Origin of the sequence: Acinetobacter sp. S4400-12, assembly GCF_024129495.1 — a bacterium.
In the GTDB taxonomy this organism is placed as follows: Bacteria; Pseudomonadota; Gammaproteobacteria; order Pseudomonadales; family Moraxellaceae; genus Acinetobacter; species Acinetobacter lwoffii_C.
Map to the genome: position 1 here is coordinate 1 of NZ_JAMXYB010000008.1, position 57,671 is coordinate 57,671.

General features: G+C 45.6%; 51 protein-coding genes and 1 riboswitch (1 of these 52 running past the window's edge). Of the genes, 35 read left to right on the top strand and 16 right to left on the bottom strand.

Annotated elements, in window-relative coordinates; translation table 11 throughout:
• Nucleotides 1-22: 22 nt before the first annotated feature.
• The 9 genes from NI461_RS05560 (at nt 23) to galE (ending at nt 10,054) form a co-directional block, all read left to right on the top strand.
• Nucleotides 23-745 carry a glycosyltransferase gene (locus NI461_RS05560; protein WP_253156759.1) on the top strand — a complete coding sequence of 241 codons (723 nt, stop codon included), beginning with the start codon at nt 23-25 and terminating at the stop codon, nt 743-745.
• Nucleotides 746-747: 2 nt separating this feature from the next.
• Nucleotides 748-1,353 (top strand): sugar transferase, encoded by a 606-nt coding sequence (locus NI461_RS05565; RefSeq protein ID WP_253156760.1) that lies wholly within the window; start codon nt 748-750, stop codon nt 1,351-1,353.
• Entirely contained in the window at nt 1,343-2,011 is a 669-nt protein-coding gene (locus NI461_RS05570; RefSeq protein WP_253156762.1) for an acetyltransferase, read from the top strand. Before NI461_RS05565 ends, NI461_RS05570 begins: the two co-directional genes overlap by 11 nt.
• 31 nt (nt 2,012-2,042) lie before the next feature.
• Nucleotides 2,043-3,212 (top strand): DegT/DnrJ/EryC1/StrS aminotransferase family protein, encoded by a 1,170-nt coding sequence (locus tag NI461_RS05575; RefSeq protein WP_253156764.1) that lies wholly within the window; start codon nt 2,043-2,045, stop codon nt 3,210-3,212.
• A gap of 128 nt (nt 3,213-3,340) precedes the next feature.
• Nucleotides 3,341-5,215 (top strand): nucleoside-diphosphate sugar epimerase/dehydratase, encoded by a 1,875-nt coding sequence (locus NI461_RS05580; RefSeq protein WP_174660469.1) that lies wholly within the window; start codon nt 3,341-3,343, stop codon nt 5,213-5,215.
• Nucleotides 5,216-5,239: 24 nt separating this feature from the next.
• Nucleotides 5,240-6,115 carry a UTP--glucose-1-phosphate uridylyltransferase GalU gene (gene galU, locus NI461_RS05585; protein WP_253151448.1) on the top strand — a complete coding sequence of 292 codons (876 nt, stop codon included), beginning with the start codon at nt 5,240-5,242 and terminating at the stop codon, nt 6,113-6,115.
• 12 nt (nt 6,116-6,127) lie between these two features.
• The gene (locus NI461_RS05590; protein ID WP_253151459.1) at nt 6,128-7,381 is read left to right on the top strand and encodes a nucleotide sugar dehydrogenase; all 1,254 of its coding nucleotides are present in this window, start codon (nt 6,128-6,130) and stop codon (nt 7,379-7,381) included.
• Nucleotides 7,381-9,045, top strand: coding sequence for a glucose-6-phosphate isomerase (gene pgi, locus NI461_RS05595; RefSeq protein ID WP_253151461.1), 1,665 nt, complete (start codon nt 7,381-7,383; stop codon nt 9,043-9,045). Before NI461_RS05590 ends, pgi begins: the two co-directional genes overlap by 1 nt.
• Nucleotides 9,038-10,054 (top strand): UDP-glucose 4-epimerase GalE, encoded by a 1,017-nt coding sequence (gene galE, locus NI461_RS05600; RefSeq protein ID WP_253151463.1) that lies wholly within the window; start codon nt 9,038-9,040, stop codon nt 10,052-10,054. The genes pgi and galE overlap by 8 nt, the downstream gene beginning before the upstream one ends.
• Before the next feature lie 48 nt (nt 10,055-10,102).
• Here the strand turns inward: galE and NI461_RS05605 are convergent, their stop codons facing one another.
• The 5 genes from NI461_RS05605 to NI461_RS05625 form a co-directional block, all read right to left on the bottom strand.
• A complete protein-coding gene (locus NI461_RS05605) occupies nt 10,103-11,473 on the bottom strand; it encodes a phosphomannomutase CpsG (RefSeq protein WP_151204941.1) in 1,371 nt (456 codons plus the stop codon).
• Between the two features lie 344 nt (nt 11,474-11,817).
• Nucleotides 11,818-12,681 carry a metal-dependent hydrolase gene (locus NI461_RS05610; RefSeq protein WP_151204940.1) on the bottom strand — a complete coding sequence of 288 codons (864 nt, stop codon included), beginning with the start codon at nt 12,679-12,681 and terminating at the stop codon, nt 11,818-11,820.
• 15 nt (nt 12,682-12,696) lie between these two features.
• Entirely contained in the window at nt 12,697-13,935 is a 1,239-nt protein-coding gene (locus tag NI461_RS05615) for an NADH:flavin oxidoreductase/NADH oxidase family protein (protein ID WP_253156766.1), read from the bottom strand.
• A gap of 28 nt (nt 13,936-13,963) precedes the next feature.
• Nucleotides 13,964-14,710 carry an acetoacetate decarboxylase family protein gene (locus tag NI461_RS05620; RefSeq protein WP_253156768.1) on the bottom strand — a complete coding sequence of 249 codons (747 nt, stop codon included), beginning with the start codon at nt 14,708-14,710 and terminating at the stop codon, nt 13,964-13,966.
• A complete protein-coding gene (locus NI461_RS05625) occupies nt 14,707-15,510 on the bottom strand; it encodes an SDR family oxidoreductase (protein ID WP_253156771.1) in 804 nt (267 codons plus the stop codon). Before NI461_RS05625 ends, NI461_RS05620 begins: the two co-directional genes overlap by 4 nt.
• A 114-nt stretch (nt 15,511-15,624) precedes the next feature.
• Here NI461_RS05625 and NI461_RS05630 point away from each other — a divergent pair, with 114 nt between their 5' ends.
• A complete protein-coding gene (locus NI461_RS05630; RefSeq protein WP_253156773.1) occupies nt 15,625-16,683 on the top strand; it encodes an AraC family transcriptional regulator in 1,059 nt (352 codons plus the stop codon).
• A gap of 396 nt (nt 16,684-17,079) precedes the next feature.
• On the opposite strand, the gene NI461_RS05635 is transcribed toward NI461_RS05630, so the two are convergent.
• The 4 genes from NI461_RS05635 to NI461_RS05650 form a co-directional block, all read right to left on the bottom strand.
• Complete coding sequence (locus NI461_RS05635) at nt 17,080-17,934, bottom strand: copper resistance protein B (RefSeq protein ID WP_253156774.1); 855 nt, start codon at nt 17,932-17,934, stop codon at nt 17,080-17,082.
• Entirely contained in the window at nt 17,921-19,693 is a 1,773-nt protein-coding gene (locus NI461_RS05640) for a copper resistance system multicopper oxidase (protein WP_253156777.1), read from the bottom strand. Before NI461_RS05640 ends, NI461_RS05635 begins: the two co-directional genes overlap by 14 nt.
• Before the next feature lie 41 nt (nt 19,694-19,734).
• A complete protein-coding gene (locus tag NI461_RS05645) occupies nt 19,735-20,142 on the bottom strand; it encodes a hypothetical protein (RefSeq protein WP_253156779.1) in 408 nt (135 codons plus the stop codon).
• 122 nt (nt 20,143-20,264) lie between these two features.
• Complete coding sequence (locus NI461_RS05650) at nt 20,265-20,465, bottom strand: DUF3565 domain-containing protein (protein WP_174660456.1); 201 nt, start codon at nt 20,463-20,465, stop codon at nt 20,265-20,267.
• 129 nt (nt 20,466-20,594) lie between these two features.
• On the opposite strand from NI461_RS05650, the gene gshB reads away from it, so the two are divergent.
• Nucleotides 20,595-21,545 carry a glutathione synthase gene (gene gshB, locus NI461_RS05655; RefSeq protein ID WP_253156781.1) on the top strand — a complete coding sequence of 317 codons (951 nt, stop codon included), beginning with the start codon at nt 20,595-20,597 and terminating at the stop codon, nt 21,543-21,545.
• A gap of 216 nt (nt 21,546-21,761) precedes the next feature.
• Here the strand turns inward: gshB and NI461_RS05660 are convergent, their stop codons facing one another.
• Nucleotides 21,762-21,917 carry a hypothetical protein gene (locus tag NI461_RS05660; protein ID WP_253156783.1) on the bottom strand — a complete coding sequence of 52 codons (156 nt, stop codon included), beginning with the start codon at nt 21,915-21,917 and terminating at the stop codon, nt 21,762-21,764.
• A 638-nt stretch (nt 21,918-22,555) separates the two neighbouring features.
• Here NI461_RS05660 and murG point away from each other — a divergent pair.
• From murG to lpxC, 7 genes are all read left to right on the top strand, one after another.
• Nucleotides 22,556-23,653 (top strand): undecaprenyldiphospho-muramoylpentapeptide beta-N-acetylglucosaminyltransferase, encoded by a 1,098-nt coding sequence (murG, locus tag NI461_RS05665; protein ID WP_151206908.1) that lies wholly within the window; start codon nt 22,556-22,558, stop codon nt 23,651-23,653.
• A 12-nt stretch (nt 23,654-23,665) separates the two neighbouring features.
• On the top strand, nt 23,666-25,114 hold the full coding sequence (gene murC, locus NI461_RS05670; protein ID WP_151206907.1) for a UDP-N-acetylmuramate--L-alanine ligase: 1,449 nt from the start codon (nt 23,666-23,668) through the stop codon (nt 25,112-25,114).
• Between the two features lie 58 nt (nt 25,115-25,172).
• Nucleotides 25,173-26,102, top strand: a complete 930-nt coding sequence (locus NI461_RS05675) for a D-alanine--D-alanine ligase (protein WP_151206906.1) — start codon at nt 25,173-25,175, stop codon at nt 26,100-26,102.
• 3 nt (nt 26,103-26,105) lie between these two features.
• Nucleotides 26,106-26,942: a cell division protein FtsQ/DivIB gene (locus NI461_RS05680; protein ID WP_151206905.1), complete on the top strand. Its 837-nt coding sequence runs from the start codon at nt 26,106-26,108 to the stop codon at nt 26,940-26,942.
• A gap of 87 nt (nt 26,943-27,029) precedes the next feature.
• Nucleotides 27,030-28,292 (top strand): cell division protein FtsA, encoded by a 1,263-nt coding sequence (gene ftsA, locus NI461_RS05685; RefSeq protein ID WP_151205300.1) that lies wholly within the window; start codon nt 27,030-27,032, stop codon nt 28,290-28,292.
• A 159-nt stretch (nt 28,293-28,451) separates the two neighbouring features.
• Nucleotides 28,452-29,639: a cell division protein FtsZ gene (ftsZ, locus tag NI461_RS05690; protein WP_151205301.1), complete on the top strand. Its 1,188-nt coding sequence runs from the start codon at nt 28,452-28,454 to the stop codon at nt 29,637-29,639.
• A gap of 125 nt (nt 29,640-29,764) precedes the next feature.
• Complete coding sequence (gene lpxC, locus NI461_RS05695; protein ID WP_151206904.1) at nt 29,765-30,667, top strand: UDP-3-O-acyl-N-acetylglucosamine deacetylase; 903 nt, start codon at nt 29,765-29,767, stop codon at nt 30,665-30,667.
• 98 nt (nt 30,668-30,765) lie between these two features.
• Here lpxC and NI461_RS05700 read toward each other — a convergent pair whose 3' ends face one another.
• Entirely contained in the window at nt 30,766-31,206 is a 441-nt protein-coding gene (locus NI461_RS05700; protein ID WP_151205303.1) for a DciA family protein, read from the bottom strand.
• A 107-nt stretch (nt 31,207-31,313) separates the two neighbouring features.
• On the opposite strand from NI461_RS05700, the gene NI461_RS05705 reads away from it, so the two are divergent.
• From NI461_RS05705 to recJ, 10 genes are all read left to right on the top strand, one after another.
• A complete protein-coding gene (locus NI461_RS05705; protein WP_151205304.1) occupies nt 31,314-32,003 on the top strand; it encodes a M23 family metallopeptidase in 690 nt (229 codons plus the stop codon).
• Nucleotides 32,004-32,336: 333 nt separating this feature from the next.
• Nucleotides 32,337-35,039, top strand: a complete 2,703-nt coding sequence (gene aceE, locus NI461_RS05710) for a pyruvate dehydrogenase (acetyl-transferring), homodimeric type (RefSeq protein ID WP_253156785.1) — start codon at nt 32,337-32,339, stop codon at nt 35,037-35,039.
• A 2-nt stretch (nt 35,040-35,041) separates the two neighbouring features.
• Nucleotides 35,042-37,069 carry a 2-oxo acid dehydrogenase subunit E2 gene (locus tag NI461_RS05715; protein WP_253156787.1) on the top strand — a complete coding sequence of 676 codons (2,028 nt, stop codon included), beginning with the start codon at nt 35,042-35,044 and terminating at the stop codon, nt 37,067-37,069.
• Between the two features lie 75 nt (nt 37,070-37,144).
• Nucleotides 37,145-37,271: riboswitch (yybP-ykoY riboswitch) on the top strand.
• Between the two features lie 87 nt (nt 37,272-37,358).
• Nucleotides 37,359-37,934 carry a TMEM165/GDT1 family protein gene (locus NI461_RS05720; protein ID WP_151206900.1) on the top strand — a complete coding sequence of 192 codons (576 nt, stop codon included), beginning with the start codon at nt 37,359-37,361 and terminating at the stop codon, nt 37,932-37,934.
• Between the two features lie 184 nt (nt 37,935-38,118).
• Nucleotides 38,119-38,916, top strand: coding sequence for an MBL fold metallo-hydrolase (locus NI461_RS05725; RefSeq protein WP_151204811.1), 798 nt, complete (start codon nt 38,119-38,121; stop codon nt 38,914-38,916).
• Nucleotides 38,917-39,009: 93 nt separating this feature from the next.
• A complete protein-coding gene (locus NI461_RS05730) occupies nt 39,010-39,375 on the top strand; it encodes a YkgJ family cysteine cluster protein (protein ID WP_253156788.1) in 366 nt (121 codons plus the stop codon).
• 229 nt (nt 39,376-39,604) lie between these two features.
• A complete protein-coding gene (gene guaB, locus NI461_RS05735; RefSeq protein WP_151204813.1) occupies nt 39,605-41,071 on the top strand; it encodes an IMP dehydrogenase in 1,467 nt (488 codons plus the stop codon).
• Nucleotides 41,072-41,199: 128 nt separating this feature from the next.
• Nucleotides 41,200-42,531, top strand: coding sequence for a phosphoglucosamine mutase (gene glmM / locus NI461_RS05740; RefSeq protein ID WP_151204814.1), 1,332 nt, complete (start codon nt 41,200-41,202; stop codon nt 42,529-42,531).
• Nucleotides 42,532-42,543: 12 nt separating this feature from the next.
• Complete coding sequence (gene pdxH / locus NI461_RS05745) at nt 42,544-43,200, top strand: pyridoxamine 5'-phosphate oxidase (RefSeq protein WP_253156790.1); 657 nt, start codon at nt 42,544-42,546, stop codon at nt 43,198-43,200.
• Between the two features lie 2 nt (nt 43,201-43,202).
• Nucleotides 43,203-44,906 carry a single-stranded-DNA-specific exonuclease RecJ gene (gene recJ / locus NI461_RS05750; protein ID WP_253156792.1) on the top strand — a complete coding sequence of 568 codons (1,704 nt, stop codon included), beginning with the start codon at nt 43,203-43,205 and terminating at the stop codon, nt 44,904-44,906.
• A 53-nt stretch (nt 44,907-44,959) separates the two neighbouring features.
• On the opposite strand, the gene NI461_RS05755 is transcribed toward recJ, so the two are convergent.
• On the bottom strand, nt 44,960-45,838 hold the full coding sequence (locus NI461_RS05755) for a putative porin (RefSeq protein WP_253156794.1): 879 nt from the start codon (nt 45,836-45,838) through the stop codon (nt 44,960-44,962).
• Between the two features lie 177 nt (nt 45,839-46,015).
• Nucleotides 46,016-46,795, bottom strand: coding sequence for a putative porin (locus tag NI461_RS05760; RefSeq protein WP_253156795.1), 780 nt, complete (start codon nt 46,793-46,795; stop codon nt 46,016-46,018).
• Nucleotides 46,796-47,285: 490 nt separating this feature from the next.
• Here NI461_RS05760 and prfB point away from each other — a divergent pair.
• The 5 genes from prfB (at nt 47,286) to NI461_RS05785 (ending at nt 52,403) form a co-directional block, all read left to right on the top strand.
• Nucleotides 47,286-48,381 (top strand): peptide chain release factor 2 gene (gene prfB / locus NI461_RS05765; RefSeq protein ID WP_151204819.1). Its coding sequence is split into 2 segments (ribosomal slippage): nt 47,286-47,357 and nt 47,359-48,381, totalling 1,095 coding nucleotides; the frame shifts between segments, so codons are not numbered across the junction.
• A 144-nt stretch (nt 48,382-48,525) separates the two neighbouring features.
• Nucleotides 48,526-48,825, top strand: coding sequence for a helix-turn-helix transcriptional regulator (locus NI461_RS05770; RefSeq protein ID WP_151206892.1), 300 nt, complete (start codon nt 48,526-48,528; stop codon nt 48,823-48,825).
• A gap of 20 nt (nt 48,826-48,845) precedes the next feature.
• Nucleotides 48,846-49,931, top strand: a complete 1,086-nt coding sequence (locus tag NI461_RS05775; protein ID WP_253156798.1) for an alkene reductase — start codon at nt 48,846-48,848, stop codon at nt 49,929-49,931.
• Nucleotides 49,932-50,012: 81 nt separating this feature from the next.
• Complete coding sequence (locus NI461_RS05780; protein ID WP_253156800.1) at nt 50,013-51,293, top strand: 3-deoxy-D-manno-octulosonic acid transferase; 1,281 nt, start codon at nt 50,013-50,015, stop codon at nt 51,291-51,293.
• Nucleotides 51,294-51,689: 396 nt separating this feature from the next.
• Entirely contained in the window at nt 51,690-52,403 is a 714-nt protein-coding gene (locus tag NI461_RS05785; protein WP_253156802.1) for a 16S rRNA (uracil(1498)-N(3))-methyltransferase, read from the top strand.
• Here NI461_RS05785 and NI461_RS05790 read toward each other — a convergent pair.
• Nucleotides 52,377-53,357 (bottom strand): mechanosensitive ion channel family protein, encoded by a 981-nt coding sequence (locus NI461_RS05790; protein ID WP_151204824.1) that lies wholly within the window; start codon nt 53,355-53,357, stop codon nt 52,377-52,379. The two genes, NI461_RS05785 and NI461_RS05790, sit on opposite strands and share 27 nt — an antisense overlap.
• A 108-nt stretch (nt 53,358-53,465) precedes the next feature.
• Entirely contained in the window at nt 53,466-54,035 is a 570-nt protein-coding gene (locus NI461_RS05795; protein WP_151204825.1) for a DUF805 domain-containing protein, read from the bottom strand.
• Nucleotides 54,036-54,329: 294 nt separating this feature from the next.
• Here NI461_RS05795 and acs point away from each other — a divergent pair, with 294 nt between their 5' ends.
• Together acs and NI461_RS05805 are read left to right on the top strand one after the other, a co-directional pair.
• Nucleotides 54,330-56,276, top strand: a complete 1,947-nt coding sequence (acs, locus tag NI461_RS05800) for an acetate--CoA ligase (protein WP_253156804.1) — start codon at nt 54,330-54,332, stop codon at nt 56,274-56,276.
• A 611-nt stretch (nt 56,277-56,887) separates the two neighbouring features.
• The gene (locus NI461_RS05805) at nt 56,888-57,538 is read left to right on the top strand and encodes a response regulator transcription factor (protein WP_151205581.1); all 651 of its coding nucleotides are present in this window, start codon (nt 56,888-56,890) and stop codon (nt 57,536-57,538) included.
• 124 nt (nt 57,539-57,662) lie between these two features.
• Here the strand turns inward: NI461_RS05805 and NI461_RS05810 are convergent, their stop codons facing one another.
• Nucleotides 57,663-57,671: the final stretch of a hypothetical protein gene (locus NI461_RS05810; protein WP_151206886.1), read on the bottom strand. It continues 762 nt past the right edge of the window; the window shows 9 of its 771 coding nt (coding positions 763-771); its start codon lies beyond the right edge, outside the window — the gene reads right to left on this strand; the stop codon is at nt 57,663-57,665.

A 57,671-nucleotide genomic window follows, 5' to 3' on the forward strand; every position in this document is an offset into this window, starting at 1 on the left:
GGACTAGAGTTGTGGGTTTTGTGTGGTAACTCAACTGATGGCTCTAGTCCTTCTGTTTTTCAAGTCCATTTCTTATCCGCGATTCGGGTTACTTAAGTCTGATAAGGCTGTTTTATTAGGTTCTGGGTCGTTTAATGGCGTTGATACAGATAAATTTTATCCTATTGAATATGAGCAAAAAAAAATACTAAGAAAAAAATGGAATATTCCAGAAAATGATTTTGTTATATGTACTATTGGAAGAATTTGCAAAGATAAAGGAATTATTGAGCTTAAAAATATCATTGAAAAAAATAAATTTACTAATAGTAAATTTATTTTAGTTGGTCGTATCGAAGATGAGCTTTCTAGACGCACTATTGATGATTTGAAAAAAGACTCTAATTTTTCTTATTTTGAATATACATTAGATATTCATGAAATATTTCAATTATCAGACTTGCATTTATTTTTGTCTCATCGTGAAGGTTTCGGTAATGTAGCTATTGAAGCTGCTGCCTGTGGTACTCCAACATTTGCTTATAATATTGTAGGAGTTAAAGATAGTGTGAAAGAAGGCATTTCGGGTAAGCATTTTAAATTTAAAGAAACTGAAGAAATTCTTTATGCAATTGAAAACTTGAAAAACTCTAATATAAAACCTTATCCAGAATGTGCTTCTTGGGCTAAAGAGAAATTCCAACAGGAAAAAGTATGGGATAATTATTTAAAATTTTATTTAAGTCTTATTAATAAAAGGCAGTAATCATGATTAAACGTATCCTAGATATAATTATTGCTTCAATTGCTTTAATTATATTATCTCCCCTATATTTTTATGTTGCCTATAAAGTAAGAAAAAACCTAGGTTCACCTGTTATATTTCGCCAAGTACGTCCAGGTTTGAATGGTAAACCATTTGAAATGATTAAATTTAGAACTATGACAGATGAGCGTGATGAGAAGGGTACTTTATTGCCGAATGAGCAACGCTTACCGAAATTTGGAAAAATGTTACGTGCTACCAGTCTGGATGAAATGCCAGAACTATGGAACGTGATTAAAGGTGATATGAGTATTGTGGGTCCACGCCCGCTACTGATGGACTACTTGCCTTTATATAATGAAGAACAGGCCAAACGTCATAAAGTACGTCCCGGCATGACCGGTTATGCACAAGTCAATGGACGAAACTCTATTAGCTGGGAAGAAAAATTCAAATTGGATACTTGGTATGTAGAAAACCAGTCAATCTGGTTAGATTTTAAAATCATGTTTCAAACAGTAAAAAAAGTATTGGTTAAAGAAGGGATTAATCAATCTGAAGAGGTGACTATGACGCGCTTCCTAGGTAATAAAAAAGATGGGCAGTAATTTAAAAAGTTTATATGCAATTTATGGTGCAAGCGGTTTTGGTCGAGGAATCATGCCACTTGCACGTGAAAAGTTGATCACTGAGAATATTCAAAATTACGAGCTTGTATTTATTGATGATGGTGAAAATAAACAGGTTGTCAATGGACATCAGGTTTATAGTTTTGAAGAATTTCTTAGATTAGATGCTACTGATAAATATGTGGCTATTGCGATTGCCAATAGTCATGTTCGTGAGAAACTTGTTCAAAAAATTGATCTATATCACTTGAAGCATTGGTCGGTCATCGCGTCTACTATGATTGCCATGGATGAAGTACAAATAGGTGAAGGTGCAATTTTATGTAATTACGTACATTTTACTTCAAATATTAAAGTTGGAAAATTTTTCCACGCTAACTACTTTAGTTATGTAGCCCATGATTGCATCATTGGCGATTACGTCACCTTTGCTCCCGGGGTGAAATGCAATGGTAATATCCATATCGAAGACCATGCCTATATTGGTACAGGTGCCGTGATCAAACAGGGTACACCTGACAAACCTGTGGTGATTGGCAAGGGTGCCGTAGTCGGTATGGGCGCTGTCGTCACCAAAAGCGTACCACCGGGCGTCACGGTGATCGGTAATCCGGCACGAATTCTAGAGAAAAAATAAGCTTTTCAATTTTAAAAATTCAGGACACATCATGTTAAATACTGTATTTGAACCATGGCCAAGTTTTACTCAGGAAGAAGCGGATGCAGTTTCCCAGGTTTTATTGTCGAATAAGGTCAACTACTGGACCGGACAGGAATGCCGTGAGTTTGAAAAAGAATTTGCCCGGTTCGCAGAAACCCGGTATGCAGTGGCATTGGCCAATGGAACCGTGGCACTCGATGTTGCTTTAAAAGCCTTAGGGATTGGCGCAGGGGATGATGTCATTGTCACCTCACGCACCTTTCTGGCCTCGGCCAGTTCCATTGTGACCGCGGGAGCAAATCCAATTTTTGCTGATGTTGAGCTGGATTCACAGAATATTTCTGCTGAAACCATCCAAGCAGTACTGACCCCAAATACCAAAGCGATTATTTGTGTGCATCTGGCAGGCTGGATGTGTGATATGGATCCGATCATGCAGCTGGCTTCCGATAAAGGCCTGTATGTGATTGAAGACTGTGCACAGGCACATGGGGCGAAATATAAAGGCAAGTCGGCCGGTTCCATCGGTCATATCGCAGCTTGGTCGTTTTGTCAGGACAAGATCATGACCACAGGGGGGGAAGGCGGTATGGTCACCACCAATGATGAAGAGCTGTGGAAAAAAATGTGGTCCTATAAAGACCATGGCAAGAACTTTGACAGTATTTATAATAAACAACATCCGCCGGGTTTCCGCTGGCTACATGACTCCTTTGGTACCAACTGGCGCATGATGGAAATGCAGGCGGTGATCGGTCGTATCCAGTTGAAAAAGATGCCGGAATGGACGCGCAAACGTACTGAAAATGCTAAAAGAATCTTGGCTTGTTTTGAAGATAGCCCTTATTTTACAGTACATACACCGGATGCTGACTATACGCATGCTTGGTATAAATGCTATGTGCAGGTCAATACAGAGGCTTTACCCGCAGACTGGTCACGTGACCGGATTATGGCAGAAATTAATGCTCTAGATGTACCATGTTTTAGTGGATCTTGCTCAGAAGTGTATTTGGAGCGTGCATTTGATGGCACAGCATGGCGTCCTCAGGAGCGTCTCAAGAATGCCCAACAACTGGGTGAAACCAGCTTAATGTTTTTAGTTCATCCGACCTTAACAGAAAATAATATTCAGGCATCTGAGCACAGCATTCGTCAGGTGATTAGTCGTATATAACTTTTTAACAGCTTAAATATATAAAATGTGCAATCAACAGTGCATTTTATATATTTGTTTAGCTTTTAGCCTGCTTTTTAGCTAAGAGTTGCTTAAAACTTATAAATAAATTTGAGAAGACATCTCACGTGAAATCAATCATCCTACCTTTAGTCGAATCTCCTCGTACTGCCAAAAAGATCTTCCTGGTAGCACTTGATTTTTGTATTTTCCCTGTGCTGATCTGGCTATGTTATGCCATTCGCCAGTTCGATCTGGGCGCAGAAGTGGTTCCCAATATCCCTTTTGGTGCGCTTTGGGTAAGTGCAATTGCTGTCGTGGCCCTCTTGGTGAGCGGAAGCTACCAGTTTATTGTTCGTACGTTTAATGAATTTTTTATTGTTAAACTCGGGCTGGCGACCATTCTGACCGTAACAGGCTTGTATTTACTGGCTTATAGCACCCATGCTTTTATTCCAACATCCATCCCCCTGATGTTTGGCTTTATGATGTTTGCCTGGGTCTGGTTGAGTCGCGGGGTAATTCGCCTGATTGTCCGTTCCTATTTACAGTCCGGTATACCCAAAAAAAGAATTGCGATTTATGGCGCAGGGGATGCCGGGCAGCAAGTGGCAGCCACCTTGTACCGTTCCGATGAGCATTTACCGGTATTTTTTATAGATGATAATCTTTCTTTAAGTGGGCAGAATATTGGCGGAATACCCGTCTATACGCCCCAGGTTGCGCTCAAATGTCTGGCTAAACTGGGTATTGATGAAATTCTGGTTGCCCTGCCTTCGGTTGGGCGTAGCCGTAAAAGTGAAATTATCAAGTTTCTGGAACCGGCTCATTTAAAAATTACAGAAATTCCCGGGCTAACCAAGCTGGTCAATGGTGAAATTCGCGTTTCTGATATTCAGGAAATCGATATTATTGATTTGTTAGGCCGTGATCCGGTACCTCCTGTGGCCGAGTTACTGGAAAAAAATATTAAGCATAAAGTCGTGATGGTCACCGGTGCTGGTGGATCGATCGGTTCAGAACTCTGCCGCCAGATTATCAAAAATCAGCCTGCCAAAATTGTGATTTATGAACTGACTGAATTCGCCCTCTATAGTATTGAAAAAGAGTTACGCCTCACCGCCAGCTGTGAAATTATTCCAATTTTGGGTTCAGTCTTAGAAGAAGCCAAACTGGAACGCGTCATCGAGCAGTATCAGGTACAAACGGTTTATCATGCCGCTGCCTATAAACATGTGCCACTGGTTGAGTGTAATCCACTGGCGGGCTTAAAAAATAACGCCGTTGGAACTGCCTTTAGTGTGAATGCTGCGGTGAAGAAAGGCGTTGAAACCTTTGTGTTAATTTCAACCGATAAAGCCGTACGTCCCACCAACGTGATGGGGGCGACCAAGCGGATGGCCGAGCTATATTGTCAGGCCATGGCGGAAGCTCAGGATCAGACCCAGATCAGTATTGTCCGTTTTGGTAATGTGCTGGGGTCTTCGGGCTCAGTGGTGCCGTTATTTAAACAGCAGATTTCCAAAGGTGGCCCGATTACGGTCACTCATCCCGATGTCACCCGTTTCTTTATGACCATTCCCGAAGCCTCTCAACTGGTGATTCAGGCCGGTGCGCTGGGGCAGGGCGGAGATGTCTTCCTGCTGGATATGGGCGAGCCGGTACGGATTCAGGATCTGGCCCGTCAGATGATTGCTCTCAGTGGCCTGAAAGTGCGAGAAGCTGGCAGTCAGGCGGGCGATATTGAAATCCAGTACTCGGGTTTACGTCCTGGCGAAAAACTTTACGAAGAATTACTCATTGATGCAGATAATACCGAAGTGACACAACACAGCCGGATTTTACGTTCTTATGAAAAAATGTATCCTCTGGATGAATTATTGCAGGTTTTTGAGCGCTTTAATGCGTTAACTGCAGTGCAATCGGATATTGATTGGGCATTAAGCCAGCTGGAGCACTATGTTGATGGTTATCAACGTGGTAAAGAAGTGAAAGTGAATTAAAATATTGAGGTCAGGTTATTCCATATGATTAAGAAGGCGATTTTACCTGTTGCAGGTTTAGGTACCCGTTTTTTACCGGCCAGTAAATCAATTCCAAAAGAAATGGTCACGGTGGTTGACCGTCCTGCAATTGAATATGTGGTGAAAGAAGCGATTGCTGCCGGGATTGAACAGATTATTTTAGTCACTCATAGTTCCAAAGCATCGATTGAAAATTATTTTGACCGTAATTTTGAACTTGAAACCACCCTGGCGCAAAAACAGAAAACCGATTTGCTGAAGGAAATTACTGAAATTTTGCCGGCGGGCGTGAGTGTGACGAGTGTACGTCAGCCACAGCCCTTAGGTCTGGGCCATGCGGTCCTGTGTGCCAAAGCCGTGATTGGCGAGGATGATTTCGCGGTATTGCTGCCTGATGTACTGGTCAAAGATCAGCAGCAACACAATGACCTGTCCCGTATGATCCAGCATTATGAGCAGTCACAGGCTGCCCAGATTATGGTCGAGGCTGTGCCTGAGCATCTGGTCGATCAGTACGGCATTGTGGATGTCGCGCATTCGCCAGCAGAAGGCGAAAGCATCGTGATGCAGGGGATTGTAGAAAAACCGGCCATCGGAACGGCTCCCTCTAATCTGTCAGTGGTTGGCCGTTATATTCTGCCGGCAAAAATCATGCAGCTGCTGGAGCAGACTCCCAAAGGTGCAGGCAATGAAATCCAGCTGACCGATGCGATTGCCCTGTTACAGCAAACTGATCCGGTTGAAGCTTATCGTATGCAAGGCCAGACTTTTGACTGCGGGAGCAAGCTGGGTTATCTCAAGGCGGTTTTACACTATGGGGTTGATCATCCTCAACTTGGAGCTGAGTTTAAGGCACTGATTCAGGAACTGGCACAATAACAAAGGAAGATTATGAAGGTCGCAATATTAGGAAGAACCCTGTTTTCAGGGGTATTTGCTGCTCTTTTGTCTGAATGCGGTCATCAGGTGGTGTGGTGTAATAGCTTTACGGCCGATGAGCCGCCGCCGAATTTTCAGGATGAGTCCTTAAATTTTCTGCTCCAAAAGCAGGAGCAATCCCGGTTTTTAAATTATTGTGACTTTCAGCACCTGGATTTTAATCAGGATGTGTTTTTTCTGAGTTTTAATCCGACTGAAGAAACACTGGCCCTCCAGGTGGTCGATACCTTAAGCCATGCCTGTTTGGCGCATCCGAAACTGATGATTAATGCATCTACCTTGGGCTTACAAGGCACACAGCGTTTTCAGCACTCTCTTCCCAATGATGATTGGGTTTATCTACCTGATATTATTCAGGAAGGTAATGCTGTGCAGAGTTTTGTACAGGCTAGCCAACTGATTGTAGGCTGTGACCGTCAAGAAGTGCAGCTCAAAATTAAAGAACTGCTCAGACCTCTATTTCCGCGTGCCCAGCAATACCTGTTTATGCCGATTCTCGATGCAGAATTTACCAAGCTCAGTATTTCCGGCATGCTGGCGACCCGCATCAGTTATATGAATGATCTGGCCCGGGTTGCCGAAAAACTAGGCATTGATATTGAGCAGGTCCGTCAGGGCATGACCGCAGATAGCCGGATTGGGGCTGCCTACCTGTTCCCGGGCGTGGGCTTTGGCGGTGAAAACTTTTCTCATGATATCCGCACGCTCACCCATGCTGTAGCAGACTCGGGAGTGAAGAGCCAGTTGCTGGGGCAGGTCTGGGAAATTAATGAGCAGCAGAAGGAGTTTTTATTTCGCAAGCTGTGGAATTATTTCCGGGGAGATTTACAAGGGAAAGTGATTGCGATCTGGGGGGGGGCCTTTAAGGAAAATACCCCGAGTATCCAGCAGTCTCCGGTGCATGCCATGCTGGAAGCCTTATGGGCACAGGGAGTGACGGTGCAACTGCATGATCCTCAAGCCTTGGCCAATATCCAGTCTCGATATGGTACACGAGATGACCTGATTTTATGTGAGGATCAATATCAGGCCGCTGAAGGAGCACATGCCCTGTGTTTGCTGACTGCCTGGAAACAATACAGCAGTCCGGACTATTTGCACTTAAGTAAACTGATGCAACATCCCCTGATTCTGGATGGACGTAATCTCTATGATCCTGCTTATAGCAAGGCGCGTGGTTTTAATTATATCGGGGTGGGACGCTAATGTTAGATCAGCTGAAAAATCCTCAAACAGAAGACCTGTATAAAAAACTTTATGCAGTTAAAAATGAAATTGAATCGCTACATTTAAGACAGCTGTTTGAAGCAGATCCGACACGCTTTAAGCAATATTCCCTGCAGTTTGAACAGGTCATTTTTGACTATAGTAAACACCGGATCAATCCGCAGGTAATGCAGCACCTGATTCAATGGGCAGAAGCCAACCATCTGCGCTCCTGGATTGGAGACTTATTTTCAACCCAGAGCATCAATTATACTGAACAGCGTGCTGCTATGCATTGGGCTTTACGCCTGCCCAAAGACGATTCGCGACATGCCGAGCAGGCCGCAGAAGTGCATGAGCAACTGGACCGCATGTATATGCTGGTCGAGCAGATTCATGCAGGACAGCGCCGGGGTGCCACGGGTGAAGTCATTCAGGATGTGGTGAATATTGGCGTCGGTGGATCAGACCTGGGACCGTTAATGGTGACGCATGCCCTGTCCGACTTTAAATATCCGTCTGCCCGGCCGCTAAATGTACATTTCGTTTCGACCATGGATGGCAGTCAGTTATCGGACCTGCTGCATCAGCTGCGTCCAGAAACCACCCTGTTTATTATCTCTTCCAAGTCTTTTGGAACGATTGATACCTTATCTAATGCCCAGACGGTGCGTTTATGGCTGGAAAAGGCACTGGGACAGCATCCTTATATTTTGAAGCATCATTTTATCGGGGTATCTACCAAGCCTGAAAAAATGACCGCATGGGGGATTGCAGCAGAGAACCAGCTACTGTTATGGGATTGGGTCGGTGGACGTTATTCTCTCTGGTCCTGTATCGGTTTGCCTATTGCCTTAAGCATCGGGGTCGAGGGTTTTAAACAGCTGCTTGCCGGTGCTTATGCAGTGGACCAGCATTTTCAGTATCAGCCCCTGGAACAGAATATTCCGGTGCTGATGGGACTATTGGGGGCCTGGAATACCAATTTTCTGAATATTCAGACCCATGCGATTCTGCCTTATGACGGACGCTTAAAATATTTTGCCTCTTATTTACAGCAGCTGGAAATGGAATCGAATGGGAAATCGATTCAACGCAACGGCGACAAGGTGCAACTGGATACCTGCCCGATTATTTGGGGCGAAGTCGGACCGAATGCCCAGCACGCATTTTATCAGTTACTGCATCAGGGAACCCAAGCGGTCAGCTGTGACTTTATTGCACCCATTCAGCGTTATAACAGCCAGCAGTTTACCTATGCGGATAATGCAGAGTCCTTAATTGAACAGCATCATCTGGCGCTGTCTAACTGTCTGGCCCAGTCGCGCTTATTGGCCTTTGGCAATGATGCTCTGGATCAGACCGAGCTACAAAATCTGCCAAGCTACAAGCAGTATGAAGGCAACCAGCCTAGCAGCACCCTCTTATTACAGGAACTTAATCCTTATAGTCTGGGGATGTTGATTGCATTGTACGAACATAAAGTCTTTGTGCAGTCGGTGCTCTGGAATATTAATCCATTTGACCAGTGGGGCGTTGAAAAAGGCAAGGAGATTGCCAATCAGCTCCTGCCGATCCTGAATGGGGAGCAGACGGGTTTGAAGGGTCTAGATGGTTCGACTCAAGGTTTAATTCAGATTTTATTAGGAAAGCAGCATGGCTAATATTTTAGTGACGGGTGGGGCGGGTTATATCGGCTCACATACCTGCGTAGAGTTATTGACTGCCGGACATGAAGTGATTGTGCTGGATAATTTATCCAATAGTTCTGCTGAATCTTTAAGACGTGTACAGCAGTTGACACAAAAAAACCTGACATTTGTTGAAGGCGATATTCGGGATAGCCAGTTACTCGATCGGCTGTTTCAGGACAATCCGGTCGATGCAGTAATTCATTTTGCTGGTTTAAAGGCGGTAGGCGAGAGCCAGCAAATTCCACTGGCCTATTTCGATAACAATATTGCCGGATCCATCAGCCTGGTGCAGGCCATGCAGCGCGCCGGTGTATTTAAGCTGGTGTTTAGTTCATCAGCCACCGTCTATGATGAAGCGAATAGTTCTCCTTTAAATGAACAGATGCCTACCGGTATGCCCAGCAATAACTATGGTTATACCAAGCTGATAGTCGAACAACTATTACAAAAAGCCGCAATTGCAGATACGCGCTGGTCGATTGCCTTGCTGCGTTATTTTAACCCGGTGGGTGCCCATAAAAGCGGGCAGATCGGTGAAGATCCTCAAGGAATCCCCAATAATCTGATGCCGTATGTGACGCAGGTGGCGGTCGGGCGTCGGGACAAACTGTCTATTTTCGGTCATGATTATGACACTATTGATGGAACAGGGGTGCGCGACTATATTCATGTGGTAGATTTGGCCAATGCGCATTTATGCGCATTAAACAACCGTTTGAATGCACAGGGTTGCCGTGCCTGGAATATTGGTACAGGTAACGGAATTTCTGTTCTTCAGGTCAAAAATACTTTTGAACAGGTCAACGGGGTCAATATTGCATTTGAATTGGTCGGGCGTCGGGAAGGTGATGTCGCGATTTCATTTGCTGACAATACCCGTGCTGTACAGGAATTGGGCTGGACACCGCAATACACTCTGGAGGATATGCTCGCAGATAGCTGGAACTGGCAAAAGCAGAATCCAGAAGGCTACCGGTAAAAGCTGGAGCTTGAATAAAAAATGGGAGTCATAAAGCTCCCATTTTTTTTAACCCTGAATCAGCTGGGTTAGTTCATCAATATAACTTTGCATCGGGCGTGGATTTTGATCACGGCGACTTTCAATATTTAAACGCAATAACGGTTCAGTATTGGATGCCCGGACATTAAAACGCCAGGTACCAAAATTTAGACTGACTCCGTCGGTTTGATCAATTTCAGGTTTTTGCTCAGCATAATGTTCAAAGATTTTTTGGATCGTGGCTTGGGTATCTTCGACTTTAAAGTTGATTTCTCCGCTGCATGGGAATTTGGCGATCATCTCTTCTACCAGGGAAGAAAGCGATTTTCCGGTTTCCGAGACAACGCTGATGGCGAGCAACCAGGGAATCATGCCACTATCACAGTAGGCAAAATCACGGAAATAGTGATGGGCACTCATCTCACCGCCATAGACTGCATTGTGTTCGCGCATCACATCCTTAATAAAAGCATGGCCTGATTTAGACTGGATCGCAGTTCCTTGATACTGGTCGACCACATCGAAGGTATTCCAGACCAGACGGGGGTCATGCACAATTTTTTCACCCGCCTGTTTGAGCAAAAAGGCCTGTGCCAGTAAACCGACAATATAATAGCCTTCAATAAACTGGCCTTTTTCATCAAAGAGGAAGCAACGGTCAAAATCCCCATCCCAGGCAATCCCCATATCTGCCGCATGGGCTATGACTGCATCACGGGTACTGGCACGATTTTCCACCAGAATCGGATTGGGAATACCATTGGGAAAGTTGCCATCGGCTTCATGATGGATCTTGATAAATTCAACAGGAATATTGAGCGCTTTAAACTTGATTTCAAGGGCATCAATCACATGGCCTGCAGCCCCATTGCCGGCATTGACCACCAGCTTCATCGGACGGAGACTGGCCGGATCAATATAAGTCATCAGGTGATCGATAAATTCAGGCAGAATATTGTATGTCTGAACCGTGCCCTTGGTCGCAGTTTCAATAAACTGGTTGCTCTCGGCCAGCGCTTGAATGTCTTTTAGGCCGGTATCTGCACTGATTGGACGAGCATTTTCACGTACCAGTTTCATGCCGTTATAGTCCATCGGATTATGACTGGCGGTGATTTCAATCCCACCCTGTACATCCAGATGGAACGCGCCAAAGTAGACTTCTTCCGTGCCGGTCATCCCCAGATCCAGCACATTGACCCCTGCATCATTTAAGCCACGGATGGTCGCCTGTTTTAAGTCTTCGCTGCTTAAGCGGATATCGCAACCTACCACCATTGTGTCAGGTTGATAAATCTGTCCATAGGCACGGCCAATTTTATAGGCGATTTCGGTATTCAGTTCAGTCCCTAATTTGCCGCGAATATCATAGGCTTTGAAACAGGTCAGTTTAGTCATTTCTATATTCTCCATGGAAAGAAAAAGGCCAGTTTCTTGTACGAGAATAATAAATTTTCATACTGGGCCATCTTGGTCGCATTGATATTTATAGTTCCATAATAAGAGAAGAAAAAATAAAGTTTCATACTCAGACAAGAAATCAATAGTTAAATTCTTCGAAGAGCGTTCATTCTATCTCTATTTTTTCTGGAAGTTCACCATGCTGAGCTAATTTTAAAGAATAAGAAGTGAGATTGCTTTGATTGACCACCGAATCAATACTCATCCAAGTCATACAATAGCTTGAGTTGATCCGTATAAACCTTAAGAAAAAGAGCCTTCTTAAGGCTCTCACTGGCTGACTAGCTTCCCATTTTTTTCAAAAAGTTCAAAGCCTGCTGTGTATTCCCTTCGTTCAAGGGGGAGTGCTTGGGATTAAAATAGCGCATACCTGCTTTCAATAACATCTGGGCTTTCGGTACACGGTCTTGACGTGCAGCCCGTAAATAATCGCGGATTTTAAATGGTTGAGGAAATTCAGTATCTTTCTCCATAATTTGATAAATACCCAGGATGGCGAGTATCGAAAAAAGTGGAAATATAAAAACGGCTGAAGCTGTTCGCAATGTAATGCTATTGTTCATAGATCTAAACATGGCATCAGCAACTTCGCGGTGTTCGACTTCCTCTGCACCATGCCATTGCAATAACCTAAACAATTCAATTTCTATCGCAGATTTTTCAAGGGTTTCCGCATTTAATACCCAATGACCCAACACACCCGTTATATGTTCAGCGGCTGCAACCATCCCTAAACGGGTTTTTAACCAGTGTTTTTTTAATTTTTCATTTTTAAGTTTGATCCCCAAGGGATTAGAACCGATCATGTCATCAAAAATCCAGTCGAGCAGTTTCAGATAATCCTGTAAATGCTGTTCAACGATGTGCAACTGGCGATTGACCAAGGTATGACCGTAGCTATGGCTGGCTTCTTGTTTGATAAAGGCAATGGCTGCTTGTTTGAGTTTTTCATCTTGAATATAAGGCAAAGCCTCACGAAAAGTCTGACAGAACCAACGCTCAGGTGCAGGTGTGATGGGATGAATGACATTCAATATATTGGATGCAATCGGGTCATCCTTGATCCAGTGTAAAGAGCTTTTGGAGAAATCAAAGACTGGACGTCTGGGAATAATGGTATGCGTTTCGCTAATCAGACTTTTCATGGTGAAGTCCTTTTATTATTTTTGCGTAAGGATATTCAGTCCCATTTGAGGACCAAAGCGTAGGAATGTTGGAATCAAACCCTTACTGCCTTTGGGGTTTAAACCCTGGCTGATCCGCTTAAATTGCATCGCATGCCAGGCCAGCTGTAAATAAGCATCGACAGGTTTATAACCAATAGAGGGTACACTGGTTTGAGCTTGTACCGATTTACCTGCCAGCACCTGTTTTGCCAAATCCGGTTGCATTGCAAAAGGGCGTGCCATACCGATCAAATCAACGGTATTTTCGGCAATCAGTTGCTGCATGGTACTGTTTTGACGGATTCCACCCGTAAGCATCAATGCAAGCTGACTTTGCTGCCTTAATGCTTTTGCATAATCAATAAAATAAGCATCTCTTTGTGCCTGACGGTCCGCTGCATAACCCAATTGTGCCGGCGATTCATAATTCCCGCCTGAAATTTCGAGAAGATCAATGCCTTCTGCTTCCAGAGCTAACGCAATTTCTAAAGATTCCTGTTGGCTTAATCCACCTTTTTGAAAATCTGCGGAATTCAGTTTGACACTTAAAATCCTGTCAGCACCAATTTCCTTACGAACGGCTCGTACAGTTTCAATCAGGATACGACGACGATTTTCAGCAGTGCCGCCCCATTGATCGGTCCGTTTATTTGCCAAGGGGGATAAAAATTGCGAAATCAGATAGCCATGCGCCGCATGGACTTGCACACCGTCAAAGCCTGCTTGTATTGCCAATTTTGCAGTTTTAGCAAAGCGTTGAATCTGTTCTAAAATTTCAGCTTCGCTCATGGCTTTTGGAATACGGATAATATTCATTGCAGGCAGGTCTAAACCTACAGCTGATGGGGCAACAGGACGTTTCAGCAAAGGTAACACCGCAACACGCCCGGGATGGTTAATCTGCATGATGATTTTGCCACCATTGGCATGTACTGCTTTTACCCATAAGCGATATGACTGTAAATGTTGATCATTTTCAAGAATGACATTACGTGGCTCAACCAGACCTCGATGGTCAATCATGACATTGCCGGTGACCAACAGACCTGTACCGCCTCTTGCCCATACTGCATAAAGTTGCTGTAAATCGGTAGTCGGTACCCCAAAACGATCAGCCAATTGCTCACTCATGCCTGCTTTTGCAATACGGTTTGGAATACTGATCCCACATGCCAGTTTTAACGGTTGGGCCAGAACATTAACTTCTACATTTTCTTTTGCATGCTGATTCATAAAATTCATCTGTTTATAGTCGTTTTTTTCAAAGAATACGTGGGTTAAATTGTCGTAGTAAAAACAGCGGTGTTCTTAAGCGTGGCAGCTGGATTGGTGGAATGAAACCACCCGATAAGTCCACCCGGTGCAAGCGTGCCTCAACCACATTTCCCAATCCCATATCATGCAATGGGTCATTCTCATTGCCATTGAATTGGAGCTGCATTTGGACTTGGCGGACTTCAATAGGATGTTCGATGGGAGTAAAACGGATTTCTTTGGGAATGCCTAAGCCTAAACCGCCTGAAATATTGCGATGTGGTAAACCTAAAATGGGCGGGGCATGAGCTAATACAGCGCCCAACTCCGCCTTCATTTCAATTAAAGTAGAGCCTCGGCGTGTCGCTTTGGTGACGATATGTGTACCCGTATTGTGCCAGTCGATTTCACCGATTTTTTTCGGGTAGCCTAACAGTTCACGGCCAATAATCATCGCTCTGTCATCGTCCAAAATCATCCACGGACAGAAAATGCCGTATTTTTTACCGACTTTGATATGCACAAATAAACCGGCTTCGTGATAGGCACCTGTATACACATTGTCAGGAAAATAAGCGCAGAATAAATCGGCACGATAGGGTTTTGCCAAAGTCATGCCAGAGGGTAACCATTTCGCCATTTTCTTCGGATCGACTTCAACCACTGCAGTCAGATATTGGGCATTGTGGTAAATTTTCTTGCCTAAACGGGCCAATGCCAAAGGCGTTTTTATATCCTGAATAAACTGCTTCATGATTTTAATCTCGAAAAAACATGTTTGAGAATCGGCAATAAGATCACGCGGGGGGTATAACGCCCGCCAACAGTTTGGACTTGAGCCAGTAAGCCCGGAATCACAATACGTTTATTACAGCGCATGCCCTCAATGGCCTGTTTTGCCACGCGTTCAGCACTGACCCACACCAGTTGACCACCAACCCCCTCAATTTTGCTGATGCCTGCTGTTTCGGTAAATTCTGTACGGGTCGGACCCGGGGCAAGTAAAGTACAACTAACACCGGTGCCTTTTAGCTCACTATGTAATGATTCAGCAAATGAGTTTGCAAAGGCTTTGGTTGCTGCATAAGTTGCGTTGGCCGGTGTAGGTTGATGTCCAGAGGTTGATCCCACAATTAAGATTGCACCTGATTTACGTGCAATCATTTGAGGGAGTACAGCGATGGTTAAATCATGGACGGTGACGGCATTGACTTCTACTTCTTCTGCTTCACGTTCAGGATCGAGTTCCTGTAATGCACCAAAGGTCGCAAAGCCTGCGTTATTACATAAAACTGAAACCTGAATAGTAGTTAAAAACGCCTTCAACTTACTTCTTGCCTGACGATCAGCCAGGTCACAGGGATATAAATCGACTTCGACGGCGTGTTTTTGTTTCAGGCTGTGGGCCAGTTGTTCAAGCTTGTCAACGCGACGAGCCACCAGAAGCAATGAATAACCCATTTTTGCAAATTGTTTGGCCAGCTCCTCACCAATCCCTGATGAAGCACCGGTAATCACCACTCTAAAATCTGAATTTGCTTTTGGCAGTGCCATAAGAATATCTCTTCAAAATAATAGATAGAGTATTCATCGAACAGAACTTGAGCGTGAGATGGACTTGAGCCATACTACTGATCAATTTGGGACAAAAAAATTAAAAGCAAAAAGATGAAAGATCCTTTTCTTCTAAATAGTGCCAGTATTCCAGTTTCCTATGCTGTTATTTTGCTTGAAATCATGGCGAAAAAAGGGATAGACAGTACCGACCTGCTCAGAAAAAGTAGAATTCCACACCAAGCTTTACTACAGGATAGAATTACCCCGAGACAATGGTCACGATTGGTTTGGGAAAGCTTGCAACTCACTGATCATGATGGGCTTGGTTATGAATATGGGGTAGCACTTCGGTTGACAGCTCATGGTCCTATGGGATTTGCCCTGATGAGTTGTGCGAATTTAAAACAGGCCATTGAACTGGTTTTACAGTTTTTTACGATGCGTTTGCGACATTATCAAATTACTTTTCATGAGAACTCAAATCAGTCTTCTTTAGAAATTACAGAATTACATCCCGTTATGGCGAGTCAGGCGGAGCAAATTTTCATATTAAGACGTTTTTTTTATGAATGCATAATGATTGGGGCTGTACAGGCTGCTAAGTTTCTAACACATGAGGATTATTCAAAAGTAGGTATAGACTTTGACTGGTCTGAACCCAACTATCATGCTAAATACCGGCAGATGCTCCCCACTATTCAATTTAATCAGCCGAATAATATGATTCATTTTGAAACGGAAATGTTATATGTACCAATCTACATGGCCGATCCAATTGCCTATCAGCAAGCATTGCAACAATGTAAAATCGAACAGCAATATTTCGTCATTAAAATCAGTGATATAACTTTGCAAGTAAAGTCTAAACTCATTTTAACGCCAAGAAAAGGTTATCCAAGTTTAGAGGAAATTGCAAAAAGTATGGCGGTTTCAAGTCGTACACTTAAACGAAACTTACACAATGTAGGGACAACCTATTCCAGTCTTTTGGATGAAATTAGATTACACGATGCAAAAGACTTACTGATGAAAAGTGATATGAGTATTCAGCAAATTGCCGAATATTTAGGTTATGAACAACCCACCAATTTTACACGTGCTTTTAAAAAATGGGTGGGGACTTCACCTTCGGAGTTTAGAGAAACTAAGCATTTTTTGATATCTATATGACTGGTATATCTGAAAGCTAGGCAAAAGCGAGTCGAGCCATTTAATCAGACAGTGCTTCATTCTATCTTTTCTATTGTACGTAAGGCATTGAGAGTATTTGAATATGTGCCTTGGACAGCAAGTTTAGGTATTGTTGAATTATATGTATCTATAAAAAATCGCTGGTTATGATTTGATCGTGTTTCTCAAATCTAGAGTGAGGGATTCCAATTGACTCAGCAGTATGATCATGGGCCTAAGTAGGGTCAAAAGTTTTGACAGCCTCCTAAGCGCGCAGCGAATAGCGCTAGGTTCACAGCAATCTAATTTAAAACCTTATTAAAACAAGTAAAAGCTGTGAACTTCGCGGAAATAGTTGTGCTACTTAACTCAGGTTAAATCCTTCATCTGATGGCTTTAGAAGATCATTCTCAGGCCTGCGCCATACCACCAGCCTTGTTCCGAGTCTGTACTCTCCTGCCAGGCTGTTTTGTCATCTCCCTTAGCATACTGATAGGCAATATCTACATAGGGCATGACTTTTTTATTGATTTCATACCGGGTCTCCAGCCCAAGAACCGCGTGACTTAGGCCAGTCTTTTTGGCATTGCGTGCCTGATCCTGCAGCACCACATCCAGTTCGGCATAAGGTTGTATAATCAGCTTCTGGCTGAGTAGCAGATCACGCGTTGTTTCCAGGCTGAGACCGACAAAATCATCTTCGCCAATATACAGATATGCATCGGTTTCAAAAAAATAGGGCGCCAAGCCATGCAAGCCAAAGACAGCATCCAGACGTTCTACCTGCTGGCCTGTAGAAGGAGCAGCCAGATTTTCCTGACGATAGCGTACGCCGGCCTGAGCATCCCAGAAGTCTGAAATATTGCGACTATATAAAGTCTTGACATCATATTCAGCCTGTGCAGACTCGGCCTTGTCCGCATGGAGCTTGAGTACCAGCTTGTTTTCATCAGTCCCGATCCGTAGTTCGTTGTCTGATTTTAATGCGCCATCCCCATCTGAGTTCAGTTGCCATTTCTGGTCCAGTACCAGCCGGCTATAAATCTGCCCACCGTGTTCTTGACGGTGATCATGTGTGCTATCCGAAGCGTTGATCGCCGGCTGCCTTTCGGGTTGCTGCGGTAAGGTGACCAGAGGAGCATGAGCTGTCTGCCCGTGATGATGAGGTTCATTGGCTGCCATGGTGGCGAAACTGGCCAAGCTAAGGGCAGTGCTTAACATAGATCTTAACAAGAGGTTAGTGGTGTGCATGGTTCTCTCCTTGCTCGGCTGCCAGTTTAACTGTGGACTTCGGGGAAGCAGTGGGCGCTGATGCTATAGTGTCATCGACCTGCGCCACAATCAGCTTGTTCATCATCCCGGCACTCATGTGATAGAGCAGATGGCAATGAATTGCCCATTCTCCCAGTTCGTCAGCAGTTAATAAGGTGGTCACCGTTTTTCCTGGCGGTACGACTACCGTATGTTTGTTGGGCATCATTGAGGAAGACTGGCCATTTTCCAGCTGCATAAACATGCCATGTAAATGCATGGGATGCGCCATCATGCTGTCATTGATAAATTTCAGGCGGATCCGTTCACCAAACTTGACCTGCAGTGGTTCAGCCTCATTGAACTTTTTACCATTAATGGTCCAGATATAGCGCTCCATGGTTCCACCCAGACGAATGACCAGTTCACGCTGTGCGGGGCGGGTATCCGCTTGGGGAGTCAGGGCTTTTAAGTCACTATATTGCAAGGCTTTATGCCCAACAGGTGTGGAGGCATTGGCCCAGCCATACACCGGTTGTGATTCTGGGGCAGAAGCCGGAGCATCATGATGTTGGCTGTGTTGGCTGTGTGCATCTGCCGCTGGGCTGGTCTGATCAGCGTTAGCTGCAGTATGTTGCATAGACGAGTGTTCACTGCCTTGCATGTTGCTGTGTTCCTGGCCATGCCCCATATCTTCCATTGTGAGTAAAGCGCGTGGGCGTGAAGCTGGCAGATGCATCGCTGTATTGGCTGGAAATGCAGCATTATGCAGGCTACCAATCGCAAAACCAGAACGGTCAATAGATTCGGCCTCAATCTGGTAATGGGCAGCTGTAGGCTCGACCACCACATCATAAGTCTCTGCCGTGCCGATACGGAATTCATCGACTTCTACTGGCTGCACCGGTTGGCCATCTGCACTGATCACAGTCATTTTCAGATGCGGAATACGCACATCAAAGAAAGACATGGCGGAGGCATTGATAAAACGTAGCCGGACTTTTTCATTCGGTTGGAATTGTCCCGTCCAGTTTTGTTGCGGGGTTTTTCCATTCACCAAAAATGTATAACCCGTGACATCTGAAAGATCGGTTTTTAGCATGCGCATCTGGTTCCACATTTTGCGGTCCGACCAGGTTGCTTTAAGGCCATCACGTTTGACCTGTTTCCAGACATCGCTCAGGGTTTCACGCTGGTTTTGATAATACTCGGCTGATTTTTTCAGATTATTCTGAATTTGCTGGCTGCCCTGTTCATGAAAGTCTGACAGCATGACTACATATTCGCGTTCGTTTTTTTCATGTGCAGGAAGCGCTGTTTGGGCTTTGGGATAAATCACCAGAGCACCATATAAGCCGTCCTGTTCCTGACCTTTGGAATGGGCGTGATACCAGTAAGTACCATGCTGGCGAACCTTAAAGCGGTAGGTAAATTCCTGCTTGGGCTTAATGCCCTGAAAACCGTTAAATCCAGGCACACCATCCATCAGGCCAGGCAAAAGCAGCCCATGCCAGTGAATCGAGCTATCCTGATGTTTCAGGTTGTTTTTGACATGAATCACTGCGTCATCGCCTTCTTCAAACTCAAGCAGTGGCGCAGGAAACTGGCCATTGACACTAATCCGCTGCACGGTTTTACCCGTGAGATTGACCGGACTTTCATCAATCACCAGATGATATTCTTTCACAGCTGCAAATATGGCAGACGGCGACATCAGCGAGATGCCCAGATACAGGTATTGGGAAAATTTAATCAACATAACTTTATCCTTCATTTAATAAAAAATTTAAAAAATCAGGATCAAGCTTTGGGTGGACGTAAAATTTCCTGCCAGTAACCGGCGAGATGCTGGGCGCTATAAATGGGGAGGGCGGTTTTTTCTGCGAACTGGATATTAAAGCTGTGCAGTTCAGGCGGATGCATATTTAAGCCCGTGATCAGGCTTTGACAGGCACTATAGCCACAATCCAGACAGTCCTGGTGCGTGGCGATTCCAGAGTCACAATGGCTCGAGGCAAAGGCCTGCAGTTCATGAGCTGAATCCAGAAACTCATGATTGGCTGCCATTGGCATTGTATGAGTGGTGGTTTTAGCAGGCAAGATCAGGTGCATGGTTTTGGTCGATGCTACAGACACGCCGCTCCAGCCGATGGCAAATACCATCAGCAGCATCAACCAGAGCTGTTTTACAAACCGTGTGCCGAACATTGACCTTATCTTGCTGCATACTGAAGCCATAAAAGCATAAGCATAGTTCTGCAAATTAGCAAATCTGGAATTGCATGATTTTTGTGAGCATGGGCTAGAGAGGGGGGCTTTAGGCTTTTCTCTTAAGTCATTGAGCCGGTTTCCTCACACTTTTTGCAGTCTAAGAGCAGCCCCAGTTTTTCCTGACGGCCCTGCTCGGTCATTACCCAGGGACGGTTTTGCCAGGGGGGATTGTGGCGTACATGCTGCCCATGCCCACATGCCAGTTCTGCCACCCAGTGATGATCTTCATCTAGGTGAAAGCCGATAATTGCCTGCTGCATTGTTACCTTCCTTTTATCCCAAGAACTCTTTGTATTTATACAAAACAAGTCATGCAAAATCACCATAAACAAAAGAATTCACACAGGCTATACTGCTCGCCAAGTCATTTTTAAAAAGAGCATAGACACATGCGCGTACTTGTTGTGATGGACCCCATCGAAAATGTAAACCTGAAAAAAGATTCCACTATGGCGATGCTATGGGCCGCGGCACGTCGTGGGCATGAATTAGGGTATGCATTACAGCAAGATTTATATATCGATCAGGGAAAAGCCTTTGGCCTGATCGCGCCATTACAGGTGTTTGAAGACTATGGGCACTATTATGAGCTGGGCGAAAAACAAAAAGAATCGCTGGCCAGTTATGACGTGGTGTTAATGCGTAAAGACCCGCCATTCGATATGAACTTTGTTTATACCACCTATATTCTGGAGCAGGCAGAACGTGAAGGGGCGTGGATTATCAACAAGCCCCAAAGCTTACGTGACTGTAATGAAAAGTTGTTTGCGACCCAATTTCCAGAACTGCAGGTTCCTACCTTGGTGACTTCACAGCAAAGTCTGATCCGTGATTTCCTGAAGCAGCATGTGGATGTGATTGTAAAACCGCTAGACGGGATGGGGGGCACCGGGATTTTCCGTCTTTATCAGGATGGGATTAATATTGGTTCAACCATTGAAATGCTGACCAATAATGGCACCCAGCCGATTATGGCGCAGCGCTATATTCCGGAAATTGTCGATGGTGATAAACGTATTTTAATGATTAATGGTGAACCGGTGCCGTATTGTCTGGCCCGTATTCCACAAAATGGGGAAGTGCGCGGTAATCTGGCTGCAGGCGGCCGTGGAGAAGCCCGCCCACTTACAGACAATGATAAGGCCATTGCAGCGAAAGTTGGTCCATTTTTACGTGAAAAAGGACTGGTTTTTGTTGGACTGGATGTGATTGGCAATTATGTCACAGAAATTAATGTCACCAGTCCCACCTGTATTCGTGAGATTGATGACCAGTTTGGCACGTCGATTGCGGACGATCTGTTTGCCGTACTTGAAGCCGGTCGGGCCAGTCAGGTTTAAATGCGAATCTAGGAACTTAAAAAGAGCCTGAAATCAGGCTCTTTTTTTTATTGGGCAGACGCTTAACTCACCCCACTAATAGCAGCGTTGTTAATATGCCTAGCAGGGAAAGACTGGCTGAAATTATGGGCCCTGTTAAAATTCAGTGTGTCCGGTGGGCGGATGCGTTTTAAAATAGCGGGTGCGTATACAGCAAGGCTAAGAAATCCGATCCCTTCAATAAGGCAGAAAAATTATAAAGCTGCGGTTGGTTGAATCTGGCGAGAAACCGGCCTGAGTAAAGCTCCGGCCTAAATCCTGTTGAGTGATGGGAATGACTGCAGAGAGGTTGGCTACAATACGGGCGCCAAATAGCCGGCCAAAATAATCCATACATCACGAATTGATAGTGTTGACATCGCTAATGCGTTAATCCATTTAGGGTCTGTTGGCAATTCATTTATGCTCATTCTCTTGGGCGGTGCACCAAGCGATGCTTTGTTTTTGTTCTTGTAACTAAAACTCTCTCAGATTTCGCTATGAAACTTGACCCTAGTCTCTTCATTTCAGGCCTCATCTGTTCAGGTTTAGCTTATCGCGCAATCTATGTATGAACTGCCAACAAACCCTAAGCAATCGAGGAGTGAGTTGAGAAAAACTGATAACGTATGAAGAACATGAAGTATGAACGAAATTTATATTTTTTTAAGCCTTAGCGCAGCAAGTCACTAGGATGACAGAGACAATAAACTGTCCAGAGAAAACCTTGCAGAACCAAGTCATCGTCTCTTTATACCTATAACTCTCTTCGTCAGAAAATAGTTTAAAATGATCATGATACTTCACTGAAGTCTAGGAAAAAGTGCAGACCTGATAATAAAACTAGTTTAAACTTTCAATTCGCATGAAAAAAACAATTAAAGGCGTGTTGAAATAAAGTAAATATCCTTTCAAGGCCTGACGATTGTGATTACAATTGATTGCTTAAAATCAGATTTCCTGTTCCATTTTTAGTATTGAAGAATTAGACCGTGACTGACGCTCAACAAAAACAGCCTAAACATGTCATGATGATGGCCGCAGGTACGGGTGGACATGTGTTTCCAGCGTTAGCCGTTGCAAAAGATTTACAACAACAAGGCATTCAAGTGTCTTGGTTGGCGACTCCGGCAGGCATGGAAAACCGTCTATTAAAAAATCATCACATTCCTATTTATCAAATTGATATTCAAGGGGTACGTGGTAACGGTTTTGTTCGTAAAGCCCTGGCACCTTTTAAAATTTTAAAAGCCACTTTAAGTGCCATGCAGCATATGAAGCGTCTGAAAGTCGATGCAGTCGCTGGCTTTGGCGGCTATGTGGCCGGACCGGGGGGACTGGCGGCACGTCTTCTGGGGATTCCGGTGCTCATTCATGAACAGAATGCGGTCGCTGGCTTTACCAATACTCAATTATCGCGTGTGGCGAAAACTGTATGTCAGGCCTTTCCCGAGACTTTCCCGGCACAATCCAAAGTGGTAACCACAGGCAATCCGGTACGCAAGGAAATTACCGAAATTTTAAATCCGTCCTGGCGTTATCAGGAGCGGGAAAAAGCCGGTCAGCCGCTACGGATTCTGATTGTTGGCGGCTCTTTGGGGGCACAGGCCTTAAATGAGCGGGTACCCGAGGCCCTGAAACAGTTGCAGATGCCTCTAAACATCTATCATCAGTGTGGCCAGAATCAGGCCGAGGCGACCCGGGCACGTTATGCCGATGCACCGGCTCATCTGCAGGTTGACGTCCAGCCTTTTATTGAAGATATGGCCCAGGCCTATAGTGATGCCGACCTGATTATCTGCCGTGCGGGGGCCTTGACGGTAACGGAAATTGCAACTGCCGGTGTGGCGGCGATTTTTGTGCCATTACCAAGTGCCGTTGATGACCATCAAACTGCAAATGCAAAATTCCTGGCCAATCTGAACGCAGCTAAAATCTGTCCGCAGGCCAGTATGACGCCAGAAAGTTTAACAACCTTATTAGAGTCGATGCTGAACCGTCAGTTATTGATGGAGATGGCGGTCAAAGCACGTTGTCAGGCTCAACCCGATGCGACCCAACAAGTGGTCCGTTTCATTCAAGAATTGTAATCCGAGTAAATTATGTCTCCAACCACGCCAGCTGAACAAGCAAAGAAATTAATTAAAGTGCCGGAAATGCGCCGTATCAAACACATACATTTTGTGGGGATTGGCGGTGCAGGCATGTGCGGGATCGCGGAAGTACTCAAAAACCAGGGTTATAAAGTCTCCGGTTCAGATATTAAAGCGTCTAAAACCACCGCTCAGCTGGAAGAAAATGGCATCAAGGTCTATATCGGCCATACAGCGGACAATATCAAGGGTGCCAATGTCATCGTGGTGTCTACAGCGATTGACCAGGAAAACCCGGAAATTAAGGCGGCGATTGAGAATCGTATTCCGGTAGTGCGCCGTGCAGAAATGCTCGGGGAACTGATGCGTTACCGTCATGGGATTGCAGTCGCAGGTACCCATGGCAAAACCACCACCACCAGTCTGATTACCTGCATGCTGGCTGAAGAAAACATGGACCCGACCTATGTGATTGGCGGTCTGCTGAACCGTACGGGGGTCAATGCTGCTTTGGGTGCGAGCCGTTATATCGTGGCAGAAGCAGATGAATCAGATGCCTCTTTCCTGCATCTTGAGCCAATGGCAGCCGTTGTGACCAATATTGATGCCGACCATATGGATACGTATGGGGGCAGTTTCGATGTGCTCAAAGATACCTTTATTCAGTTCCTGCATAAGCTGCCATTTTATGGTCTGGCCGTGGTGTGTGGCGATGATGCCAATATCCGGGAAATCATGCCGCGTATTGCGCGTCCGGTGCTGACTTATGGTTTTAATGAAGATAACGACATTCGTGCAGTCAATGTCAATCAGGACGGGATGCGTACGCATTTTACCGTATTGCGTAAAGACCGTGAACCTTTAGACGTTACCGTCAATCAGCCCGGTCTGCATAATGTCTTGAATGCCTTGGCCGCGATTGGTATTGCAACGGACGAGGGGGTCTCTGATGCTGCAATTTGCCGTGCTTTGGAAGGGTTTAGTGGAGTCGGTCGGCGCTTCCAGGTGCAGGGTGCATTTGAGATCGACGGTGGTGATGTCCAGCTGGTCGATGACTATGGTCACCATCCCAAAGAAGTGGAAGCCACCATTAAAGCTGCACGTCAAAGCCACCCGGACCGCCGTCTGGTCATGATGTTCCAGCCGCACCGTTTTAGCCGTACCCGTGACTGCTTTGATGACTTTGTCGATGTATTGTCACAGGTCGATCAGCTGTTATTACTGGATGTCTATCCTGCCGGAGAAAAGCCGATTGTGGGGGCTGACAGTCGTGCCCTGGCGCGCAGTATCCGTTTACGCGGTGAAGTTGAACCAATTTTAATCGATACGGTTGAGGGGAATCTGAGTCAGGTGATGAACAAGGTCTTGCAAGCAAATGACTTGTTATTAACCCAAGGCGCAGGTAATGTGGGAGCCATCTCGCTCGAACTTGCCCAGAATCATTTATATGTAAAATAATCCGTCTGATGTGGCGAGATTGAATAGATCAGATTGAAAAAAGTTTAAGGATATAAACGTGTCAAATGCTTCAAAATTTGGAAAAGTAGCCGTATTGCTGGGTGGTAAATCTGCAGAGCGTGAGGTTTCTCTAGATAGTGGTACAGCTGTATTTGAGGCACTTGTGCGTTCAGGTGTTAATGCTGAGCGCTTTGATCCGCAGGAACGTAGCATCACAGAGCTGGTCAATTATGATCGTGCTTTTATTGTGCTGCATGGCCGCGGTGGTGAAGATGGTCAGATTCAGGGTGCGCTGGAATGGTTAAATGTGCCTTATACCGGCACAGGGGTGCAGGGTTCTGCCATCGGTATGGACAAGGTCAAGACCAAGCAGGTCTGGCAGGGTTCGGAGCTGCCGACAGCACCTTATCGTATTGTGACCAAAGACTCGAATCCTGAAGAAATTGTGGCAGCTTTGGGTCTGCCGCTGATTATCAAGCCGGTGCATGAAGGCTCCAGTATCGGCATGAGTAAGGTCGAAAAAATTGAAGACTTTAGCGAAGCTATTGTGAAAGCGACTGAGCACGATGCAGTGGTCATGGCAGAAAAATGGATTACAGGACGTGAATTTACCATTGTTTTGCTCAATGGACAGTCTCTGCCAGTCATTCGCCTGCAGCCTCCTAAGGATGTGGCTTTTTACGACTATGAAACCAAATATAACCGCAATGATGTGGAGTATGGCATTCCGTGCGGCTTGACAGAAGCAGAAGAGCAGAACTTGCAGGTGCTGGCACTTCGTGCTTTTCAGGCAGTGGGTGCAAGCGGCTGGGGACGTATTGATGCGATGCAGGATGAACAAGGCAATTTCTGGTTGCTAGAGGTGAATACTGTCCCGGGCATGACCAGCCATTCTCTGGTGCCTAAAGCAGCAGCAGCAGTCGGCTACAGTTTTGATGAGCTCTGTGTCGCGATTCTGGAACAGACTTTAACCGGTGCGGCATACTAGACTATGGCTCAACTTCCTGCATCCATGCGCCGTAAACGTGCTGCGATTACGTCAATTCACGATAAGCCACCAACGCCCAAAGAAAAGCTGACCAACTTCGGAGGCTGGGTATTCTTGTTGGTGGCATTGGTGGTCTTGGCTTGCGGGATTTTTGGGCTGTATAATGTAATGACCCATGCCGAAACTGCTGAACTGAAGGTGGCCGGCACCCGTTCAGCGGCTGAGGAACGCCAGGTCATGCAGCATATTGCACCCTTGATGACCGAAAACTACTTTAGTTCAGATCTGGAGAAAATCCGTGATCAGGCCTTGGAACTATCTTGGGTCGATCGGGTGGTGGTCTCACGTGCCTGGCCGGATGCCATTCGGGTACGGGTCATGCCGCATCATGCGATTGCGCGCTGGGGTACCGGACGTCTGCTGAGTGACAGTGGTATCATTTTCTCGGAAGTCACGCCAAAAAATTATTCTGAGTTACCGTTGCTGCATGGGCCCTCTACACATGCCAATACCATGATGCGCCGTTATAATGAAATTAATCAGTTATTCTTACCCCAGGGTATTCGTCTAAAAGAACTCTACTTAACCGAACGAATGACCTGGTTTATGCAATTTGATTCCGGCTTGCGCGTCATTGTTGACAAAGACCAGACCATGAGTAAGCTGCAACGTTTGAGCCAGTTGGCTCAGAGTGATTTAAAGCCGGTGTGGTCCAGAATTTCTGCCATCGACCTGCGCTATCGTAATGGATTGGCTATTCAGTGGAAAAATTCGTCACCTCCTAAAATTGTAAATGGTGACTTTATTGTAACCATTAATGACACGGGCGTTGAGAATTAGGTCACACTAAAGCCATAATGATCGGTTTTAAAAATTAGAGGCCTTAAAGCCATAAATCTAACAAACACGTAATGGTAGTAGTTAATAATGAATGAAGCTGTTCCCTCGGTTGTGGCGATTGACATTGGGACACACAAAGTTTCAGTTTTGATTGGTAAGGTACATGCGCCAGACAATATCCAAGTTATTGGTATGGCGACCGCTCGTAACCGAGGCATGAATAAAGGGAAAATTGTTAGTCTCGATAAAGTCATTACCGCCATTAAAAACGCCGTACAAGAAGCAGAAGATATGGCCGAATGTCGTGTCCACTCTGCCTGGGTCTCAATTCCGAGTGCGGAATTAAAAAGTTTTTATGCATCAGGCCGTACGAATATCGATAATAGCGAACACTCGATTACCACCAGCGAAGTAGTGCGGGCGCTAGAACTGGCCAAAGCCAGTCATGTCACCTCAGACTATTATCTGGTCAGTGCGGTGCCGCTCGGCTTTGAGCTAGATGATTCCCCGGAATGGGTACTGAATCCGATCCGTATGTCTGCACACAAAATGGTCGGACATTACCATTTAATGATGTTGCCAATCAGTACTATGCAGAATATTGATCGCGCGTTAAAAGGGGCCAATATTGGTGTAGAAAAAATGGTGATTTCATCTTTGGCGACAGCTGAAGCCAGTCTGCTTAAGGATGAAAGAGAATATGGCGTATGCTTGGTAGATATTGGCGCAGGAACCACCAATATCGCCGTCTATCTGGATGGGCGTCTGGCTTTAACGCATACCTTCCAGCGTGGCGGAGAACATGTTACCCGTGACATTGCTGCCGTATTGCAAACTACCACGGAAGAAGCCGAACGCCTTAAATTGTTATATGGCTGCGTGGATCTGAAAGTGGTGAAGCCGGAACATATGATCCAGTTCCAGGGGATTGATGGCCCGCAGACCATTAGTCGGATTGAACTGGCAGAAATTATTATTGCACGTTATGAAGAAATTATAGGCATGGTTCGCGAGGAACTGGTGAATAGCGGTGCATTACAAGGCCTGTATCATGGTGTGGTACTAACCGGAGATGCCAGTCATATTGAAGGCATGGTGAGTTTCGTCCGCCGCAGTATGGGCGTCTCAGCGCATCTGGGTAATCCGCCAGTCCAGGTTTATGCCGATGAGCAGCATCAGGCTGCACTACGCCGTTCGCAATATGCCTCGGCAGCAGGTTTGCTGATGTTTAGCCAGAGCGATACGCAAGATACCATCGTTGAACCGGACGAAGCAGAACAATTATCACTGGCACGACGTGTCAAAAGAGCTTGGTTTGGTTTTAACGATACTTTGAAGTCTATTTTTTAAGTCGACTTTTTTTGTGAATATTGTTGAGAAGTTGTAGCTAATCGGGCAGATACTTGACAAGTTTAAGCTTGAGCAGCATTCTTAAAAACAATTTTATTAAGATTAAGGCAGTGTACGGGCTTAGTGACTGCCAATTATGAATTAGGAATTTTATAGGTCATGGCCTCATTTGAATTTTTTGAAGACGATCATAGTGATAGCAATGGTCAAGCCCGTTTCACTGTATTTGGTGTAGGTGGCGCGGGTGGTAATGCTGTTCAGCACATGTTGCAGTCAGATATCCAGGGCGTAAAGTTTGTTTGTGCAAATACAGATAAGCAGGCGCTTGACCGCATGGAAGCCGAATTCAAGATTCAGCTGGGTGAGCAAAGTACCCGAGGTCTTGGTGCTGGTGCAAATCCGCAAGTCGGCCAGACAGCAGCAGAAGAAAGCCGTGAACTGATCCGTCAGCAGCTTGAAGGTACCGATATGGTATTTGTCACAGCCGGGATGGGCGGTGGTACAGGTACGGGTGCAGCACCGGTGGTGGCTGAGATTGCCAAAGAAATGGGTATCCTGACGGTAGGTGTGGTGACCACGCCCTTTAACTTTGAAGGTAAACGCCGTCTGCAATCTGCCGAAAAGGGTATTGAAGCGCTAGAGCAGCATGTAGACTCCCTGATCATTATTCCCAACCAGCGTCTATTGAAAGTCTTCCGTGATATTTCAATGAAAGATGCATATAAAAAAGCCGATGATGTCCTGCTCAATGCAGTACGCAGTATTTTTGATTTAGTGGTACGTCCAGGTCACATTAACCTTGACTTTGCCGACTTGAAAACCGCTATGAGCACCCGTGGTTATGCCATGATGGGTGTCGGGCTGGGCCGTGGCGAAAACCGTGCACGTCAGGCAGCAGAGCAGGCAATCCGCAGCCCATTGCTTGACAACGTGACGATCATGAATGCTAAAGGCATCCTGATTAACGTGACTGGTGGGGATGATGTAACCTTCGGTGAAATCGAGGAAATCACAGATGTAGTGAACCAGATCGTTGATCTGGACGAAGGTCAGGTATTTTATGGTACGGTATTTGATCCGGATGCGCGTGATGAAATTAGTGTGACTGTGATAGCAACGGGTTTAACACGTAACTCTGCTGACTCGGTAGAACCGGTAAAACGTAGCACGGCACAGGCTACACGCCCAAATGCTGCGCCACAGGCTGTAGTTGAAGATGATGATGTTCCTGCGATTCAGCGCCAGCATCAAGAAGGAGCGGCAGTGGTGAATACTTCTTCAGTTTCCAGTCCACGTCCTACCCCAATGAGTATTCAGGATTATCTTAAAAATCAACAGCGTAAGTAACATGTAACATTATGTGTTTACGATGTTTGCACATAAAAGGTGGCTTTTAGGCCACCTTTTGTTTTTTATCAATGGCCAAATATGCTAACGTATAGCGGTTTTGTTGATGAACAGATGAAAGAAGCATGTTGAAACAGCGTACCCTACAACGTATCGTGAAAGCGAGCGGAATCGGTCTTCATAGTGGGCAGAAAGTCATGATTAACTTTGTGCCACACTATGCCGATGGGGGAATTGTGTTTCGTCGTATTGACCTGAATCCGCCGGTCGACATTCCTGCTGATGCTTTATTAATCCAGGAAGCCTTTATGTGTTCTAACCTGGTGCAGGAAAATGCCAAGGTGGGCACGATTGAACATGTGATGAGTGCCATTGCGGGGCTGGGAATTGATAACTTGATTATTGAAGTTTCAGCTTTCGAAGTGCCAATTATGGACGGAAGTGCAGGACCTTTTATTTATCTGCTCATGCAGGGCGGTCTGCAAGAACTGGATGCGCCAAAGAAGTTCATCAAGATTATCAAGCCAGTAGAAGCTTTGCTGGATGATAAACGGGCAGTTTTTAGTCCACACGAAGGTTTTCAGCTGAATTTCACCATTGATTTTGATCATCCTGCCTTTAAAAAAGAGCATCAGTCTGCCAGTATCGATTTCTCCACAGAAACCTTTGTCTATGAAGTTAGTGAAGCGCGTACTTTCGGCTTTATGAAAGATCTGGACTATTTGAAAGCCAATAATCTGGCACTTGGTGCCAGCCTGGAAAATGCCATTGGCGTAGATGATACTGGGGTGGTTAATGAAGAAGGCTTGCGTTTCTCGGACGAGTTCGTGCGTCACAAGATTCTGGATGCAGTGGGAGACTTATACTTGCTGGGGCATCAGATTATTGCCAAATTCGATGCTTATAAATCTGGCCATGCCTTAAATAATCAGCTTTTACGCAATGTAAAAAGCGATCCAGGTTGCTATGAAATTGTAACATTTGATGACGCAACTCAATGTCCAATCCCCTATGTCCAGGTCACATAAGTCGTTGTCTTTATGTTAGTGTGTAAAAAAATAATAATGCTATTGTGATGGCGGTCACATGAATTTCAGCGACAAAATTATTACATTTAATTGCGATGTTACTTTTTATTGCTTGCCAAACGTAACAAAGCTTGGCTAAGCTTAGGGTCGCCTATAAAGTCGGCAGCATTACGAAGTAATTCTTGTGTTTCCGGATTTAAAGTTTTTTTAGATTTCTCTAGTACCGGCTCCGCTTGCACAGGACTTCGCAGGCAGACCTGAATTTTAGTTAAATCTTTTAATTCATTTATTTGAGAGAGTTGTGAAACATACTGTTTTTGAAGATAAGCCAGTTGACTGATCATGGCTTGGTTCTCTCCAGTAATTGTTAACACACCATTTTGATAGCAAGCAACTTGCCATTGTTCCGGTTGAGGCAATAAGGGTTGTATGAGTTTCGTAAGTTTCTGCCATGCAGTTACTTGGGTTGAGAGAAACGTAAAGTTTCCTGTTTTGATCTGTTTTCTTGTTTTTTGAAAGACGTTGACGGGTTCTGACATATACATAATTCCTACATGTTTATGGCTTAATCTTATGCGCTTCTTAAAGTGGATATCAAGGAAGAGAGCTTCAAGAAACTCGATTAAGCAGTTTAGAGAGGTTTTTTATGCATACGCGACGTATTTTGTTGGCATTTTCTTTAGCGGCATCGGCTGCTTCGGTAGCATTCGCAGACTTGGTGGACTTAAGTCAGGAAAATAGCTCAACAGATCGTATCGAGCAATTGACGCGTACTCTTGCACAGGGCGCTTATACTCATCCAGATGACATTGATGTTCCTGCTCAGACCAAATTAAATATTCAGCTGCGTGAGAAGCCTGTCGAGCTGAATAATCAAACCATTGCACAAAAATATGGTCGCTCTTCGGCTCCATCCAGAGCAGCTTCTGTCAGCAATCCGTATTCCTGGTTAATTGCCCATCCCCTTCCAAATGCACGTGTAAGCTCAAACTATGGCGGTCGTACCATGGGAGGGCGTGCTGAAAATCACTCAGGTTTAGATTTGGCAGCGCCAAGCGGTACACCCATTTATGCCACAGGTCCGGGTATTGTGACCAAATCAGGCTGGGGTACAGGCTATGGTCAATATGTGGAAATTAATCATGGCAATGGTTACCTCACTCGTTATGCACACGCATCGCGTCTGATTGCACGCGTGGGAGATCGCGTAACAGCAGGTGAACATATTGCAAACGTTGGCTGTACAGGTCGCTGTACGGGTCCGCATTTACACTATGAAGTGGTTAAAGACGGTCAGCGTAAAAATCCATCTACTTATTTGGCAATGTTACCTTAAGTCTTTGACTCGATTGTTTTAGCTTAATCTGACTTACAGTTCGTTCTGCCTCCAAAAAGCGGTTAGCTCTCAAAGTTCTTCAATATATAAATCGAATTGAGGAAACTTTAGGCTCATCGCTTTTATGTTTTATATTATCATCTGAGATGATACGTGCAGTATATTAAATGCACGTTATTGACCATTTTTTGTTGTATTGTGTAATAAAACGTCAATAGGTATTTAGCTGCTAAATAGTAGCTCTAGGGCGCATTCAGCTAGGGCCATACCTGCCCAAGTCTAAATTATGATACATATAAGTAATTAGGTTAGGCTTTTAGGAACGGTAGAATTATGGCGTTTTATGGCGATACAGACGCGCAAGAAACCCAAGAATGGCAAGAGGCTTTTGATTCGGTTTTACAACACGTAGGCACCGAGCGCGCAGCATTTTTATTAGAAAAACTTTATCAGCGTGCAATTGCAAAGCATGTTCCTATCCAGCGCTTGAATACTCCTTATTTAAATACGATTTCGGTGGAAGAACAACCTGCCATGCCGGGCGATGCGGATATGGAGCGTCGTATTCGGGCCCTGATTCGCTGGAATGCGCTGGCGATGGTTTTGCGTGCCAATAAGAGTGGTGATGACCTGGGTGGTCACTTGGCCAGTTTTGCTTCCTCAGCAACTTTGTATGATGTCGGCTTTAACCATTTTTTCCGTGCCAGCAGTGACCACTTTGGCGGCGACATGATCTATTATCAGGGCCACTGTGCACCTGGTATTTATGCGCGTTCTTTCCTGGAAGGCCGGTTGACTGAAGAGCATCTGAATAACTTCCGCCGCGAAGTGGGCGGTATTGGTTTACCGAGTTATCCTCATCCGTATTTGATGCCGGATTACTGGCAGTTCCCGACCGTCTCGATGGGTCTGGGGCCAATTATGTCCATTTATCAGGCACATATTCAGAAATACCTGATGAACCGGGGGTTGATCAAAGAAGAAGACCGTAAAGTGTGGGCTTATCTAGGCGATGGTGAAATGGATGAGCCGGAAAGCTTAGGCGCAATTTCTCTGGCTGGTCGTGAAAAACTGGACAACCTGATCTGGGTGGTGAACTGTAACCTGCAACGCCTAGATGGTCCGGTGCGAGGGAATGGCAAGATCATTCAGGAGCTTGAGTCATTATTCCGTGGTGCAGGCTGGCGTGTGATTAAAGTCGTTTGGGGACGTCACTGGGATCCGTTACTGGCCAAAGACAAGTCTGGCGCACTGAAAGCCGTGATGGAAGAAGCGGTGGATGGCGATTTTCAGCGTTACCAGGTGAAAGGTGGTGCTTATGCACGCGAAAAGTTCTTTGGTAAATATCCAGAAGCCAAAGAGCTGGTGAAAGATCTAAGCGATGAAGATATTGATAATCTGAACCGTGGCGGTCACGATCCGTACAAAGTTTTTGCCGCTTATGCTGAAGCATGTACTGCCAAAGGTCAGCCGACCGTGATCCTGGCGAAAACCGTAAAAGGTTATGGCTTGTCAGAGGAAATCGAAGCGGTTAATAAAACGCATCAAATCAAAAAGATGCAAATCAATTCTTTGAAATATGTGCGTGACCGTTTCAATCTTCCTTTCACTGATGAACAGCTGGAAGAAGTGCCGTTCTATCGCCCAAGTGAAAATTCTCCTGAAATCAAATATATGAAGGCTCGTCGTGAAGCGCTGGGTGGTTATCTGCCTGCACGTCGCAAGGATAGTGAACAACTGGCGATCCCTGAGCTTTCCGTATTTGATTCGGTACTGGCGGGTTCAAATGGCAAAGAACAATCCACTACGATGGTTATGGTGCGTTTAATCTCTGCACTTCTGAAAGAAAAAGCAATTAAAGACCGCGTGGTACCAATCGTACCGGATGAAGCACGTACTTTTGGTTTGGAAGGCATGTTCCGTCAGTTGGGTATTTATGCGGCACATGGTCAGAAATATACTCCGGAAGACCAAGAACAGCTGATGCATTATCGTGAAGCCAAAGACGGTCACATGTTGCAAGAAGGGATTAACGAAGCCGGTGCCATGAGTGCCTGGGCAGCTTTGGGCACCAGTTATTCAACCAATAACCTGCCAATGATTCCGATGTACATGTACTACTCGATGTTTGGTTTCCAGCGTATCGGTGATATTGCCTGGGCGGCAGGCGATGCACAGGCACAAGGGTTCTTGCTGGGTGCTACCGCAGGCCGTACCACACTGAACGGTGAAGGCTTACAGCATCAGGATGGTCATTCACACATTCTGGCCAGTACCATTCCAAACTGTGTTGCTTATGACCCATGTTTCGGTTATGAACTGGCTGTGATCGTGCATGACGGTTTGAAGCGTATGTATGTGAATCAGGAGCGTGTGTTCTATTATCTGACCGTGATGAATGAGAACTACGAGCATCCTGAAATGCCGCAAGGTGTAGAAGAAGGAATCAAGCGCGGTATGTACCTGCTTGAGGAAGACGATAAAGCCACTGTACAGCTGCTGGGTTCTGGGGTCATTCTGCGTGAAGTGATCAAGGCAGCGAAGATTCTGCGTGAGGAATACCAGATTCATTCCAATGTTTACAGCGTGACCAGCTTTAATGAGCTTGCCCGTGATGGCATGGCCTGTGAAGAATACAATCGCCTGCATCCACTGGCAGAAGAGACCAAAGAGCCATGGATCTCCAAACAGTTGCGTGGTACAGACGGTATTGTCGTTTCAGCAACCGACCACATGCGCGCATATAGCGAACAGATCCGGGCTTATCTTCCAGATAACCGTCCATTTGTTGCTTTGGGTACCGACGGTTATGGTCGTTCCGATACGCGTGCCAATCTGCGTAGTTATTTCGGTGTCGATGCGGCTCATATTGTGGTCGCAACCTTGAAAAAACTGGCTGATGAAGGCGAAGTTGATGCACGTTTAGTGAAAGATGCGATTTCTAGCTTTGAACTTGATACCGACCGTCCGGTCGCTTGGGCACCACAGATCACGCCTGAGTTACATCCTGTGGCTGACTATAAAGAGGAGAACTAAGCATGCAAATTACGACTCCTGATATTGGGGTGGACAAGGCAACGGTTGCCGAGATTTTGGTCAAAGTAGGGGATAGCATTGCAATTGATGAAAGTATTGTTTTGCTGGAATCTGATAAAGCCTCGGTTGAGGTGCCCAGTACTTCAGCGGGAATAGTTAAAAATATTCTGGTGAATCAGGGTGATGAAGTTACTGAAGGTACTCTCCTGATTGAACTGACCGCAGAAGATGATGCTTCAAATGTGGTTGAGTCGCAAAAAGCCGATGCTACTCAAAAAACTTCAGAAAATACCCCAACCTCTTTGCCGGATCAAGAGATCATGCAGGAGCTGGCATCGCATCAGCCAAAAACGTCTGCTACGCCTGAGGCTCAAGCAGGCTCGGAAGTGGTCGATGTTCAGGTTCCAGATATTGGTGTAGAAAAAGCCACTGTCGGTGAGATTCTGGTGTCTGTCGGCGACCAAATTGAGCTCGATCAAAGCATCGTGGTGGTGGAATCAGACAAGGCAACAGTTGAAGTACCCAGTACGGTTGCAGGCACAGTAGAGTCCATCGACATCAAAGAAGGCGACACGATTAAAGAAGGGGTGGTGATTCTTAAAGTGAAAACTGCGACTTCGGCAGCGCAGGCACAAACAGAAGCACCTCAAGCCGAAGTCACTCAACCGGAAACTCAGGAGAAAGCCGTCGAAGCGCCACAAACTTCAGTAGCACCTGCTGGTGATGTGGAAGTGATGGTGCCTGATCTAGGTGTCGATAAAGCAGCTGTGGCTGAAATTCTGGTTCAGGTCGGTGATACGGTTGAAAAAGACCAGAGCATCATCGTGGTTGAGTCGGACAAAGCCACAGTCGAAGTGCCAAGCACAGCCGCAGGCACGATCAAGGCCATTCATGTTGAGCTGGGACAAAATGTCTCTGAAGGCGTTGCACTGCTGACGATTGAAGCTGAAGCGCAAGCAGAAGCTGCTCCTGTTGCAGCCAAGGCAGAAGTAGCAAAAGCAGCAGAAGAATCAAAAGTGCCTGCTACAAATGCAGCACCAGCGCCAGCTGCATCTTCTAATCAAGCAGTCGCGACGTCTGATAATGCAGACAAGCTGACCAAAGAACAGAATGCTGCCAATGCTCAAGTTTATGCAGGTCCTGCTGTACGCAAGTTGGCACGTGAATTGGGCGTGGTGTTGGCCGATGTCAAGGCATCCGGTCCGCATGCACGTCTGATGAAAGAAGACCTGGTGGCTTATGTGAAAATGCGTTTGACTACACCACAAACCGCTTCAGTTGCGCCAGCTGCTGCCGTGGCGTCTGGCTTGCCAAAGCTGCCAAGCTTTGATGCTTTCGGTGGGGTAGAGGAGAAGGCGCTGACGCGATTACAGCAAGTATCTATTCCACAGCTGTCACTCAACAATTATATTCCGCAAGTGACGCAGTTCGACTTAGCTGACATTACTGAACTTGAAGCATGGCGTAATGAACTGAAAGGCAACTTTAAGAAAGAAGGTTTAAGCCTGACTATTATGGCATTCATCATCAAGGCAGTAGCACACCTGCTACAAGAAGAGCGTGAGTTTGCCGCTCACCTGTCAGATGAGGGCAAAGCGATATTGCTGCGTAACGAAATTCATATGGGGATTGCGGTCGCCACCCCTGAGGGCTTGACTGTACCTGTGCTGCGTCATCCGGAGCAGAAATCCATTAAGCAGATTGCAGTCGAGCTTGGTGAGCTGAGTCAGAAAGCCCGTGACAAGAAGCTGTCTCCAAAAGACTTGCAGGGGGCAAACTTTACCATTACCAGTCTGGGCTCAATTGGAGGTACGGCATTCACACCATTAGTCAACTGGCCGCAGGTGGCTATACTGGGGATTTCTCCAGCTACCATGCAGCCAGTCTGGAACGGAGAAGGTTTTGATCCACGCCTGATGTTACCGTTGTCATTATCCTATGATCACCGTGTGATTAATGGTGCAGATGCCGCCCGTTTTACCCATAGGCTGACCCAGTTGTTAAAAGATATTCGTACTCTATTACTCTAGATCATAGCCTAAAACACTAACCCTGCTTCGGCAGGGTTTTTAATTTGTAAAACAGCCAGTTCTTGCTTATAATCACAGCACTTCATTGGGGAGTAGCCGCCTTTGACGCAAGTTCAAAGGGTGATGGTCAACATATTTGTCCTAAAACGGGCATGGTCATCATAGCAAAACACCAAATCAGCTTTTCTAAGCTTCTTTTGTTGGCAAGACCTTTGATTTACCCTCTGCACATTTTGGCTGGCAGGAGCGGTAAGTCATCGGTAAAACATGCCAGCCAGAGAAAAATCACATGTACGAATTCCTGCTTTCGACTGTTATTGTTGCCTTGGCCGAAATGGGCGATAAGACCCAGCTGCTTGCACTACTTCTTGCTGCACGTTTTCGAAAACCCGCTCCCATCCTGCTTGCCATTTTATTGGCGACCCTCATTAATCACGGCCTGTCTGCTGTGCTGGGGCAATGGGTCACCACAGTCATCGGACCTGAAATCCTGTTATGGATTGTTTCGATCGGCTTTATTGCGATGGCTGTCTGGATGCTTATTCCCGATGAGTTGGGAGATGAAAACGACAGTATCAATAAATGGCAAAAATTTGGCGTTTTTGGGGCAACTTTTGTTTTATTTTTTCTGGCAGAAATTGGAGATAAAACCCAGATTGCGACTGTTGCATTGGCAGCACGTTTCGATAGTGTTTTCTGGGTCATGCTGGGCACTACTTTAGGCATGATGCTGGCCAATGCACCGGCTGTTTTTATTGGAGACAAGCTGGCACATAAATTACCAATTGAATTGATTCATAAAATTGGCGCGGCGATTTTTCTGGTTATCGGGGTGGGCACACTGGTCCAGCATTATTTTTTCTAGGCCCAACAAAAGTTGTATGAATCCTGAGCTGAAAACTCAGGATTTTTTATTGCCAAATTTATCTCAAAATATTGATAAATAAAGTGATCTGTCGAGTTTTTTTGATTGTAAGTTTAACTTATTCCTTATATGTTATACGAGTTAAGAAAAAGTAATTTTAAATTTTAAAAATTGGGGATTATGAATGGCCTTCGAGCGCACCACATCGCAAGTCTTGTTTGATAATGGGATACATAAATGTATTAGTTTTACCAGTCTTGTTAAAGGCGAAGGTGTCCAGGCCAATCAATTTTTGATTTTGGACAATGAGCGCGCTGCCGTGCTGGATCCAGGCGGTGATTTAACTTATGTTCCGCTGACCATGGAGCTGAACAAATACACCCGTTTGACCAATCTGGATTATGTGATGGCCTCGCATCAGGACCCGGATATTATTACCTCCATGCCGCGCTGGCTGGTATATACCGATGCCAAAGTGGTGGCCTCTAAGCTTTGGGCGCGCTTTTTACCGCATCTGAACTCGGCCTTTATGAGTGAGCGAATGAAAGGCAACTGGCTGGATCGTCTGGTAGAACTGCCAGATCATGGTCAGGTGATTACGCTTGGTCAGTCGAAGATCGTGGCTATTCCTGCACATTTCTTGCATTCGGTTGGAAACTTCCAGTTCTATGACCCGATCGCAAAAATTTTATTCTCGGGAGATATGGGGGCCTCGATGGTGGAGGATGCATCTCGGCCGCTGGAAAATTTCGCCGCGCATATTCCAAAGATGAAAGCTTTCCATCAGCGCTATATGTGTAATAACAAGATCATCCGTTTATGGGTGAATATGGTGCGCAAGATGGATGTGGAAATGATCGTACCGCAGCATGGTACACCATTTGTTGGAAAAGAGCAGATCAAGCAGTTCTTGGACTGGATTGAAACTCTGGAATGCGGCACGGACCTTATGGACGAGACTGTATTTACCTGTCCTGAATAGGGCAAGAAAATACAAAATTTTTCTTGAGTAGAAAAACAACATTTTTTATATTTTCTCTTCACAAAAAAAATTGATGACGAGAATTTATACGAAATGTTATCTCAAGTTCCAACACAGGATGCATGTCTGAGCTGCGGCGCATGTTGCGCTTATTTCCGGGTTTCTTTTTATTGGGCAGAGGGGATTCCGATGCCGGAGCACTACACAGAACCGGTGACTGCAGTATATTCCTGTATGGCTGGAACCAATCAGAATAATCCGCGCTGCATTGCCCTTGAAGGCACGGTGGGTGAGCAGGTCAGCTGTGGCATGTATGAGCTGCGCAGTTCTTCCTGCAAAGAGGTGCAAATTGCTGATGCCCAGTGCAATAAGGCCCGTCTGGCACACAATATGATTCCCTTTATCCAGATTGGGGCAGATGAAGCGGAAAATGATGACAGTTTCGAGCGCGTCGGTTAATACAGCGGCCAACTGAAAAAGCAGGATTCAGGTCCTGCTGATTTTAAAATTCAAGCCAGTATGAAGGTGGTGAATAATAATTAACCCGTTGATTAAACAATAAAATTGAATATTTTTGTCAGATAATTAAAAATAAGTACAGATTGAGACGAATAAATTTCGCAATTACAATGAAATTTAGGGCAAGATTTGTTTATAATAGCGCACGGAAATTACCAGTGAGACTGTTATGTTGACCATCGTTCAAGACGCGTTAACCTTCGATGATGTCCTATTACTCCCTGCCTACTCTACTGTCCTCCCAAAAGATGTCTCTCTAAAGACACGCCTGACTCGCGGCATTAACCTGAATATTCCTCTTGTGTCTGCAGCTATGGATACGGTGACTGAGTCACGTATGGCCATTGCTATGGCGCAGAATGGTGGTATCGGTATTTTGCACAAGAATATGGATATTGCTGTACAAGCAGCCGAAGTACGCCGTGTGAAGAAATTCGAAGCAGGCATGGTGAAAGACCCGATTACAGTTACCCCTGAAACGACAGTACGTGAGCTGATTGCCTTGACTCAGGCGAATAATATCAGTGGTGTGCCTGTTGTTAAAAATGGCAAAGTGGTCGGGATCGTTACAGGTCGTGATACACGCTTTGAGACGAATCTTGAACAGCCTGTCAGCAATATTATGACGGGTCAGGATCGTCTGGTTACGGTTCGAGAAGGTGAGTCCAAAGAAAATATTCAGGCTTTACTGCAACAGCATCGTATTGAAAAAGTCCTGGTGGTAAACGAGCAGCAGGAATTAAAAGGCCTGATTACCGTTACAGATTTCCGTAAAGCCGAGCTTTATCCGAATAGCTGTAAAGATGATCTGGGTCACTTACGTGTCGGTGCCGCAGTGGGTACGGGGATTGAAACACCAAGCCGTGTGGAAGCCCTGATTGAAGCTGGCGTTGATGTGATTGTAGTGGATACGGCGCATGGTCACTCTGCAGGTGTAATTGAGCGTGTACGCTGGGTGAAAGCCAACTATCCACAAGTTCAGGTCATTGGCGGTAACATCGCAACAGGTGATGCGGCACTGGCCCTTCTGGATGCGGGTGCGGATGCTGTGAAGGTCGGTATTGGCCCAGGTTCAATCTGTACCACACGTATCGTTGCGGGTATTGGTATGCCACAAATCTCTGCGATTGATTCTGTGGCGAGTGCCTTGAAAGATCAGATTCCATTGATTGCAGATGGCGGCATCCGTTTCTCTGGTGATATGGCCAAAGCGATTGGTGCAGGTGCAAGCACGATCATGGTCGGTTCATTGATGGCGGGTACTGAAGAAGCTCCTGGCGAAGTTGAATTCTTCCAGGGCCGTTATTACAAGGCATACCGTGGTATGGGCTCACTGGGTGCAATGGCGGGTGCAACAGGTTCTGCTGACCGTTATTTCCAGGACGCTAAAGCTGGTGCCGAGAAACTGGTACCAGAAGGCATTGAAGGCCGTGTACCTTATAAAGGTCCAATGGGCAATATCGTACATCAGATGATGGGTGGTCTGCGTTCTTCAATGGGTTATACCGGTTCAGAAACGATTGAAGACCTGCGTCAAAATGCGAAGTTTGTGAAAATTACGTCTGCCGGCATGTCTGAGTCGCATGTGCATGATGTGACAATTACCAAAGAAGCACCAAACTACCGTGTAGGTTAATTTTCCTGCAGGGTGGTTGCTAAAAAAGCCGTCATATTCATGACGGCTTTTTTGTTTTGGTGTACAGTGTTGCAGAATGAAAAAAGGATGATGTAAATCACCCGCTAAGATAAGAAGTGAGACAAAACATGAGTTATTTTGGTACCGATGGTATTCGCGGAAAATTTGGTGAATTGCCCATTACTCCTGAATTCGCCCTGAAACTGGGCTTTGCGGCAGGGAAAGTATTAAAGCGCTACAGCCAAAAAAACAAACCATTGGTGGTCCTGGGTAAAGATACACGTTTGTCTGGTTATATTCTGGAGTCAGCACTACAAGCCGGTCTAAATGCTGCTGGGGTCTACGTACATTTGCTCGGACCTTTGCCAACCCCTGCCATTGCCCATCTGACTCGTGCCCTGCACGCAAGTTTGGGGATTGTGATTTCCGCATCGCATAATCCCTATTTTGATAACGGTATTAAATTTTTCTCGGGTGAAGGGAAAAAACTGCCCGATTGCCTACAGGATGAAATTAATCAGGAGCTTGAAAAAGAGCTGGCAATTGAAGATAACGCCAACCTGGGTAAAAGTGTACGGGTTAAAGATGCCAATGGCCGTTATATCGAATTCTGTAAATCGACTTTTCCTTACCATCTGCATCTGAATGAACTAAAGATAGTGGTAGATTGCGCCAATGGCGCGGCCTACAACGTTGGACCAGCAGTGTTCCGTGAGCTGGGTGCAAGCGTGATTGCGATCCACAACACGCCTACTGGTCTGAATATTAATGCAGATTGTGGTTCTACCCATCCTGAAAGCCTGCAAAAAGCAGTCGTGGATCATCAGGCTGATCTGGGCATTGCCTTTGATGGTGACGCTGACCGAGTCATACTGGTGGATCAGCAAGGCAACTTGATTGATGGTGACCATATTCTGTATATCCTGGCGACTCAGGCATCGAAAAAACCGGCCGGGATCGTGGGTACACTCATGAGCAATATGGCGCTGGAACTGGCTCTGGAAAAAGCCAATATTCCATTCTTGCGTGCCAAGGTCGGGGACCGGTATGTCCTGCAAGGTCTGGAAGAAAATGGCTGGTCTATTGGAGGCGAACCTTCAGGTCATATTCTGACTCTGGACAAGAGCACCACAGGCGATGCCATTATTGCTGCCTTGCAAGTTCTGACCGTCATGGTTGAGCAGAAAAAAGCCTTGCATGAACTGGTGGCTGATTTTCAACTGTTGCCAAATGTCCTGGTCAATGTGCGTTTACAGGCGATGTTCGACCCCTATGCGGTCCCTGAACTGGCCGCTGAATTTGCCAAAGCTGAAGAACAGCTGAAAGGCCGTGGACGCTTGCTGATTCGTAAATCCGGTACAGAGCCTGTGATCCGGGTGATGGTCGAAGGCGAGAATCTGGAAGAAGTAAATACTTTGGCTCATTCGCTGGCAGATGCTGTACGTCAGCATGCAGCTTAACAAGGTGATGATATGACTGATGTGATCAAAGATCTCAGTGAACTGCGTCTGAATTATCAAAAAGGTGAATTGCACGAAGACCTCGTCAATCCAAATCCGCATCTGCAGTTTTTGCAATGGTTCAACCACGCTCTGGAAGCGCATTTGCATGAACCCTATGCGATGTCGCTTGCTACGGCAAGTGCACAGGGTCGCCCTCATGTGCGTACGGTGTTGCTACGTGGTGCAACAGAGGCTGGTTATGACTTCTATACCAATTATGACAGTCAAAAAGGCCAGGATCTGGCAGAAAATCCGTATGCCGAATTATTGTTTTACTGGCAAGAGCAGGAGCGTCAGATTCGAATTTCTGGCCGTGTGTTGAAAATTGCCGAAGAAGAATCGACCGATTATTATCATAAACGTCCGCGTGATAGTCAGATCGCTGCGCATGTCAGTACGCCGCAAAGTGGCGCGATTGCCAACCGGGAAACATTACAGCAACGTTTTTGGGATCTGCACGATCAGCTGGCAAATCAGGAACAGCTGGATAAACCGGCATTTTGGGGCGGATATCGTGTGCAACCCGATTATTATGAGTTCTGGCAGGGCCGGCCCAACCGTTTGCATGACCGCCTCAGTTATACTCAAACCGAGGAAGGCTGGACTTTACAGCGTTTAATGCCTTGATCATGTCAAAACTTGAAATCAAACAACGTCCATTTCTGGCACGTCCTGAAAATTTTCAGGGCGTACCGTCTTTTCTGGCTAATATTCTGGCACGTCGGGGTGTAGCGTCTGAACAGGAGCTCGAACTAAAACTAAAGCACCTGCTGGCTCCGACCATGCAAGGCTTGCCTGAAGCGACCCAAATAATAGACCGGGCCATTGATACCGGGCAGAAGATTGTAATTGTTGGTGATTATGATGCCGATGGCGCAACCAGTACTGCTCTTATGGTGCTGGCACTACGTGATATGGGCGCGGATGTGCATTATCTGGTGCCGGATCGTTTCAAGTATGGCTATGGTCTGACTCCGGCGATCGCAGATTTGGCCTTTGCCAAATTCATACCGGATTTACTGATTACCGTAGATAATGGTATTTCTAGCCATGCGGGAGTGAAGCAGGCTCAAGCACATGGCATGCAGGTCATCATTACCGACCACCATTTAACGACCAAGCCGACACCGCCTGCAGAAGCTGTGGTTAATCCCAACCAGTTGGGCTGTAATTTTCCGAGTAAGGCACTGGCAGGGGTGGGGGTGGCATTTTATGTGCTGGCCAATCTTTCTACCCAGCGTAAGAAGTCAGGTAAATCTTCTACTGTTATTACCCATTATCTGGATCTGGTTGCGCTGGGCACCTATGCCGATGTAGCAAACTTAGACTATAACAACCGGATTTTAATCGATGCCGGCCTGAAGCGTATTCAACAGCAGCTGTGTCGCCCGGGAATCAGTGCCTTGCTCGAAATTTCTGGCCGCGATGCAGCAACTTTAAAAGCACAGGATCTGGGCTTTGTGCTGGGACCGCGGATTAATGCCGCAGGTCGTATGGAAACCATGGACATCGGAATAGAATGTCTTATCGCATCTGATTTCGCGAGGGCCTATCCTTTGGCAGAGCAGTTGAATCAGCTCAATCTGGAACGGCGTCAGGTAGAAGGCAAAATTAAGCAGGAAGCGCTGGTTGAGCTGGAAAAAATCCAGCTAGATGCAACCGAACTGCCTGCAGCCTTAATCATGTTTGAAGAACACTGGCATCAGGGCGTGATTGGAATTGTGGCAGGCCGTTTAAAAGAGCAGTTCCACAGGCCAAGTATTGTGTTTGCTGCCGATGATGACGGCATTCATATCAAGGGTTCAGCACGCTCGATTGAAGGTATTCATATCCGCGACATGATTGAACGGGTGGCTGAACAGTATCCGCATCTGGTCAGCCATTTCGGTGGTCATGCCGCTGCCGCAGGTCTGACGATTCAAAAGCAGCATTTTGCTGAATTTAAACAGGTCTTTGAACAGTTGATTGCCAGTCAGGATGAAAGCCTGTTTACGGCGATACTCTGGACAGATGGTGAGTTGGCGTCGGCTGACTTCCATCTGCAAACGGTTGAACTGCTGGAGACGATTTCTCCTTGGGGACAAAAATTTCCACCCCCAGTATTTGAAGGGGTCTTTAAGATCCTGGATTATCGCTGGCTCAAGGATATACATTTAAAACTGCGTGTGGCGTTGAACAATGGTCAGGTGGTTGATGCGATTGCCTTTAGTGCTGCTGATAAATACTGTTTTGATCCGATGCAAGATCAAGTGCGTTTGGTGTACGAACTGGATAAAAATATCTTTAATGGTAATGTCAGTCTGCAAATGCAGATTATACATTTAGAACAATAGACCATAAAAAACCGCTCACTTGAGCGGTTTTTTTTTGCTTTTAATCGGAGTGATTAGAAGCGGAAAGTACCGTTAATACCGAAAGAGTCAGTACCATCAGTAGTTGTGTAATTCACACCAGCAGCAATAACAGGTGTAAAGAATTTTTGTGCACGAACACTAAAAATAGTATCTGATTCATCAGCAGTAGAATCAGCAAAAGAAACACCAACGCTAAGTGTAGGATCAATATAAAGGTCAGCAGCTAAGCGGTAAACAGTTTCATCACCGAAATATGTTACTCCTTCAAAATTGGTAAAATGATTGCCAATTTGAGTAACATATTTAGCTCGCAAAGAAACAGCAGTGTCCTCACCTACAGATACACCGTAACCAAGAGTGCTAGCAAAGCCAATATCAGAAGCAAGCATAGGATCTACACTTTCTTTAGCAACGCCTAGAGCCAACAATAATCCATTAACTGGTAAGTAACCAGCTTCTAAAGAATAGCCAGTAGTGTCATCAGATTCATTATAATTAAATCCAGGAGCACGTACGCTAGCTGTATAATCCACTTGGTTTAAACTACCAGAGATATAAAATTGAGAATTAGGAATAAAGAACTCACCATTAACACCAATAATCTCAAACTCTTCTTCTGCATTAATACCAGCTTCGCTCAATTTATTTTGAGCATTAACGTATCCTAAACCAATATTACTAGCTTTATTTAAAAAGGCAGCTTCAGCTAGAGGAGTATTTTTAGTATTTACGGTATTTAAGTAGTATTTACCGTTAACAAAAAATAAATCCCCATCAGAGTCAAGTTCAAATCCACCTAGATTATTTTCAAAGTCAGTATTTTCATACCCTACATTAAGTTCAGCTTGATAAGCATGCGCAGTTCCTAGGCCAGCAAGAAGTGCTGTAGCAAGAGCAAGTTTCTTAAACATTTAGATTTTCTCTCTTTGTTATAAAAATATGACTGTATTATTAACAGTTGTAACAAATTGTACAGTTTATATTCGTCCAGTCAATGTGCAAAAAATACCTAAATGCTGGTTAACAGTGCAAAAAAAACCCATCCGAGGATGGGTTTTTTTTATAAATGGCTAATCTGTGGTTTTAGATTAGAAGCGGTATTTTGCTGCTACACCAAATTTGTTGTAGTCATTATTACCTGCTTCACCAAAGCCCACTCGACCTTCCAAGCTGACTTGCTGGCTAATGAACTTACGCGCATTGATACCAAATTCATTTTGATCCATTAGATCATTATTCTGATAATCAACACCCACACTCATGGTTTTATCAATAAAGTAATCTGCTGCCAGATTGTATTCATCTAGATCACCAAAAGCTGCACCCGCTTCTAGATTAATATCTTTACCATTGCTGAGCGTAGTGACATATTTTGCACGTAATGTTGGATCTACACCGTCATCGTGGTCATTATCCCAGCCTTTTAGACCCGCGGCAATCAATAGGCCCGGCGCTGGTAGATAACCGACTTCTGCAGCATAAGTGGTTAAATCATTATCCCAATCATCGTTATTTTGCAGATCATGCCCATTGATGTTACCGCTCAGGTAGAAGTCTGAATTCGGCACAAAGTATTCTGCTCCTACGCCATAACGATGCGCTTCAGAATCACCCACTTCATCATATTGATATTGAGCGCTGACGTTACTGGCACGATCAAGGAAAGCCGCTTCGGCTAAGGGTGCATTACGTGTTTGGACCGGATTAAAGTAATAGGTACCATCAACACCGAAAGAGCCGCTTGAGCCACCATGATCAGGATCAATAAGTCCTGCTGATGCACCAATTTCTGCCTGATAAGCATGAGCCGCTGTACCAGTGATTGCGAATACTGAAAGTAGTGCTGAAGTGATTGCTAGTTTTTTCATGCGGATACTCCCCTCTGAATTAGGGCTTAATTTAATAATCTTTTGTTACAACTTTCAGTCTAGAGCAATTCGAACAATCGTCAATCTTATGAAAGTTACCATAATGTGATTAATGTAATCTTGTGTAAGTATATTTTAATAAGTATTTGAATATAAAAAATAAAAATTAATTGTTTTGTTTTATTAAAATTGTGTGGATATTGTGGAAGGTATTAAAAATGCTGATTTTTTATCCAGTTTGGGGTGGGGCTTTGATATTGAAATTGAATCGGTTGAGGAGCAGATAAGCAGCTTTTTGACTCTATATTTTGCAAGACAGTGAGTTTTATTTTTGTGAAAAATAAACCAAATTTAACAGCAAGATCAATTCAGAATAAAACCTGTCCATCTTCAAGAGCTTGGGCGAAGAGCTGGCTCAACTGCCTAAAAAGAGTGTGATATAATAATAAACTAAAAATTTTATGCCTAATTTTGACTGAGAGTAATTCGCGTGGAAATTAATCCGTATCTAAACCAATTAAAAAATTTGAACGAACGTGGTCAAACACTACGGGGGTATCTTTGACTACGATCTGAAAAAAGAGCGTTTAGAAGAGGTCCTGCGTGAATTAGAAGACCCGGCGATCTGGAATGACCAGAATCGCGCTCAGGCCATGGCCAAAGAAAAAGGCGAACTTGAGAACGTCTTAAATGTACTGGATGATCTGGCCATCCAGCTTGAAGATGCTCAAGCCATGCTGGATCTTGCTGTTGAGGCCGATGAAGAAGCAATGCTTGAAGATGTACAGGCCGAGCTGGATGCTGCTGAAGAGGGGCTGGCCAAGCTTGAGTTCCGTCGGATGTTCAATAACCCGATGGATCCAAATCCGTGCTATGTCGAGATTCAGGCCGGTTCAGGCGGTACAGAAGCTCAGGACTGGGCGTCGATTTTGCTGCGTATGTACCTGCGCTGGATTGAACGTCATGGCTTTAAAGCAGAATTGATGGAAGAGTCTGACGGAGATGTGGCGGGAATTAAATCTGCCACCATTCGTGTGGAAGGCGAGTATGCCTATGGCTGGTTACGTACCGAGTCGGGTGTGCATCGTCTGGTACGTAAATCCCCATTTGACTCTGGTAATCGTCGTCATACTTCATTCTCTGCGGTATTTGTCTCTCCGGAAGTTGATGACAATATCGAAATTGATATTAATCCCTCAGATGTACGTACCGATACCTATCGTGCATCGGGTGCAGGTGGTCAGCATATTAACAAGACCGACTCTGCGGTACGTTTGACTCATATGCCAACCGGAATTGTAGTGGCGTGTCAGAACCAGCGTTCCCAACACGCCAACCGTGATCATGCCTGGAAACAGCTCCGTGCCAAACTTTATGAGCTGGAAATGAGCAAGCGTAATGAAGCTGCGCAGGCACTGGAAGATTCCAAGTCAGATATTGGCTGGGGCAGCCAGATCCGCTCTTATGTACTCGATGATTCGCGCATCAAGGATTTACGTACCGGTGTAGAAACCTCGAATACGGGGGCTGTACTGGATGGTGATCTGGACAAGTTTATCGAAGCGAGTCTGAAACAGGGTCTCTAAGATACGATTGAAAAGCGAGTGTAATCAGACTTTTACAGGCTATACTCTTATATCTATATTCTTCGATATATAAATCGAAAAAATGCGATATAATGGGGGAGATGCTGAATAAAGTTTGGTTGCGCCCCAGATAGTGATGTGCTTATGGATTTTGATCTAATTTTTAAAGCCCTGGCCAATCCGACCCGTCGGCAGATTCTGGAGTGGTTAAAATCACCCGAGCAATATCTGCCTGCGGAAGAGTGTGATTATTTTCAACGCGGGGTCTGTGCAGGCCAGATTGAGCGTTTAGGCCAGGTGTCACAGTCCACCATGTCCAATCATTTGTCCGTGCTGCAACAGGCAGGCCTGATTTCTGTAACCAAGCATGGGCAATGGTCGTATTTTTCGCGTAATGAAACTTTAATTCAGCAGTTTGTCGAATATATACAACAACACCTCTAATCAAGCAGGTGGGAGTGACGATGGCTGAATTAAATTCTCCGGTAACGCTGGGTGCGTTAACACTTAAGAACCGTGTCATCATGGCGCCCCTGACCCGGAGCCGTGCAAGTGATGATCGTGTTCCAACGCCCATGATGGCAGAGTACTATGCACAGCGCGCCAGCGCAGGTCTGATTATTTCTGAAGCCACGGTGATTTCTGAAGAAGCCAATGGCTATTTAAATACACCTGGACTCTTTAATGATGCTCAGGTGGAAGGCTGGAAACGGGTTACTCAGGCAGTTCATGACAAAGGTGGTTTAATCATTGCCCAGCTTTGGCATGTCGGGCGTGTGTCACATCCGGACTTATTAAATGGGGCAACACCGGTATCTGCCAGTGCTATCCAGCAGGCAGGTCATGTCAGTTTGCTGCGCCCAAAACGTCTGTACGTTACGCCACGTCCCTTAGAAATTTCAGAAATTCATGCAATTACCGAACAATATCGGCAGGCAGCGATTCGTGCCAAAGCAGCCGGCTTTGATGGGGTAGAATTACATGCCGCGAATGGTTATTTGATTGACCAGTTTCTGCAAAGCAAGACCAACCAGCGTGAAGATGAATACGGCGGCTCAGTTGAAAACCGGGCACGCTTCCTGCTGGAAGTGATGGATGCGCTGATTGAGGTGTGGGGCGCAGATCGGGTAGGGGTACATCTGGCACCACGCGGTGATGAACATGATATGGGTGATGATGATCCACGTGAAACATTTGGCTATGTCATGGAGCAGCTGGGCCAGCGTCAGATTGCTTTCTTCTTTACCCGTGAATATCTGGCTGAAGACAGTATTTCGCAGGAGATGAAACAGCGCTCCAATGGGGTACCTTATATTGCCAATATGCGCCTAAACCGGGAAGATGCGGTGGAGCTGCTGGCTTCAGGCAAGGCAGATGCGGTTTCTTTTGGGAAAGCTTATATTGCCAATCCTGATCTATATGAGCGTCTGGTTCAGAATGCACCACTCAATGAGCTGAACTTTGAAAATATGATCGGTAGCCAGAGCGCTGAAGGTTATATTGACTATCCTGCTTTGACAGAAACAGCAATCTTCAGCACCACGGCATAATCTGGAAAATGAGTCACATTGATTAACATGTCGATGTGGCTCTGTTATATTTTGCCGATTAAATCTCTATTGGGAGGCAGTGTGGCTACTCCTTTTTGGTATAACGCAGCCTTATCTCTGGTTAAACCGCTTTATCGATCCCGTATTCGCAAACGTGCGACCAGTCCTGAGCAATTACAACAAGAACTGCTGGAACGTTTCGGTCCTTTTCAACCACCGAAAAATTTACAGACGATCTGGTTTCATGTGGTCTCTGTAGGGGAAACCAATGCAGCCCAGCCCCTAATCGAGCATTATTTGAAACTTGGCCACCCGATTCTGGTTACCAATACCACCAAGACCGGACAGGCGCGAGCCAAAGCCTTATTTTTAAAAGCACCTTATCTGGAATTATTCCAGGCGGTGTATTTACCGGCAGACCAGAAACGCCTGATTCGCGAGTTTTATCAGCTCTATCAGCCTAAACTGCTGTTATTGATGGAAACGGAACTCTGGCCCAATTTGCTTGATCAGGCACCGAACTTTAAAGTGCCGTGTTTATTGCTGAATGCCCGATTATCTGAAAAGTCGGCTCAAGGCTATGCCAAAGTCCGGGGGTTGACCCGGGGGATGTTAAGGCAGTTGAGCGGTCTGTTGGCTCAGGACATCGCCACCCAGCAGCGTTATATCGACTTAGGTATGGCTGCCGAAAAAACCCGGGTTTTGGGGAATATCAAATTTGATATTTCTGCTCCCGCCGTCTTTCTTGATCAGGCGCAGCAGATGAATCGGGATTGGGCTTTGCAAGGGCGGAAGATCATGACACTGGCCAGCACCCATGCTCCGGAAGAGCAGCAGCTGCTGGCAGCCTTAAAGCCTGCCTTGGAGGCCAATCCTCAACTGTTATGTATTGTGGTACCACGGCATCCGGAACGTTTTGATGAAGTATTTGAGGCGGCGCAATCGCTGGGTTTAACCACTCAGCGCCGTAGTCTGGGGCAACAGGTCGAGCTCGATACGCAGGTCTATCTGGCGGATTCGATGGGCGAAATGTGGCTTTGGTATGCCTTGAGTCAGGCCTGTTATGTGGGAGGTTCTCTGAATGAGCCCGGCGGTGGGCATAATATTCTGGAACCGGTTGCACTGAATGTCGCCACTATTTTAGGTCGGAATTATTTTAATTTTCAGACCATTGTGGATGAGTTTATACAGGCGGATGCAGTAAAAGTGGTGCAGGATGCCGAACAGGCAGCTCATGTGTTGATTGAATTGCTTGAAGATTCGAAAAAAGCTAAGGCTTTGAATATCCAGGCACAGAAAATACTGCAGCAGAATCAGGGTTCGCTTGAAAGACATATTCAGGTGATTGATCAGTATCTTTAATTTAGCTTAATAAATAACAGATACTGGATTTAGCAAGATGGCAGGGATACAGGGAAGTATCATCAGCCTAATAAAAGTGTTTTGCCTACTTTTGCTGTCCAATCTATGGGGAAAGCCTACACGCCAATAAGTCGCTATAGCGACTTATTTCAGGCAGTCCCAGAATAGGCCAGATTCGATTTAGCTGGATATTTACTTTTTAAAGTGACTAGCTTACTTTGGTCGAGCTAAAAGTAACAAAAATCCTTTATTGCATTGATATTGCCTCCCTGCAGTACCGTGAAACAGGCGACCCCCATCATCTACTTGTGATATCTAATACTGATTTGCAGGATTTTTATCCCTTCCGTGATTTTACTTTTTAAAGCTCAGCTTTTATTTTGAATTAGATTTTTTATGAATATCGTCCTGCTTGATCCACGTCAAACCGAAACTGAACTATGGTCAATTCGCTCAAAACGGCAGTTGGAGCATTTGCGGCAACATCTTGATGTGCAGAGAGGCGATACGCTCAAAGTCGGAATACGGGAAGGGAAACGCTATTTAACCGAAATTGTCAAAATTTCTGAAACAGTGGTCCTGTTAAAGCCGCTTCAGGAAGAGGCGATTCCTGCAAAATTGCCAGTGACACTGATTGTGGCCTTGCCACGCCCCAAGGTTTTGCGCCGTCTGGTGATGGATGCAGTGACAATGGGGGTGGAAAAAATTATTTTATTACACAGTTACCGCGTTGATAAAAGCTATTGGCAAAGCCCTTTTTTACAGCAGCTGGATCATTATATTGAACTCGGGCTGGAGCAGGCCGGTGATACGGTTGCACCGCAAATTGAGCGGTATAAGCGCTTTAAGCCTTTTGTGGAAGATGTCTTGCCAGGCTTGATTGCTACAGAGCGCCCGGCTTTGGTGGCGCATCCTTATGCAGATCAGCCGATGCCATTTGCCATTCAGCATCCCTGCACGGTTATCATTGGGCCGGAAGGGGGGTTTATCCCGTATGAGGTGGATTTGCTGATTAAAAATGGCTGCCAGGCGGTGAGCCTGGGCAACCGGATTCTGCGTACTGAAACGGCTATTCCCTATGTCTTAGGTCGGCTGTTTGGCACGAGCTGAGGCGTCGTCATTGCCTTCACCGCGATAGATTTTGACTTCCTGTACCGGATAAGGAATTGAAATATCCTGCTCGGCAAAGGCCTGAATGACCCGTTCCTGTACGGTACTGATTGAAGTTCCGGTTCCAGTTTCGGTCGTATCGACCCACCAGAGCGCTTTCAGGGTGATCGAGAAATCGGCCAGAGCAATGACATTGACGCTAAATCGAGGCTGGCTCAGGATGGTCGGATCTTTATCCAGAATCGCGTTAATAATATCTTTGGCCTTTTGAACATCATCTTCATAACCAATTCCGACCGAAAATTCACAGCGGCGCCGGGTATAGGCGGTATTGACGGTCACAGCACTGGTATACACCGTTGCATTGGGAATCACGATACGGCGGCCATCGGGCGAACGTAAAAAGGTCGCGCGAATCTGAATATCTTCTACCGTCCCTTCCATCCCATTGACGATAATATCATCGCCAATCTTGAATGGCTCACCAAGTAGAATCAGTACACCCGAGAGCAGGTTCTGGAAAATATCCTTGAAGGCAAAACCGATGGCGACCGAGCCGACGCCGAGTGCACTCAGCAGCTGCCCGGGGGTAAAGCCGGGAACCGCAATCACCAGCCCGATCAGTATCCCAAAGAAAATAATAAAGGTACTGCCGACCCGGTTCAGGACCAGAACCAGATTTTGTCGGGTATAAGAGCGGTTTTCCAAGGTTTTGCGGACGAAAAATTTGAAAACTTTCGACAACAGCCAGAAAATGACAATCACCACCAGCGCGATACAAAAATAAGGCACACGCTCCCAGAAACTCTCCATAATCTTGTCGATGGTCGCATAAGCATCATTATATTTGGCCGTATGCTCAATCACGGTCTGGGCCGTTTTTTCAGTTGCCTGATGTAACAGTTCTGTGGTGCCTTCCGTCACCTGATTTAAGGTATGTTGTTGCTCAGCCACAAAGATTCCATGTATTCATTTTGGGGTATTCTGCCTGATGTTCAGCTGAAAATTAATTATTGTCATGTTAAAAAATCAGAAATATATACAAATATCACTGAATCTGCTTTAAAAATATTCTGTGGTTTTTTGCATGACGTCTGCAGGAATCTGGCTGGCCTCTCCACTTCCGAGGTAGAAAAACAGGGCAATAACAGCAAACAGGCCAAGCAGCATAAAAATAATCATCAGCCAGGCTAAAATCTTTTCCCAGACCAGACTCAAGCGCTGCGGGCCATATTGGTTACTGCCTGTAGTGCCCGGACCCAGTAGCAGATAAAGCCCAAACAATATATTCACCCCAGGTAGCAAACATAATAAAGTCCACCAGCCACTGCCATTCAGGTCATGCAGACGGCGTATGGTGATGACCACAGCAAAATAAATATATAGCCCCAGCAACAGCAGCGCAAACAGATTGGAGAGGCGGTACAGGGAAAATGTGTTGAACGGATCTGTCGAGACAGACATAAAGTTCACAATATCCATACCTAAACCTAGCGCAAGACTGCTCAAGATAAAAATAAAATGAAGAAATGCGGACCAGGCAATAAAGCTGAGACGTCCAAATCGTCCCTGAACAGATAAGGGACGATCCGCTACGGATAAAGGAGGAGGGGAAGACGCTGACGATTTCATGGGCAAGATCCTGATCTGAATAAGATAAATCTGGAGATGAAGCGCTATTTTATTTCTTTTTTAAGCAGTAGGATGTAAATAGTGCTTTATTTTGAAGAACAGTTTCTTCACTCAGACTTGCATCACTGTAATTGGCATGATGATGATTGAATTTAAATAAGTATTCTACGACGAAAGCATGATTGTCGGATTTGAAATAAGCAGCTATTACTGACTTTATGCGCAAAAAATAATCAAGAATACAATACTATTAACCTCTCGTGATGAGATAGAGCAAAATCAAGGACGTGAATAATGAAAGAAATCTATCCAGTACCAGAAGAATTTAAAAAAACCGCGCGTACCACAGATACGCAGTATTTCGAACGTTATCAAAAATCCATTGAACATCCAGAAGAATTCTGGACCGAACAGGCAAAGCGCTTGGAGTGGATCAAACCGTTTAGCCAGGTAAAAAACACCAGTTTTGACCAAGATAATTTTAAAATTGAATGGTTTGCGGATGGCCAGCTGAATGTCAGTGCCAACTGTCTGGATCGCCATCTGAAAGAACATCCTTATAAACCGGCGATTATTTGGGAAGGCGATCATCCATCTCGCCACAAGATAATTTCCTTTGCCGAGCTGCATGATGAGACCTGCCGTTTTGCCAATGTACTGAAAAAAAATGGGATCCAAAAAGGTGACCGTGTGGTGCTATATATGCCAATGGTGTCTGAAGCTGCGATTGCCATGCTGGCCTGTGCCCGGATTGGTGCGGTGCATTGTGTGGTCTTTGGAGGCTTTTCACCGGATTCACTGGCCAGCCGGATTGAAGACTGTCAGGCCAAGATCGTGATTACTGCTGATTCGGGCATGCGGGGTGGTAAGCAAATCTTACTGAAAGCCAATGTGGATGCCGCCCTGGAAATGAGTGGCACTGAATCGGTACAGCATGTGATTGTGGTGCATCGTACCGGTAACCCGATTGAGCTGCAGCCCGGGCGTGATCTCTGGTATCACATGGAAATCATGGCGGTGAATGATATCTGCCCGCCAGAGCCGATGAATGCAGAAGATCCACTCTTTATTCTGTATACCTCCGGTTCAACCGGAAAGCCCAAAGGGGTCATGCATACCACGGGTGGCTATCTTACCTATGTGGATTGCAGCTTCCGTGAAGTTTTTGATATTAAACAGGATGATGTGTTCTGGTGTACGGCAGATGTAGGCTGGATTACCGGACATTCCTATGTGCTCTATGGCCCACTTTCTAACGGTACAACAACCGTCATGTTTGAAGGGGTGCCTCAGTATCCAAGCTGGGCGCGTACCGGACATATTATCGACAAGCACAATGTGACCGTGCTTTATACGGCCCCGACTGCTATCCGCGCCATGATGCGTGAAGGAGATGCCTATGTGCGGGAAAGTGATCGAAGCAGTTTAAGACTTTTGGGAACGGTCGGTGAACCGATTAATCCGGAAGCCTGGAACTGGTATTATACCGTGGTGGGCGAAAGCCGCTGTCCGGTGGTTGATACCTGGTGGCAGACCGAAACAGGCGGGTTTATGATTACCCCATTGCCGGGCGCAACTGACCTGAAGCCAGGTTCAGCCACCCGTCCTTTCTTCGGGGTACAACCCGCTATTGTGGATGCTGATGGCAATGAGCTGGAAGGTGCCACAGAGGGGAATCTGGTGATTAAAGACTCCTGGCCGGGACAGATGCGGACCATCTGGGGCGACCATGAACGTTTTATTGAAACCTATTTTTCGACCTATCCCGGGACCTATTTTACTGGTGACGGTGCACGCCGTGATGAAGATGGTTATTACTGGATTACCGGCCGCGTTGATGATGTACTGAATGTCTCAGGCCATCGTCTGGGAACCGCAGAAATTGAAAGTGCATTGGTCGCGCATGAAGCCGTTGCCGAAGCTGCTGTGGTCGGGATGCCGCATGAGATTAAGGGCCAGGGAATTTGTGCCTTTGTGACTTTACAGGCTGATGCTGAAACTACAGAAGAACTGCGGCATGAACTGGTTGGCTGGGTACGTAAAATTCTCGGACCGGTAGCCACACCCGATGCCTTGTACTGGGCGCCTGCTTTGCCTAAAACCCGTTCAGGAAAAATCATGCGCCGTATCTTGAGGAAGATTGCCGCCAATGAGCTGGACAGTCTGGGCGATACCTCGACCCTAGCCGAACCGCAGGTGGTTGATCAGCTGATTACTGAAGTACAGCGCAATACGGTCTAAATTGAATCGTTGCAATACCGGCATCATCTGCCGGTATTTTTTATTTTAAGTATGGTTTCTGTCCGCTTTGGGAGCGGGTCGAGGCATGTAATTTGCCAAGCCTAAGCCCTGCCGAATACAGATTAGTTTGAGAGGGCAGAGTAGGCCAAATGGTCTGAACTCCAGCTTTCGTTTTAGAAAATAGTGCAGACTGCCAGACATGCGCCTCATCGGCAAAGGTTCGGACTGATGAATATTCATTTTGTGATACTGAGCAAGAGTCAAGTCCGAGATCACTTGATTCATCACGATAAAGTAAAAAATAAAATAAATAAAAACTGTAAAGTGAGCCGATTTTGAGACATTGGTATAGAAATGAGATTGGATGAAAAGTAACGCAATAATATATTGAAATTTCTATTTATATTAAATTCAACCCAGTCTGAGAGAGCAAAAATAAACCGGGTATACAAAAGTGCTGAGAATGCAAGATTGAGTAAAATCCCTCAACAATGTGAGAATTTTAAAGAAAAACCACCATTATTTTAAAAATTATAGCCTCTCGCATATCCTTCTGGCGGCTTGTGTGGTTAGAATAGGAACTACCGTGTACAAGATCTTTCTCACGTCCTATGAATATTTTAATCGTTGATGATCATCCACTGTTTCGTCATGCTTTAATTCAAGCGGTTCGTTATAGTCTGCCACAGGCGCAGATTCATGAAACTGCGGCAGTCAATGAGTTTTATGAACGTCTGGAAAATGGTCCTGAACCTGATCTTGTCCTACTGGATTTAAACTTGCCAGGAGCATCGGGTTTCTCAGCTCTGGTTCATGTACGCGCCCAATATCCATCTTTGCCGATTATTGTGGTGTCTGCACATGAAGAAGTCAGTATTATCCAGCGGGCTATTGCACATGGTGCCATGGGGTATATTCCGAAGTCTGCACACCCAAGCCATATTGGTGAAGCCATCCGTGAAGTGCTGGAAGGGGAAATCTGGTTGCCGCCAAATCTGCCCGCCAATGTCAATTTTGATCCGCGTGCTGCGGATGAAACTGCACTGGCAGAACGTATCCAGTCGCTGACTCCTCAGCAGTTCCGTGTTCTGATGATGGTAGCGGAAGGCTTGTTGAACAAGCAGATTGCCTATGAACTGGATGTTTCTGAAGCGACTATTAAAGCGCATGTAACCGCAATTTTCCGCAAACTGGGTGTACAAAACCGGACTCAGGCCGTATTGGCGATCAATGCCCTCAATATTGACGAAAAGAAAATGTAAATTTGCCTGACTGGGTGTTTAAACTTAATAAAGACCACCTGTATCCAATTAAGGAGTTTAGTCAATAAACTCCTTAATTTTTTAAAGCTTACTCTGTTTATTGCATGAAGTTTTAGTTAAAAAATTATGCAAT

Coding starts and splice junctions, on each gene's coding strand:
- NI461_RS05565 (WP_253156760.1), top strand. CDS start 748: ATGATTAAACGTATCCTAGATATAATTATTGCTTCAATTGCTTTAATT.
- NI461_RS05570 (WP_253156762.1), top strand. CDS start 1,343: ATGGGCAGTAATTTAAAAAGTTTATATGCAATTTATGGTGCAAGCGGT.
- NI461_RS05575 (WP_253156764.1), top strand. CDS start 2,043: ATGTTAAATACTGTATTTGAACCATGGCCAAGTTTTACTCAGGAAGAA.
- galU (WP_253151448.1), top strand. CDS start 5,240: ATGATTAAGAAGGCGATTTTACCTGTTGCAGGTTTAGGTACCCGTTTT.
- NI461_RS05590 (WP_253151459.1), top strand. CDS start 6,128: ATGAAGGTCGCAATATTAGGAAGAACCCTGTTTTCAGGGGTATTTGCT.
- pgi (WP_253151461.1), top strand. CDS start 7,381: ATGTTAGATCAGCTGAAAAATCCTCAAACAGAAGACCTGTATAAAAAA.
- galE (WP_253151463.1), top strand. CDS start 9,038: ATGGCTAATATTTTAGTGACGGGTGGGGCGGGTTATATCGGCTCACAT.
- NI461_RS05605 (WP_151204941.1), bottom strand. CDS start 11,473: ATGACTAAACTGACCTGTTTCAAAGCCTATGATATTCGCGGCAAATTA.
- NI461_RS05610 (WP_151204940.1), bottom strand. CDS start 12,681: ATGAAAAGTCTGATTAGCGAAACGCATACCATTATTCCCAGACGTCCA.
- NI461_RS05615 (WP_253156766.1), bottom strand. CDS start 13,935: ATGAATCAGCATGCAAAAGAAAATGTAGAAGTTAATGTTCTGGCCCAA.
- NI461_RS05620 (WP_253156768.1), bottom strand. CDS start 14,710: ATGAAGCAGTTTATTCAGGATATAAAAACGCCTTTGGCATTGGCCCGT.
- NI461_RS05625 (WP_253156771.1), bottom strand. CDS start 15,510: ATGGCACTGCCAAAAGCAAATTCAGATTTTAGAGTGGTGATTACCGGT.
- NI461_RS05630 (WP_253156773.1), top strand. CDS start 15,625: ATGAAAGATCCTTTTCTTCTAAATAGTGCCAGTATTCCAGTTTCCTAT.
- NI461_RS05635 (WP_253156774.1), bottom strand. CDS start 17,934: ATGCACACCACTAACCTCTTGTTAAGATCTATGTTAAGCACTGCCCTT.
- NI461_RS05640 (WP_253156777.1), bottom strand. CDS start 19,693: ATGTTGATTAAATTTTCCCAATACCTGTATCTGGGCATCTCGCTGATG.
- NI461_RS05645 (WP_253156779.1), bottom strand. CDS start 20,142: ATGTTCGGCACACGGTTTGTAAAACAGCTCTGGTTGATGCTGCTGATG.
- NI461_RS05650 (WP_174660456.1), bottom strand. CDS start 20,465: ATGCAGCAGGCAATTATCGGCTTTCACCTAGATGAAGATCATCACTGG.
- gshB (WP_253156781.1), top strand. CDS start 20,595: ATGCGCGTACTTGTTGTGATGGACCCCATCGAAAATGTAAACCTGAAA.
- NI461_RS05660 (WP_253156783.1), bottom strand. CDS start 21,917: ATGGATTATTTTGGCCGGCTATTTGGCGCCCGTATTGTAGCCAACCTC.
- murC (WP_151206907.1), top strand. CDS start 23,666: ATGTCTCCAACCACGCCAGCTGAACAAGCAAAGAAATTAATTAAAGTG.
- NI461_RS05680 (WP_151206905.1), top strand. CDS start 26,106: ATGGCTCAACTTCCTGCATCCATGCGCCGTAAACGTGCTGCGATTACG.
- ftsA (WP_151205300.1), top strand. CDS start 27,030: ATGAATGAAGCTGTTCCCTCGGTTGTGGCGATTGACATTGGGACACAC.
- ftsZ (WP_151205301.1), top strand. CDS start 28,452: ATGGCCTCATTTGAATTTTTTGAAGACGATCATAGTGATAGCAATGGT.
- lpxC (WP_151206904.1), top strand. CDS start 29,765: ATGTTGAAACAGCGTACCCTACAACGTATCGTGAAAGCGAGCGGAATC.
- NI461_RS05700 (WP_151205303.1), bottom strand. CDS start 31,206: ATGTCAGAACCCGTCAACGTCTTTCAAAAAACAAGAAAACAGATCAAA.
- NI461_RS05705 (WP_151205304.1), top strand. CDS start 31,314: ATGCATACGCGACGTATTTTGTTGGCATTTTCTTTAGCGGCATCGGCT.
- aceE (WP_253156785.1), top strand. CDS start 32,337: ATGGCGTTTTATGGCGATACAGACGCGCAAGAAACCCAAGAATGGCAA.
- NI461_RS05715 (WP_253156787.1), top strand. CDS start 35,042: ATGCAAATTACGACTCCTGATATTGGGGTGGACAAGGCAACGGTTGCC.
- NI461_RS05720 (WP_151206900.1), top strand. CDS start 37,359: ATGTACGAATTCCTGCTTTCGACTGTTATTGTTGCCTTGGCCGAAATG.
- NI461_RS05725 (WP_151204811.1), top strand. CDS start 38,119: ATGGCCTTCGAGCGCACCACATCGCAAGTCTTGTTTGATAATGGGATA.
- NI461_RS05730 (WP_253156788.1), top strand. CDS start 39,010: ATGTTATCTCAAGTTCCAACACAGGATGCATGTCTGAGCTGCGGCGCA.
- guaB (WP_151204813.1), top strand. CDS start 39,605: ATGTTGACCATCGTTCAAGACGCGTTAACCTTCGATGATGTCCTATTA.
- glmM (WP_151204814.1), top strand. CDS start 41,200: ATGAGTTATTTTGGTACCGATGGTATTCGCGGAAAATTTGGTGAATTG.
- pdxH (WP_253156790.1), top strand. CDS start 42,544: ATGACTGATGTGATCAAAGATCTCAGTGAACTGCGTCTGAATTATCAA.
- recJ (WP_253156792.1), top strand. CDS start 43,203: ATGTCAAAACTTGAAATCAAACAACGTCCATTTCTGGCACGTCCTGAA.
- NI461_RS05755 (WP_253156794.1), bottom strand. CDS start 45,838: ATGTTTAAGAAACTTGCTCTTGCTACAGCACTTCTTGCTGGCCTAGGA.
- NI461_RS05760 (WP_253156795.1), bottom strand. CDS start 46,795: ATGAAAAAACTAGCAATCACTTCAGCACTACTTTCAGTATTCGCAATC.
- NI461_RS05770 (WP_151206892.1), top strand. CDS start 48,526: ATGGATTTTGATCTAATTTTTAAAGCCCTGGCCAATCCGACCCGTCGG.
- NI461_RS05775 (WP_253156798.1), top strand. CDS start 48,846: ATGGCTGAATTAAATTCTCCGGTAACGCTGGGTGCGTTAACACTTAAG.
- NI461_RS05785 (WP_253156802.1), top strand. CDS start 51,690: ATGAATATCGTCCTGCTTGATCCACGTCAAACCGAAACTGAACTATGG.
- NI461_RS05795 (WP_151204825.1), bottom strand. CDS start 54,035: ATGAAATCGTCAGCGTCTTCCCCTCCTCCTTTATCCGTAGCGGATCGT.
- acs (WP_253156804.1), top strand. CDS start 54,330: ATGAAAGAAATCTATCCAGTACCAGAAGAATTTAAAAAAACCGCGCGT.
- NI461_RS05805 (WP_151205581.1), top strand. CDS start 56,888: ATGAATATTTTAATCGTTGATGATCATCCACTGTTTCGTCATGCTTTA.